54 protein-coding genes, 1 tRNA gene and 2 other annotated features (1 of these 57 running past the window's edge) are annotated in these 57,671 nt (G+C 52.5%); of the genes, 5 read left to right on the top strand and 50 right to left on the bottom strand.

Annotation, left to right across the window (positions count from 1 at the left end; translation table 11 throughout):
• The 5 genes from lgt to parE form a co-directional block, all read right to left on the bottom strand.
• Positions 1 to 225, bottom strand: partial view of a prolipoprotein diacylglyceryl transferase gene (lgt, locus tag E5336_RS06875; protein ID WP_135980369.1) — the beginning only. Its footprint begins 549 nt before the window's first position; the window shows 225 of its 774 coding nt (coding positions 1–225); it begins with the start codon at positions 223 to 225; its stop codon lies beyond the left edge, outside the window.
• Positions 226 to 280: 55 nt separating this feature from the next.
• A complete protein-coding gene (locus E5336_RS06870; RefSeq protein ID WP_135980368.1) occupies positions 281 to 496 on the bottom strand; it encodes a YneF family protein in 216 nt (71 codons plus the stop codon).
• A 70-nt stretch (positions 497 to 566) separates the two neighbouring features.
• Entirely contained in the window at positions 567 to 1,481 is a 915-nt protein-coding gene (locus E5336_RS06865; protein ID WP_135980367.1) for a DMT family transporter, read from the bottom strand.
• Positions 1,474 to 3,963: a DNA topoisomerase IV subunit A gene (gene parC, locus E5336_RS06860; protein WP_135980366.1), complete on the bottom strand. Its 2,490-nt coding sequence runs from the start codon at positions 3,961 to 3,963 to the stop codon at positions 1,474 to 1,476. Before parC ends, E5336_RS06865 begins: the two co-directional genes overlap by 8 nt.
• The gene (gene parE, locus E5336_RS06855) at positions 3,963 to 5,894 is read right to left on the bottom strand and encodes a DNA topoisomerase IV subunit B (RefSeq protein WP_135980365.1); all 1,932 of its coding nucleotides are present in this window, start codon (positions 5,892 to 5,894) and stop codon (positions 3,963 to 3,965) included. Before parE ends, parC begins: the two co-directional genes overlap by 1 nt.
• A 314-nt stretch (positions 5,895 to 6,208) precedes the next feature.
• On the opposite strand from parE, the gene plsY reads away from it, so the two are divergent.
• Together plsY and E5336_RS06845 are read left to right on the top strand one after the other, a co-directional pair.
• Positions 6,209 to 6,832 carry a glycerol-3-phosphate 1-O-acyltransferase PlsY gene (gene plsY / locus E5336_RS06850; protein ID WP_135980364.1) on the top strand — a complete coding sequence of 208 codons (624 nt, stop codon included), beginning with the start codon at positions 6,209 to 6,211 and terminating at the stop codon, positions 6,830 to 6,832.
• Between the two features lie 44 nt (positions 6,833 to 6,876).
• The gene (locus E5336_RS06845) at positions 6,877 to 7,353 is read left to right on the top strand and encodes a competence protein ComK (RefSeq protein ID WP_277820815.1); all 477 of its coding nucleotides are present in this window, start codon (positions 6,877 to 6,879) and stop codon (positions 7,351 to 7,353) included.
• On the opposite strand, the gene E5336_RS06840 is transcribed toward E5336_RS06845, so the two are convergent.
• The 8 genes from E5336_RS06840 to E5336_RS06805 form a co-directional block, all read right to left on the bottom strand.
• On the bottom strand, positions 7,280 to 7,699 hold the full coding sequence (locus E5336_RS06840; RefSeq protein ID WP_135980362.1) for a RidA family protein: 420 nt from the start codon (positions 7,697 to 7,699) through the stop codon (positions 7,280 to 7,282). The genes E5336_RS06845 and E5336_RS06840 overlap by 74 nt on opposite strands.
• Positions 7,700 to 7,730: 31 nt before the next feature.
• Entirely contained in the window at positions 7,731 to 10,184 is a 2,454-nt protein-coding gene (locus E5336_RS06835; RefSeq protein ID WP_135980361.1) for an FtsK/SpoIIIE family DNA translocase, read from the bottom strand.
• A gap of 21 nt (positions 10,185 to 10,205) precedes the next feature.
• On the bottom strand, positions 10,206 to 11,888 hold the full coding sequence (locus E5336_RS06830) for a ribonuclease J (protein WP_135980360.1): 1,683 nt from the start codon (positions 11,886 to 11,888) through the stop codon (positions 10,206 to 10,208).
• A gap of 39 nt (positions 11,889 to 11,927) precedes the next feature.
• Complete coding sequence (gene miaB / locus E5336_RS06825; RefSeq protein WP_135980359.1) at positions 11,928 to 13,367, bottom strand: tRNA (N6-isopentenyl adenosine(37)-C2)-methylthiotransferase MiaB; 1,440 nt, start codon at positions 13,365 to 13,367, stop codon at positions 11,928 to 11,930.
• A 66-nt stretch (positions 13,368 to 13,433) separates the two neighbouring features.
• Positions 13,434 to 13,610, bottom strand: coding sequence for a 4Fe-4S binding protein (locus E5336_RS06820; protein ID WP_135980358.1), 177 nt, complete (start codon positions 13,608 to 13,610; stop codon positions 13,434 to 13,436).
• A gap of 162 nt (positions 13,611 to 13,772) precedes the next feature.
• Complete coding sequence (rny, locus tag E5336_RS06815; protein ID WP_135980402.1) at positions 13,773 to 15,329, bottom strand: ribonuclease Y; 1,557 nt, start codon at positions 15,327 to 15,329, stop codon at positions 13,773 to 13,775.
• 140 nt (positions 15,330 to 15,469) lie between these two features.
• Complete coding sequence (gene rpmF / locus E5336_RS06810) at positions 15,470 to 15,640, bottom strand: 50S ribosomal protein L32 (protein WP_135980357.1); 171 nt, start codon at positions 15,638 to 15,640, stop codon at positions 15,470 to 15,472.
• An 11-nt stretch (positions 15,641 to 15,651) separates the two neighbouring features.
• A complete protein-coding gene (locus E5336_RS06805; RefSeq protein ID WP_277820814.1) occupies positions 15,652 to 16,170 on the bottom strand; it encodes a YceD family protein in 519 nt (172 codons plus the stop codon).
• Between the two features lie 136 nt (positions 16,171 to 16,306).
• Between E5336_RS06805 and E5336_RS06800 the strand changes: the two genes are divergently transcribed.
• Positions 16,307 to 17,326, top strand: coding sequence for a nucleotidyltransferase family protein (locus E5336_RS06800; protein WP_135980355.1), 1,020 nt, complete (start codon positions 16,307 to 16,309; stop codon positions 17,324 to 17,326).
• The gene (locus E5336_RS06795; RefSeq protein WP_135980354.1) at positions 17,316 to 17,894 is read left to right on the top strand and encodes a YdcF family protein; all 579 of its coding nucleotides are present in this window, start codon (positions 17,316 to 17,318) and stop codon (positions 17,892 to 17,894) included. The genes E5336_RS06800 and E5336_RS06795 overlap by 11 nt, the downstream gene beginning before the upstream one ends.
• A gap of 10 nt (positions 17,895 to 17,904) precedes the next feature.
• On the opposite strand, the gene E5336_RS06790 is transcribed toward E5336_RS06795, so the two are convergent.
• From E5336_RS06790 to E5336_RS06760, 7 genes are all read right to left on the bottom strand, one after another.
• Positions 17,905 to 20,073: a RelA/SpoT family protein gene (locus E5336_RS06790; RefSeq protein ID WP_135980401.1), complete on the bottom strand. Its 2,169-nt coding sequence runs from the start codon at positions 20,071 to 20,073 to the stop codon at positions 17,905 to 17,907.
• 76 nt (positions 20,074 to 20,149) lie between these two features.
• Positions 20,150 to 20,671, bottom strand: a complete 522-nt coding sequence (locus E5336_RS06785; protein ID WP_135980353.1) for an adenine phosphoribosyltransferase — start codon at positions 20,669 to 20,671, stop codon at positions 20,150 to 20,152.
• Positions 20,672 to 20,775: 104 nt separating this feature from the next.
• Positions 20,776 to 22,332 carry a single-stranded-DNA-specific exonuclease RecJ gene (locus E5336_RS06780; RefSeq protein ID WP_135980352.1) on the bottom strand — a complete coding sequence of 519 codons (1,557 nt, stop codon included), beginning with the start codon at positions 22,330 to 22,332 and terminating at the stop codon, positions 20,776 to 20,778.
• Positions 22,333 to 22,559: 227 nt separating this feature from the next.
• Positions 22,560 to 23,576, bottom strand: coding sequence for a Holliday junction branch migration DNA helicase RuvB (gene ruvB / locus E5336_RS06775; RefSeq protein WP_277820812.1), 1,017 nt, complete (start codon positions 23,574 to 23,576; stop codon positions 22,560 to 22,562).
• 3 nt (positions 23,577 to 23,579) lie between these two features.
• Positions 23,580 to 24,161: a Holliday junction branch migration protein RuvA gene (gene ruvA, locus E5336_RS06770; RefSeq protein WP_135980351.1), complete on the bottom strand. Its 582-nt coding sequence runs from the start codon at positions 24,159 to 24,161 to the stop codon at positions 23,580 to 23,582.
• A gap of 125 nt (positions 24,162 to 24,286) precedes the next feature.
• A complete protein-coding gene (locus tag E5336_RS06765; protein ID WP_135980350.1) occupies positions 24,287 to 25,039 on the bottom strand; it encodes an exodeoxyribonuclease III in 753 nt (250 codons plus the stop codon).
• 57 nt (positions 25,040 to 25,096) lie between these two features.
• Positions 25,097 to 25,954, bottom strand: a complete 858-nt coding sequence (locus tag E5336_RS06760) for a YitT family protein (protein WP_135980349.1) — start codon at positions 25,952 to 25,954, stop codon at positions 25,097 to 25,099.
• A gap of 96 nt (positions 25,955 to 26,050) precedes the next feature.
• Between E5336_RS06760 and E5336_RS06755 the strand changes: the two genes are divergently transcribed.
• A complete protein-coding gene (locus tag E5336_RS06755) occupies positions 26,051 to 26,707 on the top strand; it encodes a Crp/Fnr family transcriptional regulator (RefSeq protein ID WP_135980348.1) in 657 nt (218 codons plus the stop codon).
• Here E5336_RS06755 and E5336_RS06750 read toward each other — a convergent pair whose 3' ends face one another.
• From E5336_RS06750 to trmFO, 30 genes are all read right to left on the bottom strand, one after another.
• Positions 26,708 to 27,502 (bottom strand): DUF3658 domain-containing protein, encoded by a 795-nt coding sequence (locus tag E5336_RS06750; protein ID WP_135980347.1) that lies wholly within the window; start codon positions 27,500 to 27,502, stop codon positions 26,708 to 26,710.
• A gap of 13 nt (positions 27,503 to 27,515) precedes the next feature.
• Complete coding sequence (obgE, locus tag E5336_RS06745) at positions 27,516 to 28,799, bottom strand: GTPase ObgE (RefSeq protein WP_135980346.1); 1,284 nt, start codon at positions 28,797 to 28,799, stop codon at positions 27,516 to 27,518.
• 122 nt (positions 28,800 to 28,921) lie between these two features.
• Positions 28,922 to 29,206, bottom strand: coding sequence for a 50S ribosomal protein L27 (gene rpmA, locus E5336_RS06740; protein ID WP_135980345.1), 285 nt, complete (start codon positions 29,204 to 29,206; stop codon positions 28,922 to 28,924).
• Between the two features lie 2 nt (positions 29,207 to 29,208).
• The gene (locus E5336_RS06735; protein ID WP_135980344.1) at positions 29,209 to 29,523 is read right to left on the bottom strand and encodes a ribosomal-processing cysteine protease Prp; all 315 of its coding nucleotides are present in this window, start codon (positions 29,521 to 29,523) and stop codon (positions 29,209 to 29,211) included.
• 3 nt (positions 29,524 to 29,526) lie between these two features.
• Positions 29,527 to 29,829 (bottom strand): 50S ribosomal protein L21, encoded by a 303-nt coding sequence (gene rplU, locus E5336_RS06730; protein ID WP_135980343.1) that lies wholly within the window; start codon positions 29,827 to 29,829, stop codon positions 29,527 to 29,529.
• 20 nt (positions 29,830 to 29,849) lie between these two features.
• Positions 29,850 to 29,920, bottom strand: a sequence feature (ribosomal protein L21 leader region).
• Between the two features lie 69 nt (positions 29,921 to 29,989).
• A complete protein-coding gene (locus tag E5336_RS06725) occupies positions 29,990 to 33,064 on the bottom strand; it encodes a DNA polymerase III subunit alpha (RefSeq protein ID WP_135980342.1) in 3,075 nt (1,024 codons plus the stop codon).
• Between the two features lie 38 nt (positions 33,065 to 33,102).
• Positions 33,103 to 34,056, bottom strand: a complete 954-nt coding sequence (locus E5336_RS06720; RefSeq protein WP_135980341.1) for a DHH family phosphoesterase — start codon at positions 34,054 to 34,056, stop codon at positions 33,103 to 33,105.
• On the bottom strand, positions 34,040 to 35,242 hold the full coding sequence (locus tag E5336_RS06715; protein WP_135980340.1) for an acetate/propionate family kinase: 1,203 nt from the start codon (positions 35,240 to 35,242) through the stop codon (positions 34,040 to 34,042). Before E5336_RS06715 ends, E5336_RS06720 begins: the two co-directional genes overlap by 17 nt.
• A 5-nt stretch (positions 35,243 to 35,247) precedes the next feature.
• Positions 35,248 to 35,559 (bottom strand): YlxM family DNA-binding protein, encoded by a 312-nt coding sequence (ylxM, locus tag E5336_RS06710; RefSeq protein WP_135980339.1) that lies wholly within the window; start codon positions 35,557 to 35,559, stop codon positions 35,248 to 35,250.
• The gene (gene ftsY / locus E5336_RS06705; protein ID WP_135980338.1) at positions 35,552 to 36,514 is read right to left on the bottom strand and encodes a signal recognition particle-docking protein FtsY; all 963 of its coding nucleotides are present in this window, start codon (positions 36,512 to 36,514) and stop codon (positions 35,552 to 35,554) included. The genes ylxM and ftsY overlap by 8 nt, the downstream gene beginning before the upstream one ends.
• A gap of 1 nt (position 36,515) precedes the next feature.
• Positions 36,516 to 39,449, bottom strand: coding sequence for an AAA family ATPase (locus E5336_RS06700; RefSeq protein ID WP_135980337.1), 2,934 nt, complete (start codon positions 39,447 to 39,449; stop codon positions 36,516 to 36,518).
• A gap of 94 nt (positions 39,450 to 39,543) precedes the next feature.
• A tRNA-Pro gene (locus E5336_RS06695) sits at positions 39,544 to 39,620 on the bottom strand.
• A 47-nt stretch (positions 39,621 to 39,667) separates the two neighbouring features.
• Entirely contained in the window at positions 39,668 to 40,330 is a 663-nt protein-coding gene (gene trhA / locus E5336_RS06690; RefSeq protein WP_277820811.1) for a PAQR family membrane homeostasis protein TrhA, read from the bottom strand.
• Between the two features lie 48 nt (positions 40,331 to 40,378).
• Complete coding sequence (locus E5336_RS06685) at positions 40,379 to 40,954, bottom strand: helix-turn-helix domain-containing protein (protein ID WP_135980336.1); 576 nt, start codon at positions 40,952 to 40,954, stop codon at positions 40,379 to 40,381.
• Between the two features lie 97 nt (positions 40,955 to 41,051).
• Positions 41,052 to 42,125, bottom strand: coding sequence for an RIP metalloprotease RseP (rseP, locus tag E5336_RS06680; protein WP_135980335.1), 1,074 nt, complete (start codon positions 42,123 to 42,125; stop codon positions 41,052 to 41,054).
• A 23-nt stretch (positions 42,126 to 42,148) separates the two neighbouring features.
• Positions 42,149 to 42,916 (bottom strand): phosphatidate cytidylyltransferase, encoded by a 768-nt coding sequence (locus E5336_RS06675; RefSeq protein ID WP_135980398.1) that lies wholly within the window; start codon positions 42,914 to 42,916, stop codon positions 42,149 to 42,151.
• Complete coding sequence (locus tag E5336_RS06670; RefSeq protein WP_135980334.1) at positions 42,916 to 43,605, bottom strand: isoprenyl transferase; 690 nt, start codon at positions 43,603 to 43,605, stop codon at positions 42,916 to 42,918. The genes E5336_RS06675 and E5336_RS06670 overlap by 1 nt, the downstream gene beginning before the upstream one ends.
• 115 nt (positions 43,606 to 43,720) lie before the next feature.
• Positions 43,721 to 44,266, bottom strand: a complete 546-nt coding sequence (gene frr / locus E5336_RS06665) for a ribosome recycling factor (protein ID WP_135980333.1) — start codon at positions 44,264 to 44,266, stop codon at positions 43,721 to 43,723.
• A 12-nt stretch (positions 44,267 to 44,278) separates the two neighbouring features.
• Positions 44,279 to 44,983: a UMP kinase gene (gene pyrH, locus E5336_RS06660; protein ID WP_135980332.1), complete on the bottom strand. Its 705-nt coding sequence runs from the start codon at positions 44,981 to 44,983 to the stop codon at positions 44,279 to 44,281.
• 129 nt (positions 44,984 to 45,112) lie between these two features.
• Complete coding sequence (gene argF, locus E5336_RS06655; RefSeq protein WP_135980331.1) at positions 45,113 to 46,018, bottom strand: ornithine carbamoyltransferase; 906 nt, start codon at positions 46,016 to 46,018, stop codon at positions 45,113 to 45,115.
• On the bottom strand, positions 46,015 to 47,196 hold the full coding sequence (locus E5336_RS06650; RefSeq protein ID WP_135980330.1) for an aspartate aminotransferase family protein: 1,182 nt from the start codon (positions 47,194 to 47,196) through the stop codon (positions 46,015 to 46,017). The genes argF and E5336_RS06650 overlap by 4 nt, the downstream gene beginning before the upstream one ends.
• Before the next feature lie 20 nt (positions 47,197 to 47,216).
• Complete coding sequence (argB, locus tag E5336_RS06645) at positions 47,217 to 48,068, bottom strand: acetylglutamate kinase (protein WP_135980329.1); 852 nt, start codon at positions 48,066 to 48,068, stop codon at positions 47,217 to 47,219.
• Entirely contained in the window at positions 48,065 to 49,249 is a 1,185-nt protein-coding gene (gene argJ / locus E5336_RS06640; protein ID WP_135980328.1) for a bifunctional glutamate N-acetyltransferase/amino-acid acetyltransferase ArgJ, read from the bottom strand. The genes argB and argJ overlap by 4 nt, the downstream gene beginning before the upstream one ends.
• A gap of 6 nt (positions 49,250 to 49,255) precedes the next feature.
• On the bottom strand, positions 49,256 to 50,170 hold the full coding sequence (gene argC, locus E5336_RS06635; protein ID WP_135980327.1) for an N-acetyl-gamma-glutamyl-phosphate reductase: 915 nt from the start codon (positions 50,168 to 50,170) through the stop codon (positions 49,256 to 49,258).
• A complete protein-coding gene (gene argH / locus E5336_RS06630) occupies positions 50,163 to 51,551 on the bottom strand; it encodes an argininosuccinate lyase (RefSeq protein WP_135980326.1) in 1,389 nt (462 codons plus the stop codon). Before argH ends, argC begins: the two co-directional genes overlap by 8 nt.
• A 14-nt stretch (positions 51,552 to 51,565) precedes the next feature.
• The gene (locus E5336_RS06625) at positions 51,566 to 52,828 is read right to left on the bottom strand and encodes an argininosuccinate synthase (protein ID WP_135980325.1); all 1,263 of its coding nucleotides are present in this window, start codon (positions 52,826 to 52,828) and stop codon (positions 51,566 to 51,568) included.
• A 127-nt stretch (positions 52,829 to 52,955) separates the two neighbouring features.
• Positions 52,956 to 53,159 (bottom strand) — a binding site (T-box leader).
• Positions 53,160 to 53,327: 168 nt separating this feature from the next.
• On the bottom strand, positions 53,328 to 54,215 hold the full coding sequence (tsf, locus tag E5336_RS06620) for a translation elongation factor Ts (RefSeq protein WP_135980324.1): 888 nt from the start codon (positions 54,213 to 54,215) through the stop codon (positions 53,328 to 53,330).
• Between the two features lie 40 nt (positions 54,216 to 54,255).
• Entirely contained in the window at positions 54,256 to 55,188 is a 933-nt protein-coding gene (gene rpsB, locus E5336_RS06615; RefSeq protein WP_135980323.1) for a 30S ribosomal protein S2, read from the bottom strand.
• Positions 55,189 to 55,343: 155 nt separating this feature from the next.
• Entirely contained in the window at positions 55,344 to 56,240 is an 897-nt protein-coding gene (xerA, locus tag E5336_RS06610; protein WP_135980322.1) for a site-specific tyrosine recombinase/integron integrase, read from the bottom strand.
• The gene (trmFO, locus tag E5336_RS06605) at positions 56,233 to 57,540 is read right to left on the bottom strand and encodes a methylenetetrahydrofolate--tRNA-(uracil(54)-C(5))-methyltransferase (FADH(2)-oxidizing) TrmFO (protein WP_135980321.1); all 1,308 of its coding nucleotides are present in this window, start codon (positions 57,538 to 57,540) and stop codon (positions 56,233 to 56,235) included. The genes xerA and trmFO overlap by 8 nt, the downstream gene beginning before the upstream one ends.
• Positions 57,541 to 57,671 lie beyond the last annotated feature (131 nt).

Below are 57,671 nucleotides of genomic sequence, written 5' to 3'. Positions count from 1 at the left end.
ATCTTTCAAAATATCCTGGATCCTTGTTAGAAAATACAGGCATTTGGAGCCGACGAAGCCTGAAATCACAAAGCAGAAAGCGAGCGAATCCAGATGCGACACGTCGACACCTAGTTTTTTTCCCCGCCTTTCCGTGACGATGTACGCGGCGATGATGCCAATCGCGACAAACAGACCATACGTGTGGATCGTCACCGGACCAATGGAAAATAAATCGTTGTACATGTTCCCTCCTTTAAAAAGAAAAAGTGCTCACGCACTTTTGATTATGAATAGACGTTTATCGGTTGGAATTGACCGATTTCATGATCTGACGAATTTGTGCCTCGCTTGGCTTGCGCCCCATCTGCAAAAACATCGCACGAATCATCTTCTCGTTGATCGGTGGGTTTTCCTTGAGTTCCTTTTCGAACTTTTTACGCGTGAAATAGAACGTCAGGATACCGCCAATCAGTGCTCCAACTAAAGTAAACCCTACGGAAGCCCAGAAATTCATTTTGTTACCCCATTTCTCTAATAGGGATTTTACTCTATTTAATACAGTTTTACAAGCTTTAAGATCGAAATCACAAACTATCACAAAGACGCTCTTCCTTTGCTTCCGCTTCAGGATCGGATGCACTTTTGCGATGGAACACGCCTTCGACAAGAAGAACGGATAAAAAGATCAGAATTCCGCCCAGCACCATGACCGGCGTCTTCGTTTCACCCAAAAGCAGCCAGCCAAACACGTTCGCAAACAGCGACTCCGTGCACAGCAGCACGCTCGCGCTCGCCGCGTCTGTGTACTTTTGCGCCCATGTCTGCAGCATGTACGCCAACGTGGTGGCAATAAAAATGCTGTAGGCGATACTGCCCCACGCCATCGCCGGCACCGACGCCGGCCACGTTTCCATACCCAGGGCGTACGGAAACGACAACAGCGCCGCCACGCTCATCTGGATGGCGTTGACCGCCATGGGATTTCCGGTTTTTGCCGCCCGTTCCGTGGCGATGATCTGCGCCGCGAACAACACGGCGCAGCCCAAAGACAACCCGTCGCCCACGTTGAAGGAAAACGAGCCGGAGGAAAGCGAAAGACAGCCAATGCCGCCAAGGCAAAGCAAACTGGCCGCGAACTGCCTTCTTTGCGGTCGCTTTCGAAAAACGAGCCAAACCAAATAAGGCACCAGCACGACATTGACCGCCGTCAAAAACGCGTTCATTCCCGTACTCGTATACCGCAGGCCAATCGTCTGAAGCAAAAACGCGCTATACAAAAACACGCCGCTCCAGACGCTCGCCTTCACACACGCCCGGTTAAACCGGATTTTTGCCACAAGGCAAATGAGCCAGAACACGATCGCCGCCCCGCTGAAACGAAGCATCAACGTCGTTCCCGGGTCGAATGTCCTGAGGGCGGCCGCCGTCGCGATAAACCCGCCACCCCACACCATGGCGGTGAGCAGGCACGCCAGATTCGCCTGATTTTTCTTACGCATCCTCAAACAACCCCACCTGCTTGTACTCGTCTTTTTTTGGTTCCCACGATCCGTCTGGAACCATCGGCAGCGACGGAAGCCACTCCATCGTTTCCAGTTTGCCAAACGGCGTCGAGTACGTGGCGGCTGGCGCCATCAACGCGATATCAGACGGCTTGAACTCGATTTTCTCATCCGCCACAAAGGCGTAGTTCCGATCGGCGGTAAGCAGCCGCTCCAAACGGCCCGGACGCGACTTGACGAGCTTGAACATCCGGTTTCCCTTGGCTGGACGGGACACGTTCGCGAAGTCGCTGGCGTGCATCCGCTTCATTTGTCCCTCCTGCAAAACGAGAATGAACTGCTGGGCGCCATCGGAAACGACAAGATCGGCCACCTGGTCCTCGGCGCTTAAATTCATGCCTTTCACGCCTTTCGTTTTCAGCCCGTTTTCCGGAATTTGCTCCACGTTGTATTGAAGCCCCAAGCCATCACGGCTAGCGAGCACGACTTGATCCGCACTCGAGGTGGACATTTCGACTTTGATCAGCGCGTCCAGATCGCCCACCTTCATGCACACCATCGTCTTGTTGGGCCTGGCGACTTCAAATGCGGACAACGGCGTGCGCTTGATGCTCCCCGCTTTTGTAACCATCACGACGTGGTTTTTTGGCGTAAACGCGTCCACCCCGAACGCGGCGATGATTTTTTCGTTGTCGTCCAGACGCAAATAGCCGGAAAGGTGCGTGCCAAGATCCTTCCATTTCGCCTCTTCGATTTGATGCACCGGAATGTAGCCGTATTTGCCGCGGTCGGTAAAAAACAAAAGCTTGTGCCGGGTGTTGATCTCCCCGCTGGCGACCATCACGTCGTTGTCCTTTTTTCCGGCGAACAACTCGGAGCTGGCGTTGTACGAACGCAGCGAGACCCGCTTGACGTAGCCGTCCTGGGTCAGGCAAACCATGACCTGCTCGCTTGGAATCATCGCCATCTCGTCGATGACGATTTCGTCGATTTCGCTTTGAATGCTCGAACGTCTTGGCACGACAAACTCGTCGTTGACTTCCTGCAGCTCTTCGATGAGCTTGCGGATGCGCACAGCCGGCTTTTGAATGATTTCCTGCAAAGCCTTGATTTCCTTTTTCAGGCGCTTGTCCTCCTGCCGCAGTTCCAGGATGTCGGTATTCGACAACCGGTACAGCCGCATCGTGACAATGGCTTCGGCTTGCAGCTCGCTAAACTCGAACCGCTTCATTAAATTGCGTTTCGAGTCTTTCTTGTCCTTGCTTTGGCGGATGATCGCGATGATTTCGTCCATCACGGAAACAGCCTTCATCAACCCGTCCAAAATATGGGCGCGTTCCTGCTTGAGCTGCAAATCGAAGGCGCTCCGTCGCAGCACGACGTCCTCGCGATGTGCTAAAAACGCGTCGATGGCTTGCAGCAGTCCGAGCTGGACCGGCGCCTTGTTGACAATCGCGATCACATTGTAGTTGAACGAAATCTGCAACTCCGTATTCTTATATAAATAGTTTAAAATCGTATCCGAAGGCGCCCCTTTTTTCAAATCAATGACGATTTTGAGTCCGTTCCGGTCGCTTTCGTCCCGCACGTCGAGCATACCTTCGACTTTTTTATTGAGCCGGATGTCGTCGATTTTTTTCACCAGATTCGATTTGACGACTTCGTATGGAATTTCCGTCACGACGATTTGATCGACGGTCCGCGTGGATTCGATGGCCGCTTTCGAGCGGACGATAACCTTTCCGCGCCCCGTTTCAAACGCCTGGCGGATGCCTTCTTTCCCCATGACGATTCCGCCGGTTGGAAAATCCGGCCCTTTGACAAGCGTCATCAGCTCGTCCAAAGTGCAATTTGGATGCTCGAGCCGGTACATGCAGGCGGATACGATTTCGTTGAGATTGTGCGGAGGAATATTGGTCGCGTACCCGGCGGCGATGCCCGAAATGCCGTTGATGAGCAAATTGGGAAACCGGGCCGGCAGCACGGTTGGCTCCAGCTTCTCGTCCGAGAAATTTGGCGTCCACTCCACGGTTTTCCGGTCGATGTCCATGAGCAGGTAGTTCGCGATTCTGGCCAGCCGCGACTCGGTATACCGCATCGCGGCCGCCGGGTCGTCGTCGATCGACCCGTTGTTTCCTTGCATGTCGACAAGCGGTGTCGTGATCTTCCAGTCCTGGGACATTCGAACCATCGCGTCGTACACCGAGGAGTCGCCATGCGGGTGGTAGTTGCCGATGACGTTGCCGACGGTTTTCGCCGATTTGTGGTACGGACGGTCGTACGTGTTTTTCGCCTCGTACATCGCGTACAAAATCCGCCGCTGCACCGGCTTGAGTCCGTCACGGGCGTCCGGAAGCGCCCGCTCCTGAATGATGTATTTCGAATAGCGGGCGAACCGGTCCGCCATGATATCTTCCAGCGTCAGCTTGCGTACCGACTCCTCGACGGTTTCCTGCGTTTCCTTTTTCTTTTTCGCCATTATGCTTCCACTTCCTTCCCGTATTCATCTTCCAGCGTGAAGACGACATTTTCCTCGATCCAGTTTCTTCGCAAATCCGCCCGGTCCCCCATCAGCTCGCTGACGCGTTTTTCCGCCATGCGGGCGTTGTCGATCGTCACGCACACCAGCGTGCGCGTTTTCGGATCCATGGTCGTTTCCCAAAGCTGGGTGGCGTTCATCTCACCCAATCCTTTGTAGCGGGTGATCGTGTAGCCGGCTTTGAATTTCTTTTTGCTTTCCTCCAGCTCCTCGTCCGTATACACGTATTCCTCCTGGGCGCCTTTGGAAATCCGGTAGAGCGGCGGCAAGGCGATATACAGCATTTCGTGCTCGATGAGCGGACGCATGAACCGGTAGAAAAACGTCAGCAGCAGATTTTGGATATGCGCTCCGTCGTCGTCGGCATCGGTCATGATAATAACTTTGTAGTAGCTCGAGTCCTCGGCGACGAATCCCGCGCCCACGCCGGCGCCCAGCGCGTGAATGATCGTGTTGAGCTCCTCGTTTTTTTCAATCGCGTCCAGTTTCGCCTTTTCCGTGTTGAGCACTTTTCCCCGCAGCGGCAAAATCGCCTGGTATTTGGAATCGCGGCCTTGTTTCGCGGAGCCACCCGCCGAATCGCCCTCCACCAAATACAGCTCCTTGCGGCGGGCGTCCTTGGATTGGGCGCTGGCCAGCTTGCCGGACAACACGCGCTCGCTGCGGTTTTTCCCTTTTCCCTTCCGGGCATCCTCCCGCGCTTTGCGAGCGGCCTTGCGGGCGCTGGACGCGCGGGCGATTTTGCGGACAAGCGTGTTGGCCAGCTCGCGGTTTTCCTCCAGAAAATAGCGCAAATGTTCCGATACGATCGCCTCGGTGGCCGGTTTGGCTTCAGGCGTGCCTAGTTTTTCCTTCGTCTGCCCTTCAAACTGAAGCAGCTCTTCGGGTACGGACAAATTGAGCACAAGCGTCAATCCCTCCCGGACATCGCTTCCCTCGTACCCCTTTTCTTTTTCCTTTAAAAACCCGTTTTTCCGGGCGTACTCGTTGAACACCTTCGTAAAGCCGAGCTTGGCTCCCGTTTCATGGCTGCCGCCATCGCGCGTGCGCACCATGTTCGTAAACGAGAAAATGTTTTCCTGGTAGTCGTCGGTGTACTGAAACGCGCCTTCGACGCGGATCCCGTTGACCTCGCCGGCAAACGAAACCGGCTCGTGCATCGGTGTATGGTCTTTGTTCACTTCGTCGATAAACGCCTTCAAGCCATCCTCGTAGGCGTATACATGCTCCCGTCCTTCCTTGGAGCGCTGATCCCGGACGATCATCGTCAGCCCTTTTAATAAAAACGCGTCCTCCTGGGCCCGTTCGCAAATTTTGGAAAAGGAAAATTTCGTTTGCTTAAAAATGGCGGGATCCGGCAAAAACGTGACTTTGCTGCCGGTTTTTCTCGTCTTCCCTTCGTGAACGAGCTCGCCAACCACGCGGCCGCCTTGCTCGAACCGCATCGACCACATGTCCTTGCCGTCGCAAACCTCTACCTGACACCAGGCGGAAAGCGCGTTGACGACGCTGGCGCCAACACCATGCAAGCCGCCGGCGTTGCGGTAGCCGCCCGAGCTTGTGAACTTGCCGCCCGCGTGCAGCACGGTGAAAATCACGGCGAGTGTCGAAATACCCGACTTGTGCGTTCCCACCGGCATCCCGCGTCCTTCATCCTCGACGCTGACGCTGCCATCTTTGTTGAGCGTGATCGTGATTTGGCTGCCAAACCCGTTGAGCGCCTCGTCGATGGCGTTGTCCACGATTTCCCAGACGAGATGGTGCAGCCCTTTCAAATCGGTTGAGCCAATATACATACCCGGTCTTTTTCGAACCGCATCCAGCCCCTCCAAAATGACGATGCTTTCTTCATTGTATTGTTTTTGTGTCATAGATCCTCCTTCCGCGTGAAGCCTTTTCGACCGATTGGACTCAGCCGGTCCCCAGGACGGACAGCTTCGGATCCGGTTGGGGTGTCTTCGTCTATAATACCACTTTTTATGATTTTACACGATAAAAACACAGAATATTTTATTCTTTTCTATAAAATTCGCAGAAAAGTGGACGCTCTCTTCCCGAGCGCAGACAGTCTGCCTTCTATTATAGGAGTTTTTTTTGATTTGGCAAAACAAACATTGCCGAATCTGCGAATTCGATTCCGGCAGTTTTTAAAAAATGTGTTAAAATGAACTACGAGGTGAATGAAATGAATATATTGTACTCGCTCTTGTGTTTGGTCCTGGGCTACCTGCTTGGCTCCATCCCGTTTGCGCTCATTATTGGTAAACTCTTTTACCATACCGATATTCGAAAACACGGTTCCGGAAACTTAGGCGGAACCAACGCCGGGCGGGTGCTCGGCAAAAAAGCCGGCATCGCGGTCATCGTGTGCGATGTGCTCAAAGTCGTCGCGGCGCTTGGCGTAGCCAGCCTGATTTCGCCTGTCGTCGCCACGTGGACCGGACTGGCGTGCTGCATCGGCCACTGCTATCCGGTTTTCGCCCACTTTCATGGCGGGAAGGCGGTCAGCACCGTATTTGGTTTTTTATTGGGAATGAGCCTTTTCGTTTTCAAAGACGCGTCGTTCTTTCTTGTGCCGTTTGCGATGTTTTTTATCACTTTGTATTTGTTCAAGTTCGTATCGCTGGCCAGCATTTGCGGAATCCTTTGCGGTACGCTATACATTACAGCGGTTTTATGGTATTTTAATGCGGACAACATCCTGATCATTCTCGCCTGCTGGCTCATGTCGGCGCTTGTTGTTTACCGGCACACGAAAAATATTGTCGCGATTCGCAACGGCGAAGAACGAAAAATTTCATGGATGTAGCTTTTGGCACGTTTTGGACACCTTACTTTTGTAAGGTGTTTTTTATGATAAATTATATGATGTACAATTTCGCTCAATCCGTCGTGAACGTGCTCCACGTCCACGGGCCGATGAGCTTTTCTTTCCCGACCATTTCCTCTTTTCTTAACGAGATGTGCCTTTCTTTCGGTTCTTCCCTAGCCGGACGGATCGAAGCGTTCAAATACCATGTGGATATCCGCAAGCACGTTCCGGTGTATGTCAACGACGAGCATATTTTTTTCGAAGCAGAGGACAATTTATGGATCAACGCGCAAGCGATCGCCCGCATCGACCACACCAACAAAAAAAGATGCGAGGTCGTTTTCCACGATCACACATCCATTGTTTGTATTCATCCGCGGCGAATCGAGCGTCTAATCGGTTTGATTTTCTGCTTCCGCCACAAACTGGCGAACGAGATCCTTCCTAATGCGTCGTCTCCTCATCGCAATCTGAGCAGTTCGAGGACTGCATTGTCTTTTCATGCCGAAGCGTGTTGACTCCCGTTCCTTCGATCGCGACCATCGCGTTGTTTTCCAACCCACTCACCTCTACGATCGTCATCGCCGGATACGGCGCTTCCACAAAGTTTTTAAATACGGATAAAAATTCCTCTCTTAACGTAATGTCTGTTAAGTAAACAGTGTATTTGACGAGATGATCCATCCTCAAATCAAGATCTTTCAATACGTCAATGACTCGATAGCAAGCGGTCACGCATTGCTCCTGAAAGGTCTGTCCCCGGCCCGTTTGCGCCGACATGTACACAAAATCGCCCAGCTGCACGATTTCGGAAATGCATTCATCCCGCGGAACGGAGTCACCAATCTTTAAAAAAATATTCATCTTCGTTTACGGCCTTCCTTTCATAGTTGTATTATATGGAATCTTCCAAAGGTTCCATAGCGTTTTGCACAAGCACCTCCCGCGGCTTACTTCCATTCGCCGGACCGATAATGGAGTTTTCCTCCAAAACGTCGATCAGACGAGCCGCCCGGGAATACCCGATGGAGAACTTTCGCTGGATCAAGGACGTCGACGCCTTCCGCGTCGTAATCACGAAATGCTTCACCTCGTTATACAGCGGATCCGCGCTTTCGCTGGCGACCTCCTGCCCCTGGCTTTGCAAGTCTTTCAGCGTGATGAACGCGTCGTCGTACTTTGGCTTCGCCTGCGCCTTCACATGGGCGGCGATGCGGTTGACTTCGTCGTCTTTAATAAAGACGCCCTGCACCCGCCGCGGCGAGTTTTCGCCGTTTGGCAAATACAGCATGTCCCCGTATCCAAGCAGCCGCTCGGCGCCCGCCTGGTCGAGAATCGTCCGCGAGTCCACCAGCGAGGCGACCGCAAACGCGATCCGGCTTGGAATATTCGACTTGATGACGCCTGTAATGACATCCACGCTTGGCCGCTGCGTAGCGACAATAAGCACGATGCCGGCCGCCCGGGCCAGCTGCGTGATGCGCTGGATGGATTGCTCGACTTCCTTAGCGGCTACGAGCATCAAGTCTGCCAGCTCGTCGATAATGACGACGATTTTCGGAAGTTCCTTCAGGTTTTCTTCCGGATGGGAGCGCACATACTCGTTGTAAGCCGTGATGTTGCGCACCCCGGTCGTGCCAAACAAGTCGTAACGCGAATCCATCATTTGCACGACGACTTTTAGCGCCTTGTTCGCCAAATCGCCGTCCGTGATGACGGGCGCGAGCAAATGCGGAATGTCGTTGTACGGCGTGAATTCGACTTTTTTCGGATCGATCAAAATGAGTTTCACCTCATCCGGACGGGTACGCATGAGCAACGAGCAAATGATCGTGTTGACGCACACCGATTTTCCCGAACCGGTCGCGCCCGCGATCAGCAAGTGCGGCATCCGGTCCAGCACGCCAAAGACGTTGTCGCCCATCAAATCCTTTCCGAGCACGAACAACAGCTTCTGCCCGGCTTTGGAAGCGGGAACGCTGCGCATCAAATCCTTCATTTGCACCGGAGTCTTGTCGATATTCGGAATCTCGATGCCGACCGCGCTTTTGCCCGGAATCGGCGCCTCGATGCGGATGTCCGTCGCCGCCAGCGCCATTTTGATGTCGTCCTGAAGTCCCGAGATCCGCGACACCCGCACGCCAAGCTCCGGCTTGATTTCAAACTTTGTGACCGAAGGACCGATATGGATCTCCTTGAGCTCCGCCTTGACATTGAATTCCTCTAAAATTTCAATAAGCTTTTGTCCTTGCGTTTTGGCGGCCTGCATATTGGACGAGCCGCGTGCCGGCGACTGGATGTCGTCGAGCAAGTCAAGCGGTGGCAGCGCGTATTCGGCATCGGTCGCGTCGTACGATGCCAGCGGTTCCACAATGTCCGGCGCCGGACCGGATTCTTTTTTCGAAGCCCGGGCCGGCTTTCGAGTCCGCTCCTCTTTAAAAGGATTGGCCGCGCTGTCGTGAATGACGACATCCTCGTTTTTTTGCGTCGAATGCGACGTGGAAGCAGCGGGTTCCGGCGGCGTTTTCACCGGTTTGGCGGCCTTCGTTTTTTTCTCGGCCACGATATCCGGCGTCATGCCAAGCATCGTCGCCTTTCTCGCTTTTTTTGTTTTCTTCTTCGCTGGCTTTTCCTCGTCGTACATGGAAGCGGCGTCGATGATCCGAAACGGGCTTTGTTTTGGGGCCGGCTCGAATTCCTCGTACACTTCATCGAAGAGCTCGTCGTATGGATCGGGTTCTGTTCGCTCCTTGCGCTTGGGCAGCGTGATGGATTGCGGATGATCCAAAAACCACGTGTAGCTGAGCATGATGACACCGATCAAAGCGAAGATGCCCGCAATCAAATACGTTCCGGTTTTGTCGAACATGCTGCGCGTGACGCCACTGAGCAGCGCCCCGACCAGTCCCGAGGAAAAGCGAATCTGGCTGCTAAGAACAGGCCACAAATTCACAAAGATCTTCTGGGCCCCGTACCACGCCTCATGCGCCTCGAATTCGCGGCATCCTTGAAAAAGCAGGATCGCGATCCCGATGAACGCCGTCCCGGCATAGTAGCGCTTGGGAATCTTTTTTTTGTCGTTGTTGTAGATGATCCAGACCGAATAGGCCACGCCGCCAATCAGGACCGGATACGTCAGCACTCCGAAAAAGTACGCCACCAAGTTAAAGAAAAACGAGCCCACGATCCCCAGCTTGAAGCTGGCGAGCAAAAAGGCGCAGATGACGCAAAGCAGAAAGCACAAACGGAACAACCGGGACTTTTGCCAGTACGTTTGTGCTTTTTTAGAGGCTGATTTTGAGGCAGTTGTTTTCTTTCGTGTTTGTTTTCGTTTTTTGGCAGCTGCCATATTACCCTCTCTTTCTACGTGTTATTGGTTGATCTCCAGGATCACCGGCAGAACCATCGGCCGTTTGGCGGTTTGTTTGAACAAGTATTTCGCCACCTTGTCGCGGATGTCCTGTCTTGTTTCGAGGTTGTCGTACGTCTTGTTTTTGACGTTTTCCTCGATCGTTTCCTCCATGATTTTCGCCACATCGCTCGTGATGTATTCCGAATCCTTGAGGTAGATCAGCCCCCGCGACTGGATATCCGGTCCGTTGACGATCTTTTTCGTTTTCGCGTCGACGCCGATGGCCAGGATCATGACCCCATCCGTCGACAGGATCTCGCGGTCCTTGAGAACGACGCCGGCCATATCCCAGTTTTCCTTACCGTCGATCATCGTGTCGTGAAGCTGGAGCTCCATTTTGGTGGAAACAAGCTCGCCGTCTTCAAACTGCGCCACTTGTCCGTTGTCCAGCAATAAGATGTGTTCCGGCGGAATGCCCATCTCCTCGGCGATCATCGCGTTGGCGCACAGCATGCGGTACTCCCCTTTGACTGGAATGTAGTATTTTGGCCGCGTCAGGAAGATCATCATCTTCAAGTCCTCCTTGGACGGATGCATGCTCAGCACGTTTTTATCGAGAATCTGCAACCGGCCGCCCCGTTTGTAAATATCGTTTTCCATGTTTTTGAACACTTTCTCAACACCTGGAACGATTGGCGAGGCGATGACGATCAAGTCCTCCGGACGAATGTCGATGTTTTCCACCTCGTCGTTGGCGATATTCGACATCAAGGTAAACAGAGGCCGTCCTTGTCCGCTAATGAGAACCACGACGTCCTTGATCTTGCCGATTTGCGACGTGTCGACAAGCAAATGATCCGGAATTTGGAATCCGATTTGCTGGAGGCCCTTGATGCGCTCCTGAAGCTCCCGCGTGTAAAGGACGAACTTTCGATTGTGCTTGATACAGCACTCGATGATTTCCTGGATCCGGTAAACGGATTGCGTATACACGCTGACAAAGATCCGGGTATCGTGGTTCAAGTCGAGAATCTGGTCGAAGTTTTTCGTCACCTGATGACTTGGCGACGTGTGCCCGGCCCGCTCGGCGCCTTTGCTTTCCTGCAAAAGAACGAGCACGCCCTCTTTGCCGAGTTTGGCTCCAATCGTGATATTGCCCCGGTAGTTGTCGTCCAAGTCATTATAGTCTTCGATGAACTCGCCCGAATAGACGACGTATCCTTGCGTGGTCGCGATCGCCACCCCGAACGTGCCCGGGTAGGCGTGCGTGATCGGGAAGAACAGCACCTTGCGGCGCGCGATTCGTTTTTGATCGTGGCGCTTGACCGTGTGGACGCGAACGCCCGTGATCTTCTCTTTTTTCAGCATCTTCATGATTTCTTTGGCGGCCAGAGGCGACGTGTAAATATCCGCCTTGACCTGCTTGAGCAGATGCGGCAGCGCGCCCATGACATCGTCGTGTCCATGCGTAATGATAATTCCCGCAATATTATCTTTGTGTTCAATCAAATAGGAAAAATCCTGAATAATGTATTCGATTCCCAGCGATTCTTTCGCGTCCGGGAATTTCAAACCTGCTTCGATAATGTAGATTTTTCGCTCGACTTCGACGCAGATCATGTTTTTTCCATCTTCGTCCAGTCCGCCAAGCATAAAGATCCGGATTTTTTCTTTTTTTAGTTCCGGTTTATTTTCGCTCATAATACCTCCTGTTGTTTCGTTGACATTTTATACATTATATCACAATTCAACAGCTTTCCCGTCGAGAGAGAATGTTTTTGCGTCGGTAATCAAAACCTCGACGAAATCGCCGGCGCGCACATTCGTCCCTGTAAAGTTGACAAGCTTGTTCGTATCGGTGTGGCCGGCAAAGACATTTTGGTTGTTTTTGCTCGCGCCATCGACTAAAACCGTCACTGTTTTTCCGACATACGCCTTGTTTTTCTTTAAAGCGTGCCGGTTCCACTCCTCGTTGAGCCGATACAGGCGCTCCCGCTTCGTATCCATGTCGATATCGTCTTCCATCCGGGCCGCCGGCGTACCCAGACGCGGAGAGTAAATGAACGTGAACGCGTTGTCAAACTGGCACTGGCGCACCAGCTCAAGCGTGTGCTCGAACGCCTCGTCGCTTTCGTTTGGAAAACCGACGATGATGTCCGTCGACACGGCGGCGTTCGGAATCGTGTCCATGATTTTTTTGTACAGCTTCAAATACGATTCGGCGCTGTAGCGACGTCCCATCCGGCGCAGGATCTCATCGTCACCGGATTGAACAGGTAAATGGATAAACGGCATGATGTTGTCGTATTGGGCAATGACGTCAACCATCTCGTTTGTGAAATCCCAAGGATGGCTCGTCATAAACCGGATCCGCGGAATGCCAATCTTGGCGGTTTCTTCCAGCAAAGTCGCGAAGTCGATGCCTTCGTCCAGATCCTTGCCGTACGCGTTGACGTTTTGTCCAAGCAGCGTCACTTCCTTGTAGCCGGCATCTTTGAGTTCCTGCACTTCTTTTAAGATCTCGTCCATCGTCCGCGAACGCTGCTTGCCACGGGTGTACGGAACGATGCAGTACGTGCAAAACTTGTCGCAGCCGTACATGATATTGACCCAGGCTTTGTGCTGTCCAAAGCGTTTCACAGGCAGATTTTCATACACTTCCCCTTCTTTGGAATACACTTGCACGACTTTTTCGTGATTCACCATCACGTCATACAGCATCACGGGAAGATCTTGAATGTTGTGCGTGCCAAACAGCAGACGCACTTGCGGATATTTCTCAAGCACGAGATGGACGAACGCGTCTTCCTGGGCCATGCAGCCGCAAACGCCGATCACGAGGTTTTTATTGTTGCGGTACAGGCGTTTGAAGTTGCCGATTTCGCCAAGCACCTTTTCCTCCGCGTTTTGGCGAATCGCGCACGTGTTGATGATAATGAGGTCGACGTGTTCAAGATCGTCGGCCGGCCGGAAACCGATCGTTTCCAAAATACCGGCAATCGTTTCCGAGTCCCTTTCGTTGGCCTGACAGCCATACGTGGAAATCGCGTATGTTTTGCCCTCTCCCAAATCAAGGGCGTTGGCTGGAATATAAAACTGGTCCACCCGTTCCACAGCGGAGCGGGTCCGCCGCGCTGCTTCCTTCAAATTCGGGAGCGACCATTTCTCTTTGATTTTCATAGAAAACTCCTCCAAAAAAAAACCAAGCGTTTTCGCTTGGTTTCATTATAGCATGATTAATGCCAATTATTCTAATGTGATTGCGCCAACTGGGCAAACGCCTACGCAAGCACCACAGTCGATGCACATATCAGCGTCTACATGCGCTTTTCCTTCGTCGTTCAACGTGATTGCGCCAACTGGGCAAACGCCTACGCAAGCACCACATCCGATGCAAATTTCCTGATCTACTTTTGCTGCCATTTCCTGGTTCCTCCTGTTTTCATTTTTATTTCACTTATAAATTTATTATACTCATAGAAATCGTTGAATCAAGGCGGTTTGGTAAGCGATGACTTACTTGTAAGAGGTTTCTTTCGCATAAAAAAAGAGGAAACCGGTTGGTTTCTTCTTTTCTCGGATTGTTTATTTCGCCAGTTCCTGCGCCCGAACTTCGCGGATGACATTGACTTTGATCTGACCGGGGTATGTCAGCTCGCTTTCGATCTTCTCGCGGATCTCGCGGGCGATCTTCACGCAAGTCACGTCGTCGACGCGCTCCGGATTGACGAGGATGCGAATTTCGCGTCCCGCCTGGATCGCGTAGGCCTGTTGTACGCCATCGAAGCTTGTGGCAATCTTTTCCAGATTTTCAAGCCGGTTGATGTACGCCTGCGCGCTTTCCTTGCGCGCGCCTGGTCTGGCGGCCGAAATCGTATCCGCCGCGATCACAAGATGCGAAGTCAAATACTTCGGTTCCACATCGTAGTGGTGGGATTGAATAGCGTTGAGCACGATGTCCTTTTCCCCGTGCTTTTTACAGAACTTGTATCCCAGCTCCACATGGCTGCCTTCCTGCTGCTCGATATTGAGCGCCTTGCCGATATCGTGAAGCAGTCCGGCCCGTTTGGCGATTTGCTGGTTCAAGCCCAGTTCCACCGCCATGGCGCCGGCCAGAAACGCGACCTCGATACTATGCTGCAACGCGTTCTGCCCGTAGGAGTAGCGGTATTTCAACGTGCCGACCAGACGGATGATCTCGCGGTCGATGCGGCCGATTCCCAGTTTGAAAATGGCTTCCTCTCCCGCCTTCATGATCTCCTGATCGACTTCGTTTTGATACTTTTTCACGACTTCCTCAATGCGGCCCGGCTGAATGCGGCCATCCCGAATGAGATGCTCCAGCGCCAGACGCGCCACTTCGCGCCGAATCGGGTTGAAGCATGTGATCGTGATCAAATCCGGCGTGTCGTCGATGTTCAGCTCGACGCCGGTCGCCTGTTCGAAACAGCGAATGTTTCGCCCTTCGCGGCCAATGATCCGGCCTTTCATCTCCTCGCCCGGAATGGCGACAACCGATACGGTGCGTTCCTGCGTTTCCTGCTGCGCCATCCGCTCGATCGCCAGCGCGATAATGTTTTGTGCTTTCTCGGTTGCGGTCGCTTTCGCTTCTTCTTCTTTGTCTTTGATATAAGCGACCGTTTCATGTTCCATCTTTTTTTCTACTTTCGCAAACAGTTCCTTTTGCGCGTCCTGGCTCGACATCTTGGCGACGCCCTCCAGCACGACGATCTGCTGGTCGATCTGCTTTTGTAGCTTTTTCTCTTTTTCATCTAGGGATGAGAGCTTTTCGGTTACTTTTTGCAGCTTATCCGAAATCTGGCGCTCTTTTTGCGAGAGAGCCTCATCACGAAAATTCAAGTTGTCCTCTCGACGAAGCAGCTTGTTTTCAAACTGCATGGATTCTTGTTTTCTCTCTTTGATTTCCTTCTCCGCTTCAATACGCAGTTCATGGACCTGCGTCTTTCCATCGAGAACGGCCTGCTTTACCTTCGCGTCCGCTTCGATTTCCGCCTCTTTCAAGATTTGCTCTGCTTTTTGCTGATTTTTATTCAAACCTGCGCGGGAGTACCCGACCATAATCAGAACTCCCAAAACTATACCTGCGATCCCAGACAAAGAGACGATAACACCTGTGTTCATCATGACCCTCCTTTGTCTTTAAAATGAGTCCGTAAAGCACGTTTATTATACTCCAGAACCCGATGATTGTCTATATTGCGTAAACGTCGCCATTTTCTTTCAAAAAATACAAAAAAAAAAGGAATGTATCTTCTACATCCTTATTTTTCAACGACTTTTCTGCCGTTATATTCTCCACAAGAACACATTTTATGCGCCAGTTTGTATTCACCGCAGCTTGGACATTTCGTCAGTTCCGGTTTTACCAATTTGTAATGAGTTCTGCGCTTTGCTTTCCGTGTTTTTGAATTTCTTCTTTGTTGAACAGCCATGCCTGCACCTCCTAGTCATCATCCAATTTGAATTCACTCAGTTTTTCCCATCGCGGATCAATCTTTTCCTCGTGATCGTTCTGGTCCTGATCCGAAATCACCTGCCATCCGTTTCCTTTCGGATATTGATCTCTTGGAAGACGGGTGATGCTCATCGGCGCCTCGTACAGCACCGCCTGAAACACCTCGGGGTTGATGTCGATCGTGTCGTGCTTGACGACGATGACCTCTTCATCCCGCCTCTCCTCTTTGATCGGAACAAATGAGTACGTTTCATGCGACTCCGTGTCAAACTCCACTTCCAGATCCTCCAACGTAATGGAATCCAGAACGATCATCACGCCCTCCAATTCCAGATTGGAATAGACTAAAGTGGATCCGTCATATTGCAGATCGCCTGTAATATGCACCTTTGGAATGGACTTGACTTGAGTATGATGAAGCAAATCGTTTTCCTCGACCGCGATCCATTCATCGACGGCGATTTTCCCCAGCGGGGCGGATAAAAATTCTTTTTTCGTAAACTTCACGATTTTCACCTCATGCCGCATCTGATATTATAAAGAATCCCAAAATAAATGTCAACGTTTCTTCTCCGGTTTCTTCGGATGCGGTTTTCTTTTTCTATCATATCACAATCCTTGCCATCCATGATAAGATAACCCTATGAAAACTTGTGGAATTATTGTCGAATACAATCCCTTGCATGCAGGCCACCTGCACCACTTGCAGCAGGCCCGGCAAGTCAGCGGCTGCTCTGTGCTTGTCGTCGTGCTCTCCTCATATTTTACCCAGCGCGCACTGCCCTCGCTTATCGAGCCTTACCAAAAAGCCCGTCTGGCCATCGAGCATGGCGCCGACATCGTCGTCGAGCTGCCGGCCGTCTACGCGGCTCAAAGCGCCGACCGCTTCGCCCGCAACGCCATCGACACGCTGCGCAACCTGCACGTCGATGGGGTGTGCTTTGGCTCGGAAACCAACGACATCGACGAGCTGGAACGACAGCTGGCCGCCTTGAACGCGCTGGAAGCCAATCCCGGGACGAGCTGGCAAAAAAACATCGGCGCCCGCGTCGGGCCCAACGATATTCTTGGCATGCAGTATATTCGTTACGCGCGGCAAGCCGGCATCACGCCTTTGTGCATTCAGCGCGACGATCGGTTCAAAAGCGCCACCAAAACGCGCGACGACTTTTTTTCCGGTTCCCAAAACGAATGGATGAGCGAATGGTTTCTTCCCGAGCAGCGGTGGGAATCGTACTATCCTTATTTACGCACCTTTTTACAAATGAGCGCGCCCGCCGCGCTTTCGAAGCTATTTCTCGTCAACGAGGGAATCGAACACCGCCTCATTGAAAACGCGAAAAAGCACGCGGACTGGAACGGATTTTTAAACGCCTCCATTTCCAAGACGTACACCAAGGCGCGTATTCAGCGCACCTGCTTGTTTTTGATGCTGCAAATCACCAAAGAACAAATGCGCGAGCACGAACGTCTGGAAGGCTCGATCCTGCTAGCCTGCAACGAAACCGGCCGCAAGTATTTGAACACGATTAAAAAAGACTGCGTGCTGTACTCGAAATTCGCCCAGATGCCGCCCTTCCTGAAAGAAGTGCGCCTGAAAACCAAAGCGCTGTACGAAAGCGTCATGACCCATCCGGTCCGGGAGGAGTTGTATGTCCGCTAACGCTTTTTTGTGGCTCCTGCTCCTCTTTCTTTTGCTTGGCCTTCTCGTTGCCTTTCGCGTGTACCGCGCATATATCCCGCCCGTTCAGCCGGCGCGTTTGCATTATCCGTACGCGCTGCTGCTTGGCTGCCCGAGCCACGACGACGGCACGATGTCCACTTCCCAGCGTCTGCGGTGCGAAACCGCGCTCGAAGCCTGGCGACAGGGCCGGTTCGACACGCTGGTCATTAGCGGTTCGAACGTGAAAAACGAATTCGTCGAAGCGCGGGAAATGGCAAAATGGATCGAGGCGGCGGCCCCGGTTCCACTCATTCTCGAAACCAAAGCCCGTAACACGTATGAAAATTTAAAATACGCAAAGGAGCGTATAGGAGATGTCCCGCTTTTAATTATCACGTCCTCTCTCCACGCCCCGCGCGCCGACGCCATGGCTCGCGATTTTTTCACAGACCACAGCGTTTATACGTATCCGGATCACAAGCCGCGCCATATCCTTCGCGAAATCGCCTCCCGCTGGATCTTCATTTCCATCGAACGGCAAAAAAAAGCGACAAAAAAAGAAGTTTGAAACTTCTTTTTTATTGGATCGTCCGCACGATCTCATTGACGGAGCGGACTTTTTTTAAATTGGCGATAATGACTTGCAAGTGGTCTGCGTTGCGTACGCCCACCGTCAGCTTCGTAGTCGCCGTCAGCCGGTTGTCGTCCACCGACGAATCGACCTGCTTTAAATACGCGTTGGATTGCTGAAGCATGGTGACGATATCGCTCAGCAAATAGTTCCGGTCATCCGAATACACGACAAGCTTGACTTCGTAAATTTTCTCTTCCAGATTTTCATCCCACGCCACGGGAATGAGCCGTTTCGTCTCGTTGACGATGTTCGGACAGTCTTTGCGATGCACCTTGACTCCCTGCCCTTTGGATATATAGCCTAAAATCGTGTCTCCCGGAATCGGGGAGCAGCAGTTGGCCAAAGACACCGCGATCGTGTCGATTCCCGGCACCACGACGCCGCAGCCGCTTGACTTCGGCGTTTTTTGTGGCGATTTGTTGATGATCTTGACAATTTCCTCGGCGCTGAGCGCGGAGTTCCGGTTTTTCGCCAAACGATCCACCATCGCTTGCAGCGAAACGCGCCGGTTGGCGATGCCGACAAACAAATCGTCCACCGTCTTGAAAGACAGCGTCTGCAAAATCGACTCGATCCGTTTATGGGTGCGCAGCGAGTCGTCCAAATCGAGCCGTTTGAACTCCTCCGCCAAATCGTGCTCGCCCTTTTTGATTAGCTCCTTGCGGTTTTGATGCTCCTGTTTTTGCAAAAAGGCGCGGATCTTGTTGCGGGCGTGGCCCGACTTCACGATTTTGATCCAGTCCTTGCTCGGGCCGTTGGAATTGTTGCTCGTCAAAATGTCGACGACGTCCCCCGTCTTCAACTCGGTATTCAACGGAACGATCGCTCCGTTCACCGTGGCGCCCACCGTTTTATGTCCAACCTCGGTATGGATGCGGTACGCGAAGTCGATTGGTGTCGAGCCCGGCGGCAGCGCGATGATTTTGCCGCGCGGCGACATGCAGTACACGTTGGCCTCGAAAATATCTTTTTGCAGTACGTTCATGTACTCGAGCGGATCCTCGCTCTCCTCGTCGGTCATCATCGAGAAATCGCGGAACCACGACAGTTTGTCCTCGATCTCTTTTTGCTGGATTTCCATGGACGCGCCCGGTCTTTCCTTGTATTTCCAGTGAGCCGCCACGCCGCGCTCCGCCACCGCGTCCATTTGCTCGGTACGGATCTGGATCTCGAAAATATGGCCGTTTTCCGGATCTACGATTGTCGTGTGCAGCGACTGGTACATATTGGCTTTCGGCATCGCGATGTAATCTTTGAAACGGCCCGGAATCGGCCGGTACTTGGCATGGATATACCCGAGAATCTCATAGCAGTGCACTTCGGAGTCGGTGACGATTCGAATCGCGAGCAAGTCGAGAATTTCCTCGAACCGCTTGTTTTTCGTTTTCATCTTTTTATAGATGCTGTAAAAATGTTTGGAACGACCAAAGATCCGGTACGGGATCTTGTATGTCTTCATGATTTGCTCGATTTCGCCAATCATATTTTGCACCTGCTCGTTGCGGTCGCTTTCCCGCTGCCGCACAAGCTGCTTGATTTGCTCGTATTTTTCCGGGAACAAATACTTGAAGGACAAATCCTCCAGTTCGTTTTTGACCTGGGAAATACCGAGCCTGTGCGCGATCGGCGCGTACACCGCCAGTGTTTCCGAGGCGATTTTCTTTTGTTTTTCGGGCTTCATGTATTCCAGCGTGCGCATGTTGTGCAGCCGGTCCGCCAGCTTGATCAAGATGACACGCACGTCTTTGGCCAGCGCAATAAACAGCTTGCGGTGGTTGCTCGCCAAGTATTCCTTCTCGTCTTTGAACTTGATCGCCTTGATTTTCGTGACCGCGTCCACAAGCATGGCGATTTCCTCGCCAAACGATTCGACGATCGTGTCGTGATCCACGCCTTCACAGTCCTCGACTGTGTCGTGCAGCAACCCGGCCGCGATGGTTTTCGGTCCCGAGTGAAGAAGCGCCAGCGTGTTGGCGACTTGGATGACATGGACCTCGTAGGGCGCGCCGCTTTTCCGGAACTGCCCGGCATGATGCTCGTGCGCGAACGCGTACGCCCTTCGAATCAAATCGAGATTTTCCGGTCTTTTGATATATGTCTGCACGTTTTGCATGCATTCTTCAAATGTCACTTCGTTTTTTACACCCAACGCCAATCACCTTTCCTTTCATCGCCTCGTTTTGTTTTTTTTATTCTCCCTCGTAATGGGTTAGAGCGAGGACGGGAATGTCCTTGAATTTCTCTCTTCCTTTTAAATCATCCAGCTCGATCACAAACGCGATGCCCACCACTTTGGCTTTGCGCGATTCCACGAGCCGCACGATCGCGTCCACGGTTCCGCCGGTCGCCAGCAAATCGTCCACGATCAGCACCCGATCCCCTTCGTGGATCGCGTCCACATGCATTTGCAGCTCGTCCTCGCCGTATTCCAGCTCGTAGGTTACCGACATCGTCTCGCGCGGCAGCTTGCCTGGCTTGCGCACCGGCGCGAAACCGATATTGGCCTCGATTGCCGCCGGCGTTCCAAAAAAGAACCCGCGCGCTTCCGGCGCCACAATCAAGTTGGCGTCCACTTTTTTGGCGAACTCCACGATTTGCCCGGTCACATAACGCATCGCTTCCGGATGTGCCAAAATCGGCGTGATATCGCGGAACATGATTCCTTTTTTTGGAAAATCGGGAATGCTCTCGATGTAGTTTTTGATATTCATAGATTGTCCTCTTTCTAAACCCATGAAATTGGATTCAATGGTCTTCGTGTTTACATTTACTTATTTTATCGGGTAACGAAAACGAATACAAGAAATTCCGCCCTTTAGTCGTACACGATTTTGTCGATCATAAAGCTGGCTTGCTTGCGTCCCCGATACTCGCTGATTTGCAGCTCGCCCTCAAAGCACTGGATCCGGTTGACGCTTTTGGAAATCTCGCTTCTTGGCTGGTTGAAACGCATGCAGCACACCCCGCTTTGCAGCGTGTACCGCCGATGGCGCGCGTTTTGGAAATCGTACAGGTTTTTAATGGCCGGCTTGCTGATTTTAAACACCGGCATCTCAAAGCCCGGTCCAAACGGACGCAAGGCGTCCAGACTCTCGATGGCCTCGATTTGGATCTGGCTTTCGTCGATTTCGATTTCGTTTTTTTCCAGCGGCACGCTCCACTCGTACTGGGCGCCCCGCTGCCGGATAAAGCGCTCGAACGCCTCGTAGTCGTCTAAATCGACCGAAAATCCCGCCGCCTGCTTATGGCCGCCACACGCCGAAAACGAGGGAAACGGATTGAGAAACGCCATGCAGTCGAACCCTTCCGGCGCCCGCATGCTCATTTTAAACCCGTCGACGTTTTTCGCCGCCACGATCGTCGGCTTGCCGGTCTGGTTCATCAAGTTGCCGGCAACCAGCCCGATGATCCCTTCGTGAAATCCCGGGGACATGATCAGGTTGACCGGCTGTCCCGGATCGACCTGTCGCATCGCCTGTTCACTCATTTGCGCGGAAATCGTCTTGCGGCGCTCGTTGATTTGCTCGATTTGGGCGTTCAGCTTCATAATTTCCGCCGGATCCTCCGAAAGCAAATACCGGACGACGTTGTTGGCGTTCGCCATGTTCGACAGCCGGCCGATCGCGTTGATTTTCGGCACGACCTGGAACGCGAGCGTCGTTTCCGTCACGTGGCTGTCTTTAATAAAGCTGGAAATATGGATTTCCTTTTTCTCGTTGAGCCGGTCAAGGCCATGCTGAATGAGGCGACGCGTCTGTTTTGTCACCGGCATCACGTCGGCAATCGAAGCCACCGCCGCCATGATCAAATGATAGTCGGTAGCCTGTCCGAGCGCGCGGACGCACTCGTACGCCACCCCGGCTCCACACAGCGTGGAAAACTCGTCTTCCAGCCTGGCGGGATGAATGAGCACATCGCAGTCCGTTTCCTCCTCGATCGTATGGTGGTCGGTAACAATGGTCGTCATGCCCAGCGTTTTGGCCAGCTCCAGCGCCTCGGCGGCCTTGATGCCGTTGTCGACCGTCACAATGATCTGGTATCCTTTTTCATGCGCGAGCCCAACGGTACGCGGATGCAGTCCATAGCCTTCCTTGATGCGGTCCGGAATGTAAAATCCGACTTCCAGCCCGAACGCGCGCAACCCCGAAACCATGATCGAGGTCGCCATGATTCCGTCGCAGTCGTAGTCGCCCGCTACGAAAACCTTTTGACCTGCTTGCTTGGCCTCTTCCATCCACTCTTTAAAGCTTTCCATTTCCGGATCCTGGCTGACTGGATACAGCGGCGCGTGTTCGAGCCATTGCGCCTGCCGGGTTGGATCGGGTTCGAGCGTCTGCAAAATTTCCTGCGCCAAAGGTGTCAAATGTTTCATCGCGATTCAGGAGCGGATACTCGCGGCAGCGCCGCGCGAGGAACCTCCTGCTTCTCCTTTCGATCTTTTATCCTTTTCATCCTCTGTTTTCTCAAATTCAAATGTTGTTTTTCGGAAGTCCGTGTCCAGGCTCCCTGTTTGCATGCCCTTCATTATACGGCAATGCGGCTGAAAACGAAACAAAAAAAGCGCTCCGCAGCCGGCCATCCGCCACCGAACGCTTTTTCTCATTTGTTTCCTGTTGCTTTTTCCTCTCGCGGAATATGAAAGTGGTCGTACGCTTTTTGCGTCGCGATCCGTCCTTTCGGGGTCCGGTTGATGAATCCGATTTGAAGCAAATACGGCTCGTACATATCCTCGATCGTCATCGGCTCCTCCCCGATGCTCGAAGACAACGCCTCCAGTCCGACCGGACCGCCCCGGAACCGCTCGATAATGCCAAGCAGATATTTGTGATCGACCGCGTCCAAACCGAGATGGTCGACATGCAGCCGGTCCAGCGCGTCTCGCGCCACATCCAGCGAAATCACGCCCTCGTTGTATACCTGGGCGAAATCGCGCACGCGCCGAAACAACCGGTTCGCGATCCGCGGGGTCCCCCGCGAGCGAAGCGCCACCTCGTCCAGCGCCGCCTCCTCGATGGGCGTGGCCATGACCCGTGAGGTGCGGGCGACAATTTTTCGCAAGTCCGCCAGTTCGTAATATTGAAGCTGATCCACGATACCAAAGCGGTCGCGCAGCGGCGCGCTCAAATCTCCGGCCCGCGTCGTCGCTCCCACAAGGGTGAACGGCGGCAGCGAGAGCCGGATGTTGTGCACCGATCCCGTATCCTTGCCAACCACGATATCCAGACAATAGTCCTCCATCGCCGGATAGAGCACTTCCTCGACTTGTTTGGGCAGACGGTGGATCTCGTCGATAAACAGCACGTCCCCTGGCTCGAGCGTGGACAGGATCGCCGCCAGATCGCCGCTTTTTTCAATGGAAGGCCCGCTGGCCGTTTTCAGGTTTCCGCCCATCTCATGCGCCAAAATATACGCCAGCGTCGTCTTTCCAAGCCCGGGAGGCCCGTACAGCAACACGTGGTCGAGCGCCTCGTTGCGCGCTCTGGCCGCGTGGATAAACACCCTCAAGTTCGCCTTCAGCTCGCTTTGCCCAATGTATTCCTCCAGGCTCGCCGGCCGCAGCGACACCTCGATCTGGTCGCCCGCCTGCTCTCTGGCGTCCATCGTTCTTTCTTCCATTGATTACACCCCGTTTCGTTTGGCCAGCAGCATCAGCGCGTGGCGAAGCATTTCGTCCACGCTCTCATAGCCGGCGTCCTGCAGTTCCTTCTTGATGGACTGCAGCGTGTTCGCTTTGTATCCAAGCGCCTCGAGCGCCTCCTGCGTCTGCATCCAAACCGGATCGCCGATCTCGATTTCCTCGCGCTGGATCGAAACGAGCTTTCCTTGCAGATCCAGCACGATTTGGCTGGCGCTCTTGACGCCGATGCCCGGCAGGCTTTTAAGCAGTTTGACATCGCCTTCCTCGATGGCGCGCGCCATGTCGGCGCCCGGGCATTTTGTCAGCATCGCCAGCGCGGTTTTGGCGCCGATCCCTTTCACGTTGAGCAGCCGCGTAAAAATCTCGTAGTCCATTTCCGTATCGAATCCAAACAACGTCTGCGCGTCTTCCCGGATTTGATGATACGTGTAAAGAAACGTGACTTTTCCGATTCTATATTTATAAGGATCGCACACGAACACCTCGTATCCGACGCCGTTGACGTCCAAAACAACGGACGCCGGCCGGACGATGCGAACGATCCCTTCCACAAAAGCTATCATACATTCTCCTCTTTTTCCTAGTATACCAGACAATCTGCATCTTATAAATCCCATTCCCGTTTTTATTGGTCTTCGGATAAAAAAGAAGGACACAGACAATCGTCTGAATCCCGTCGATTTTCGATTCAATCGTTTAAGTCGATGTCCAGCAGCACCGGACAGTGGTCGCTGCCGCCAACGCCGTCCAAAATCTCGACTTCCTCCACCTTGCTTTCCAGCGAAGGCGAAACAAGCCAGTAGTCGATGCGCCAGCCCCAGCCCTTTTCCCTGGCCCGGTCAAAGTAGGACCACCACGAGTACTTGCGCTCTTTCGGGTGGACGAGCCGGTAGGCATCCGTCAGCTGGCTGAGCAAATGGCGCCGGAAGCCAAGCCGCTCCTCATTCGTGAATCCGGTCGAGCCCGCCAGCGTCAGCGGATCGTACACATCCAAATTCGTGTTCGCCACATTCAAGTCCCCGCAAAGCAGCACCGGCTTGTCCAGGGCGGCGACAAAAGCCCCAAACGCCTTATCCCACGCGATGCGGTAATCCAGACGCCGAAGCTCTTCGCCGGCGTTTGGCGTGTACACCGTCACGACGTAGTAGCTGTCGTATTCCAGTGTAATGACGCGGCCTTCCTGATCGTGTTCCTGGCAGCCGATCCCGTAACGAACCGACAACGGCTCGCGGTTGGTCATGATCAGCGTGCCGCTGTATCCTTTGCGGACCGCCGAATTCATATATACATACGGATACAAGCCGTCGACGTCGATTTGCTCCGGCTGCGCTTTCGTTTCCTGCAAGCAAACAAAATCGGCGCCGATCTCCTCGATGGCTTCGTTGAATCCCTTTTTCTGGATCGCGCGGATCCCGTTGACATTCCATGTTAATAATTTCATGCTTTCACCTGTTTCCCTTTAAGAGTAGAGGAAAACGGCCGGAAATTCAACATTTTCTCATCCAATCTTGCCCGGCCGGTGCGAAAGAGGCTTGAATCCGCGTCCCCGCACTTCCGAAACTTTGGAAACGACCACAAACGCTTCGGGATCCACTTCGTAAATCGCCTTTTGGACTTCGTACAGCTCTTTGCGAGCCACGATGGCGCAAATCGCTTTCGCCTCCTTTTTCGTGTAGCCGCCTTCGATCCAAAACAGCGTGGCACCCTTGTCGAGCGTATCGACAAACAGCTGGCGCATCATTTCATGCCGGGCGCTCATAATCATCAGCTGGAGCGCCGCCTTGCCAAACGTCATGATTTGATTCATCACAAAATACGTCACGAACACCAGCGTCAAGCCGCAAATGATTTGTTCCGGCGTCGAGTACGTGATTTGGTATACCAAAATAAACAAGTCCATGATGTTCATCGTGACCGAAACGCTCCAGCCAAACTTGCGCTCCAAAATGATTGGCGGGATGTCGAGTCCGCCCGTACTGGCGCCGGACTGGATAACGAGCCCCAGACCGCATCCCATCAAACCGCCCGCCATGATAGCGGCAATCAGCGGATCGGAAACGAGTTCAATATCGGCTAGAAAAGCGGTCATGGATAAGAAAAGCGGGTAGACGATGGTGGAAACCAGCGTCGTGAGCGCGAACTTCTTTCCAAGAAAGAAAAAGCCGATCGCAAACATGCACAAGTTGATGCCCGTCACGATGGTCGAATACGGCAGACGCGCCCAATGCATAATGATCAAGGCAAGACCCGTCGAGCCGCCCGCGATAAAGCCCGATGGAACGACAAGCATGTTGACGGCCACAGCCAGCAAAAAATTTCCAAGTAAAATACGCGCGAAGAATTGAATGGTTTTCATAAGCTTCCCTCCTTGCACGTCTATTATAAAAAAAGCGGTTTGCAAAAAATGTAGCTTAAGCTACAATTCAAACGTTTTTTTCGATAATATAAAGATATGAAAACGATTCCGCTCAACGCCCGGTCCAAAGCGATTTTAACCCGGATCGGCACAAAAAAAACTTTTTCTCCCGCCCAGACGATTTATTGGCAGCAGGACTTTGGCAATACGTTTTTTTACATTCAAAAAGGCCGGGTCCGGGCTTTTCTTCTTCACGCAAGCGGCAAGGAGCTCACGTATGAAATCGTTGGCGAAGGCCGGCTTGTCGGCATGACCGATCCGCTGCTGGAATCCATTCGAACGACGTCCATCGAGGCCGTTACCCAGGTTGAGCTCATCGAGCTGAAAATCGACGACTTGCTTCGCTGTCCCCAGGAAAGCGGCGAGCTTGCCATCGAGATCATCCGCCTTTTGTCCTACTCCGTCGAGGCTCTGGCCCGCCACGTCCGCCGGCTTACCTTTTTAAACGCGCCTGAGCGAATCGCCGACTTTTTGCTGGAAATCAGCGAGGATCCGCATCCGTCCCTCGAAGTGGCAAACGACACCATTCCATATTCCCACCAGGAGATCGCGGAGTGCTGCGCGCTTCAGCGCGTGACGGTGACAAGGGCGCTCAAAGCGCTGGAAGCCCGGGGGCTGATCGAGCTGGGATACCGGCGCATCACGATCAAAGACCGGACAACCCTTGAAAAGTTCGCCCGGTCTTCGCTTTGATCAATTCGTTTTAATTAAAACGCGATGATACGGCAGCTCGCAGTCTTCCAGAATCGTCAGCGCGTCTTCGTCGATGAGCGTCTGGATCCGGTCCGCGAGCAAATAATCGCTCAGCTTTTGCTGGTAAATCCCTAAAATTTCCCCGATGCCCTGGCTTTCGTATTTCGGTGTCTCGAACCGGTTCAAAATCACGATGTCGTAAATGTCCTCCCGAACCGACATGAGCTGCCCGTTCACGACCGCCCGCAGCGAACTGTTTTCGTTTTTCAGCGATTCCCAAATCATCGAGTAGTAATTCACGTCGAAATAAGGAATCTCGATTTTGAGCGAAAGCACATAGTCGAGATATTCGTACAAAATGTTTTCAAGCGACGGAAACAACGTCGTGTAGTCCGGATTGTGGACGATTTGCGGCAGCTCCACGTACTGCAAGCTGATATCGTATGGATCCAGCAGGGAGCAGACGAAGATGAAGCCGGATACGTCGCCTGGCGAGTTTTCCGAATAAACGCAAATCTCCTCGCCGTTTTTCGCCGCCTCGATCAACCGATCGACATTTTTCACATACGAGTAAATCGACTCCCACAAATGGTCCAGATTTTTGATCTGCCCGTTTTGCGTGTACATTTTGTAAATGAGGTCCAGGCGGTACTGCGAATCGTATGGAAGCCGGATATCGCCTTGGTCGAGCATGAACGCCAGCGCGACGATTTCGTCCTCCGCCGCGATCTTGCCGGCCTCCTGATGCAGTTTCATGATACCGGCGCCGGCTTCCGAGAAAAATACATGGATCATACAGTTTCCCTTCTTAATTTTCTACAAATTCAAATTCAAATCCATCCAGACGGACCGTGTCGCCGTCCTGCACACCCGCGTCGCGCAGCATTTTATCCACGCCCATATAACGCATGCGGTTGGCAAACAAATAATAATCTTCCTCCGTGTTGAGCTTTTTGATATCGAACGCCTTCTCGATTTTCGGACCCCGGATTTCCCAGACATGCGGCGCAAGCTCGGTGATTTCCACGTCTTTTTTCTTTTCCTCGAACTTGTACACCACACCGGTTTCCTTGCCGTCCTCGGCTTCCAGCGGGAACGCCGGCGTCGTCGCGAGCAAGTCGGCCGCTTTGCGCAAAACCGGATCCAGTCCTTCGTGGATGATCGTCGTCGTTTCGTAAACCGGAACATCCGGATACGCCGCCTTGAAACGAGCCAGATTTTCCTGGGCGTTTTCCAAATCCATTTTGTTGGCGACAACGATTTGCGGCCGCTCCATAAGCCGGAGATGATAGTTTTTCAGCTCCTCGTTGATGACACGGTAGTCCTCCACCGGATCGCGGCCTTCCTCGCCGCCCATGTCAAGCACGTGAATGATGACCCGGCACCGTTCGATGTGCTTCAAAAACTGGTGGCCAAGTCCCTTGCCCTGGCTCGCTCCTTCGATAAGCCCCGGCAAATCGGCCAAAATAAAGCTGCGTCCGTCTTGGGTCTGGACCACGCCGACGTTTGGCGTGATTGTCGTGAACGGATAGTCGCCGATTTCCGGCTTGGCGCGGGTGACCGCTTCCAGAAACGTCGACTTCCCAACGCTTGGAAACCCAACGAGTCCGACGTCCGCCAGCACTTTCAGTTCCACGATGGCTTCGTACTCCTCGCCTTCACGGCCGCTTTCCGCGTACTTTGGCGCCGTGTTGCGCGCCGATTTGAAATGGCAGTTGCCACGGCCGCCGCGGCCGCCTTTCGCCACGACCTGCTGCTGAAACGGCTCCGTCAAGTCCGCGACGATCGCGCCGTTGTCCAGCCGTTTCACAAGCGTTCCCAGCGGCACTTTGACGACGCGGCTTTCGCCGTTGGCTCCGTGCATGCGCTTGTTTTTTCCCTTTTCGCCGTTTTGGGCAATCAGTTTGCGGTGATAACGCAAATCGAGCAGCGTCGTCATGCCCGGGTCCGCTTCGAAGATGACGTCGCCGCCGCGGCCGCCGTCCCCGCCAAACGGTCCTCCGTACGCTACATACTTTTCATGACGGAAGCTGACGATTCCGTCGCCTCCGTTTCCTGCTTTGATAAATACTTTTACTTGATCTACAAACATTGGAATGCCTCCATTGGTTTTATTATACGTTTTTCAAAAAAGAAAAACGACCCCCTTGACTTTTTTGGCCGCGGAAGTGATTTTTAAAAGAAAAAAAGAGAGACCTCGCGGCCTCTGCATGTTTACGCTTCTGGGTAAACAGAAACTTGTTTTTTCTTCTTTCCCAACCGTTCGTATTTTACGACACCGTTTACCGTTGCGAACAATGTGTCGTCGCCCCCACGGCCTACGTTTTTACCCGGATGGATCTTCGTTCCGCGCTGACGATAAATGATGCTTCCGGCATGGCATTTTTGACCATCGGCCAGTTTGGCACCAAGACGTTTCGAATGGGAATCACGACCGTTCTTTGTCGAACCTACTCCCTTTTTAGAAGCGAAAAACTGAATATCTAATGTAAAACGCATGATCACACCTCTTTCCTAGTGAATTTGAGTTTATCGGAATACGATTCCTCTATCGTTTTGAGCTGAAGGACCACGGCCCGAAGCACAAGCTGAAGCGAATCGCTGGATCGCTTGACATAAATCCCGATGCGGTCATCGTCGACGGTGAAATCACAGAATTCAGGAAACAACGTGTCCAGCGCGTTCATCGCGCCAAACACAATGCTTGAGATTCCGGCGCATACGACGTCCTGTCCGTATTCGCCCGCCATCGCGTGACCTTTTATATCAATGTTTTGTATATCTTTATGATGGGTAGATATACGAATCTTTACCATGACCTACGCCTCGATGGACTCGATCTTGATTTGCGTATAAGGCTGACGATGTCCTTGTTTGCGGCGTGTCGAGGATTTTTTCGGCTTGTATTTCACGATCGTGATCTTCTTGCCTTTTCCTTGTTTTTCAACGACACCAGTCACTTTTGCTCCTTCGATGAAAGGATGACCGATTTTTCCATCCGCGAACAGAACTTTATCGAATTCAACAGTATCTCCTTCGCTGGCATTGATTTTTTCAACAAAGATCACACTGTCTTTTTCCACTTTGATCTGCTTTCCGCCTGTTTCAATAATTGCGTACATTCCATGCACCTCCTGTCATTTCTAATTGTGAGACTCGCCATCAAGGTGCGATTTCTCGGCTTGAACCTTTTCTGGGCGGTTGCAATACCTTCAACAGTCTGCAACGAAAGTATTATACAAAACCAAGGCGGCGGATGCAACTGGAAATTTGGAAAATTTCCTAGCTTTCCGGCGATAAAACGACCAGGGTGATCCGGTTGGCGAGAATCGAATCCTCTTTTTCCTTCTTTCCCTCCAGCACCAGCAACGCCCCCGGCTTGAGTTCGTCTTTGACGCGCTCAAACAGCTTGGGCATGACGACGGCCTCGCTGGTCCGCGACTCGTCCTCGATGTTGACAAACGCCATCATGTCCCCGCGCTTGGTTTTGTGCGGCTTCACCCGCACGACACGGACAAGCGCTTTGACATAGCCGAGCTGATGCTCCATTTGCGCCAGCGTAGGCACGTTTTGATAGCGGCGGTTGCGCAGCGTTCGAATCGGATGCTCGCTTAAATAAAAGCCATACACGTCCCGCTCCCGTTGCGCTTTTTCAAACGGCCGTTCCTCGTAGCGCGTCAAATTCGGCTTGGAGGCGATCGAGAAGTCGAAGCGAATCTCGTCGGCGTCCTCCACCTTGACGATCCGGGCGTAGTTCCAAATCTGGGCGAGGTTTTCCCGCAACGTGACGCGGTTGATTCCAAACTCGTCAAACGCGCCCCCGTCAATGAGGATCCGGATCGCGCCTTCCCCGACCTTGACGGCGTTTAGCCGGGTCATGCATTCGAACACGTCCGCGAACTCCCTTTTTTTGCGTTCCTCGATGATTTTCGGATACACGCTTTTGCCAATGCCCTTGAGCACTTGCAGCGGCATGCGAAGCGCGTTACCCTCGATCACATACCCTTCTTCGGAGCGCAGCACGCTGGCGGGCAGGATCGGCACGTTCCGCTTCGTGCACTCGTAAATGTACTCGGCGCTTTTTTCCGACGCCCCGATCACGCTGTTGAGCAGGCTTTGATAAAAATACAATGGATAATTCGCCTTTAAATACGCCATGATGTACGCCACGATAGAATACGCGTACGAGTGCGACTTGTTGAAGCCGTACTTGGCGAACTGTTCCATCGTCTCGAAAATGCCTTCCGCCACCGGCTTCTCAATGCCCTGGGCCATCGCCCCGTTCAAAAACGTCGTCCGGTACGACTCCATGACGTCCTTTTTCTTTTTCGACATCGCCTTGCGCAAACTGTCGGCCTGAGCGAGCGTCATTTTCCCAACGACCTGGGCGATTTGCATGATTTGCTCCTGATAAATCATGACGCCATACGTTTCCTTTAAAATCGGCTCCAGCAGCGGATGGGCGTAGCGGATCGTTTCCGGATGTTCCCGCTGCTTCAAATACAACGGAATGTTTTCCATTGGGCCCGGTCTGTACAACGCCAGTGTGACCGAGATGTCCGCGAACGTGCGCGGCTTCACCTTTTTTAGCAGCGCCTTGATTCCGTCCCCCTCGAACTGGAACACACCCACCGTATCGGCCTGGGCCAGCAGCTCGTACGTTTTCGCGTCGTCTTGCGGAAGCTTGAAAATTTCGAGCCAGCCTTTCCCGGCTTTCTCGATCGCGCGCAAGATCCGGTCAATCGTCGTCAGGTTGCGCAATGCGAGCACATCCATCTTGATCAGCCCGAGCGGTTCCAGGTTTTCCATCGTGTACTGGACCGCGTGTAATCCGCCCTCGATTTCAAAAAGCGGACACACATCCAAAATCTTTTTGCGGCTCAGCACGATGCCGGCCGCGTGCACCGAGGTGTGGCGCGGCAGCCCTTCCAGCCTGCGTGCCTGCGCGAACAAGCGTTTCCATTTCGAATGCGATTCCACCATCTTCCGAAACGCCGGCACGCCTTCATAGGCGCCTTGCAGCGTCATCGGAACGCCCTGGATGGAAGGAATGAGCGACGTGATTTGGTCCAGTTCCCGGCTTGGATAGCCAAACGTCTTTCCCACATCGCGCAGCACCTGTTTCGCTTTTAAATTCGAAAACGTGATGATTTGCGAAACGTGGTCGATCCCGTATTTTTCAACCAGGTAGGCGATGACCTCCTCGCGGCGGTCGTCTGGAAAATCCGTGTCGATATCCGGCATTGAAATTCGTTCGGGATTGAGGAAGCGTTCAAACAGCAAGTGGTTTTGTATCGGGTCGATGTGCGTAATGCCTAAACAATACGCCACCAGCGAGCCGGCGGCGCTGCCACGCCCCGGACCAACTAAAATTTTCCGGCTGCGGGCAAACCGGATCATGTCGTACACAATTAAAAAATAATCCGTGAACTCCATGGAGGTGATGACGGACAGCTCGTATTCCAGACGTTGCACATAAACCGGATCCATGCGCCCGTTCAGGCGCTTGGCCAGTCCGGCTTTGCACAGCTTGATCAAATACGAACGCGAGTCGATTCCCAGCTTGTTTTCGAATACCGGCAGCTGGCTTTGCGCGAATGGCTCCGTCAAATGACAGCGCGCCGCGATTTGCTCCGTCATTTCCAAATCGGCCTGCTCATACAGCCGCTCCATTTCCGCGTCCGTTCGAAAATAGCGCCCGTACGACACGAGCAGCGCCGGGTCCTCAATCGTCGTCTGCTTTTCAATAGCGCGCAGCACCTTGAGATCCTCCACTTCGTTTTCTTCCAAATAGAGCACCCTGGACAACGCCACGGTCGGTAAGCCGCAGCGCCTGGCCGTGTCGCGCAGCGTTCCATTCAAGTTGGCACGGTAGCGGGAATCGTTCATCGCGATTGCGATGGTCAAATCCTCGAACGCGTCTTGAATCCGTCGCAGCCAGGCGACAAGTTGTTTTTCGTCGTTTTGCTCCAGCGCGGCTTCCAGCGCGTCGTTGTCGCCATACGTGATCAACGCGCACCCCGCCTGCAGCGCGGCCAGCTCGTCCAAGGTCGGCTCTTTCCTTGAAGCCAGCGCGGAGATTTGATACAGGCTGGCGAGTCCTTCGTTGTTTTTGGCAAGAATGACAAATCCAATCTTTTCCGTTTCGCCAACCGACGCTTCCACTTCCAGGCCAACGATCGGAGCGATGTCATACTGCTTGCAGGCGCGCAAAAACGCCGGCACGCCAAACAACACGTTCCGGTCGGTGAGCGCCACGTATTTTTTTTGTTCCATTTTAGCCTTTTTTACGAGCTGCTCGATTCGAATCGGCGATTGCAGCAGCGAGAAGGCGCTTTGTGTGTGTAAATGAATCATACTTTCATTTTAGCATAATTTCTGCACAAAAAAGAGGTCTATACAGACCTCTCGCAGTTCTCTTCTTCGTTTTCCTGCGCCAGCGCCACAAGCTGATGAATGATTTCCTCCACTTGCTCGAGCCGCAGATCTTTGATTCCGGAAGCGCAGGCGTGGCCCCCGCCGCCAAAACGGGTCGCGATTTGACGGATATCGAGCGTTTTGGCTCGAAGCGACGCGTTGTAGATTCCCGGCGTTTTTTCCGTAAACAACGCCCAAACCTTCACTTCTTCGATATTGGACAAAGCGTAGACTTTATCCTTGGCTTGTGCGAATGTCAAATGGCAGCGCTCATAGTCCTCGATGGACAGGATGGATGTCAGCGCGCCCTTTTCGAACCGGGCGCGTTCGCGAACCCGGTTTTCGTAATAAAACTCCGGCAGCGTAATCGCGAAGTTGTGCTCGTTGGCCCGCTGCACATCGGCGCCCTGCTCTACCAGGTACCGTCCCGCCTCAAACGATTCCGGACGGGTGTTGCTCGTTGTGAACCGGATGTTGTCGGCGATTAGCCCCTCGTATAAATACTGGGCCGCGTTCGCCGGGATGGTCTGATGGCGGGCTTGAAAATACAACGCGACGAGTTCGCACGTCGCTGAGGCGTCCTGGTCGATCCACTCGGTTTGCCCCATCGTTTCGACCGGAACATGGTGGTCGATTCGAATCACCTGCGCGGCGCGCAAGGCCCGGTCGTCGTCGATGCGGGCTTGGTTGGCCGTGTCCAGCACGATGGCCAGCGCGTTTTGAATCGTGGCGTCGTCGGCTGTGTCCATCACGATCCCGTCGACGCTCATCGTTCCAAGCGCCAGCACTTTCTTTTTTGGATACAAGCTTTGCAGCGCGGTTTTCAACCCCATTTGCGAGCCGATCGCGTCCTGATCCGGGAACTGGTGGCGGAAAATACAAATCGTGTCCGCCTGTTCGATGGCTTCGGCGATCTTATTGATCGTTTCCATGGGTGAGATCCTTGTATGCGTCGCGCGCGAGCATGACCTCTTCGTTTGTCGGGATGACCCAAACCGCGATTTTCGAATCCGGCGCCGAAATCAAGGCTTCCTTGCCGCGCACGTTGTTTTTCGCCGCGTCAAATTTCACGCCCAGACACTCGATTCCTTCGCAAACGTGTTCCCGGATGTCGATAGCGTTTTCACCGATTCCGCCGGCGAACACGATGGCGTCGCAGCCGCCCATCAGCGCGAAGTAGCCGCCAATCGTCTCGATGATGCGGTTGACGTACACTTTTTCCGTCAGGATGGCGCGCTCGTTGCCGGCCTTGATGCCGTCTTCGATATCGCGCGAATCCGACGAAATGCCCGACAAGCCGAGCATACCGGACTGTTTGTTCAAAATATCATCAAGTTCGGCTGCCGTATACCCGTATTTGTTTTGAAGGAAGATCAGGATCGCCGGGTCGATGTCGCCCGAACGCGTTCCCATCATCACGCCGGCCAGCGGTGTGAATCCCATCGACGTCTTCAGCGATTTTCCGTCTTTGATCGCGGTAATGGACGCGCCGTTTCCAAGATGGCACGTGATGATGTTCATTTTGTCCACTGGCTTTCCTTCGATTTCGGCCAGACGTTCCACGAGGTATTTGTGGCTCGTTCCATGCATTCCGTACCGGCGGATATGGTCTTCTTCATAAAACTTGTAAGGGATCGGATAGATGAAGTTTTCCTCCGGCATCGACTGGTGGAACGCGGTGTCGAACACGAACGTGTGGCTCGCGTTTGGAAGCGCCTCCTTAAACGAGCGGTAGCCTACAAGACCAGCCGGATTGTGGAGCGGAGCCAGCGGGATGCACGCTTCGAATTTCTCTTCGGCCTCGTCGCTTGCTTTCACGGAATCCGAGTAGAACTCGCCGCCATGCACCATCCGGTGTCCTACGGCTTCAATATCTTCAAGACGGTTGACGACGCCATGCTCGATCAAGGCGTCGATCAGTTTTTGAACCGCTACGGAATGATCGGGGATGTTGGAGATTTCCTCGAATTTTTCATCGCCGACTTTGATGGAGAATACGGAATCGTTCAATCCGATTCGCTCCACAAGACCTTTGGCAAGAACCTTTTCGCTTGGCATTTCGAATACCTGGAATTTCAAAGATGAGCTTCCGGCATTCACACTCATTACTATTGACATAATATTTATTCCTCCTGTTGCAAAGTGAGCAGCTCATTCAGTGAGCGCTTGCATTCCTCTAATGTCACAGACAATTCTATTATAGAATAGATTTCTGTTTTGAATTGTAAAAATTTGATGTTTTTTTCGTATTTTTCTAATAGCTGCACGCTCTTGTGCACCGCGTCCATGACCGCCGTGCGCGAGATGCCCAGCTCCTGCGCGATCTCGCTGTACGAAAGATCCTCCTTCGTATACAAATCCATGATCTCCTGCTGGCGGCTTGTGAGCAGCGAGCCATAGACATCCATCAAATCGTTGACTTGGATATTATTCATCTTCCAGCCCTTTGGTGATGCCGATCAAATACGCGTTCAAGTCAAACGGACGCAAGTCGGCCGGTTTTTCGCCCAGTCCCAAAAAGCGGACCGGCAAATGAAGCAAGTCGCGAATGGCCATGACGACGCCGCCTTTGGCGGTGCCATCCATTTTCGTCAAAATGATGCCCGTCACGTTGGTGGCTTCCAAAAACTCCTTCGCCTGCGAGATGCCGTTTTGGCCTGTCGTCGCGTCGAGCACGAGCCACACTTCCTGCGGCGCGCCCGGAATCTCCTTTTCGCATACGCGGTTCATCTTGGACAACTCCTTCATCAGATTCGTCTTGTTTTGAAGGCGCCCTGCCGTGTCGGCGATCAGGATGTCGATGTCGTTTTCTTTGGCGTAGCGGCACGCGTCCACGAGCACACTGCTTGGATCCTGTCCCTGCTTGCCTTTGATGCATGGCACATCCAGGCGCTGGGCCCAAGTCGCGATCTGGTCGATCGCCCCGGCGCGGAACGTGTCCGCCGCGGCCACTGCCACGCTTTTGCCTTGCTCTTTGTAGTACTCGATCAGCTTGGCGCTCGTCGTCGTTTTTCCCGCGCCGTTGACGCCAACCATTAAAATCACCGTAGGTCCGTCCTCGTTGTACCGGATTTGCGGATCGCTTTCCGGATCGTAAAAATCATATAAAATCGAAATCAGGTAGTCTTCCATCGAATCGTAGTTTTTGATGTTCTTACCTTCTTTCTCGAACTGGTCCACAAGCTTTTGCGCCGTGTGGATGCCGACATCGCTTTCCAGCATGAGAATCATGATTTCTTCCAGCAGCTCGTCGTCGATGCCGTGAAAGTTGTTGGAAAGCGCGCGCAGCCGGTCCCCGAACGTCTTTTTCGAACGGGACAGCCCGCTTAAATACTTATCCTTGTCTTTGTTGCGCGCGAACGCGTCTTTGATTTTTTGAAAAAAAGCCATATTATTCCTCCTCGCCGTGCGCGTAGGACACAGCGTCTTTCAAAAGCACTTTCAAGATTTGCGACACGCCATCCTGCTGCATCGTGACTCCATACAACGTGTCGCACTGCTCCATCGTCCCGGGCCGGTGCGTCACCACGATAAACTGGGACTGGTCCCGGAAATGGGACAAGTAGCGGGCGAACCGCTCGACGTTTCCCTGGTCGAGCGCCGCTTCCACCTCGTCAAAAATACACAAAGGAATGAGCCGCGCCTTCAGGATCGCGAACAAGACGCTGATCGCGATCAACGCTTTCTCGCCCCCGGAAAACGACTGGATGTTTTTGATGAGCTTGCCGGGCGGCTGGACGTCGATGTCGATTCCGGTATTTAGCACGTCTTGCGGATCCACCATGGACAGCCGCGCTTTTCCGCCGCCGAACATCGACTTGAACACGACGTCGAGCTCCGCGTTGATCTTGTCGAACATTTCGGTGAATTTTTCCACCATCGTTTTGTCCATCTCGTCAATCGCGTGTAAAATTTGCTCGCCTGCTTCCTGCAAGTCTTGTTTCTGGTGCTCGAGATAGTCGAACCGCTCCTTGATCTCGTCGAATTGAGCCGGCGCGTCCAGATTGACGTTGCCAAGCCGGGCAATCAAATTGCGCAGTTCGCGCACACGTTCGCGCGCGGCGTCGATGTCGATGTCCTTGCGCTTCGTGCAGGCGAAATCGTACGTCATTTGATAGTCCGCGTTGAGCCGGTCAAGCGCGTTTTCCTGTTTGGTCTTGTGTTGGGCGAGCTGCATTTCGCTTTGATGGATCGCCTGCAAAATGGCGTTGATTTCCCGGCGCTGGCCACGGACGCTCGTTTCGAGCTGCTCAAGATCCTTGCCTTTGTTCATGCGCGTCGTCCGCAAGGCGCTCATTTGCGCCGCCAGCGTGTCGATCCGGCTGTGGATGTCGGCGATGGCTGCCACGAGCGAGTCGTCCATTTCCTTTTCGTCCTCCTCGCCGGCCGAGATGGCGATTTGATCGTATTCGTCTTGCAGGGAGTCGAATTTTTGTTTTTTGACAAGAACGATGTTTTCCAGCTTGGCCGACTCGATTTGCAAGGCGATCAGCTGTTCCTGCTCGTCCTCGTTGCGCCGCTCCGTTTGGCGGATTTTGGCGTTTTGCTGCTCGATGGCTTGCGTCTGCCGCTCGATTTTTCGCGCGAGCTCGTCGCGCTCCTGACCAAGGGTCACCGGCGTCGACTGGGACTTGTTGCGCCCGCCCGTCATGGCGCCGCCGCTATGGACGATTTCGCCGTCGAGCGTGACGATCTTGGTTGAATAGCGCAACCGCTTGGCGCACTCGTTGGCGTTTTCGAGCGTGTCGGTAATAAAGATGCCGGCAAGCAGGCGATCCCGCACGTCGTTGTATTTGGGGGCGCAGTCGACCCATTCGTTCGCCCATCCGATAGCGCCGGGCACGCTGGCGGCAATCGCCTTGTTCTGGCTGGAAGGATAGCGCGGATGGCACACGGTCATCGGCAAAAACGTGGCGCGGCCCGACTGGTTTTTTTTCAGGAAGTGGATCGCCGCCCGGGCGCTTTCCTCGTTTTTGGTGACGATTTGGTACATCGTTCCGCCCAGCGCGTTGGAAATGGCGACCGCTTTGTCGTCTTTTGGCACGATTAGCTCGGACACCGTTCCTTCGATGCCTTCCAGCGAGCGTCTGGCGTGGATGATGGCACGTACCCCCGCCTGGTGCTGGTATGGCTGGCGGATCATGTTCTCGACGATGTGCATCCGGTTTTCCAGCTGCTGCCCGATGGAGCGGGCCTGGGCGAGGGCGCGCTGGTCGAGCGCGAGCTGTTCCTTTTTTTGCGCGAGCGTCTTGGCTCGCAAGGCGTATTCCGTTCGCAGGGCATCCAGGCGCTTCTTCCGGTCCTCGTATTCGTAGCGGGCTTCCTGCCGCATTTCGTTGAGGGCCGCTTTTTTCTGGCGCAAATCCGCTACCTGAAGCGTGTACTTGCGCTTTTCGTCCAGCTCGACTTTCCGCTTTTCGAGCTGCACGCTTTCCTCCATCGCTTGCGTGTAGTCTTGCTGGAGGCTTTGGACTTTGGCGTCAAGCTGGTAAATTTCCTGGCGCAGCGCGTCGATGTCGGCTTCGTTGCGCTCCAGCATGCGCGTTTGCTCGACTTGGTTTCCTTGCGCTTCCAAAATCGTCCGTTCGATTTCCCGGATCGAGGCGTCTAGCGATTCCACTTCCTCGACGAGAACGCTGATCTCGATTTCGAATAGCTCGTTTTTGTACGCGAGAAACTGCTTCGCCTTTTTCGCCTGCCGTTCCAGCGGTCCGATTTGCCGTTCCAGCTCGTCCAAAATATCTTGCAGGCGCTCCAGATTTTCTTTGGTCTGTTCCAGTTTTTGAAGCGAGATCTTTTTTCTTTTTTTATATTTCGCCACGCCCGCGGCTTCTTCGAACAAGCCGCGCCGCTCTTCCGGCTTGGCGTCGGCGAACGACGAAATGTTGCCTTGGGAAATGATGCTGAGCGAATCCCTTCCCAGACCGGTATCCATGATGAGCTCCTGAATGTCTTTGAGCCGGCACGGCGTCTTGTTGATGAAATACCCCGCCTCGTTGTTGGCCCGATGGATTTGACGCGTGATCTCGATTTCGTCAAACGGCGAGTCGAACACCTTGCGGGTATTGTCGAACACGAGCGTCACTTTCGCCATATTGACGCGTTTTCGCTGTTCGCTTCCGGAAAAGATAATATCGGCCATGTTCGTTCCGGAGCGTAGCGACTTCACGCTCTGTTCCCCGAGCACCCACCGGATGGCGTCGTTGATGTTGCTTTTGCCGCAGCCGTTCGGTCCGACAATTCCGGTGATGTCGTGATCAAACTGCACGATCGTTTTGTCCGCGAAACTTTTAAACCCTTGCAGTTCGATTCGTTTTAAAAACATATATTCACCTACCAATCTTTTTTATTATACACCGGAATGAATCCGGTACGATAGAAAAAAACCGATCGACTTTCATCAATCGGCTTCATAGGCATGGTCAGGACGACGGGATTTGAACCTGCGGTCTCTTGGACCCGAACCAAGCGCTCTACCAAGCTGAGCTACGTCCTGATAGACAATAGATTATCACTCAACTTCATAAATAGCAATCCCTATTTTCACATAAAATATAAAATTCCGGCTAAATGGCACAAACTCGCCAAAATAATAAAGATATGCCACGTAAAATGGAAAAAGTTTTTTTCGGGATGCGAGTAAAAATACGTCCCTATCGTGTACAGCACGCCGCCGGCCACAAGCAACGTCAAAAAGATCCAGTTCGTATGGGCGATCAGCGCCGGTAAAATGAAGAGCGCCATCCATCCCATAACCATGTAGATCGTCATCGACAAAACTTTGTAGCGTTTTTTGGCGATGCTTTTAAGCAACACCCCGGCCAGCACCATCGCCCACTCAATGGCCAGCACAGTGTACCCGACCCAGTTGTGTAGCACGACAAGGCAAATCGGGGTGTATGTGCCCGCGATCGCGAGCAGGATCATGATGTGATCCAGTTTGCGAAACACGTATTTGTACGTCGTGTGATACGGCATCATGTGGTAAAGGCAGCTGCCGCCAAACATGAACATCATGCAAAAGAAGTACACCGAGATCCCGGCCGCCTCCATGGCGCCGCCCATCGTGTAGGCGCGTATGGCATAGTACGGAAGCGTGAACAGGAGAATAAAAAACATGACGCCGTGGGAAATCGAGTTGCCGATTTCCTCGCCAAATGTCAACGGATAAGGTTCTTTCATTAAAGTGTCTTCATTTTTTTTCATACGAGCATCTTAACTTTAATGAGGTTAAAATTCAAGCCGGATGAAAAATTACAAGACCAGGCACCACAAAAGCGCGATCAAACCGCCAATCAAGGCGGCGATCAGCGCGGCGAACACCTTTTGATACGGACGCACCGCTTTTTCCCGCTCCTTTTGAATTTGCGAGAGCGAAACGCCTTGCATGAACGCGTCGATTTCCTTGTAGCTTTGAATATCGAGCGCTTTCTTTTGCTTTTCCACCTTCAAGGCATACGCCATCGTAACCGCGAAAAAAGCGATATCCAAGACGATGCCAATCCATTTTCCAATCAAGCCAATGGGCACGCACAAAATCGTGAACGCGATCAATAAAACCGCAAAGATCGTGGCGTCCCGGTTGAACACCGCCTTGCTTTCCTGGTTGTGAATGACTTCTTTCATTTCCTGCTGATCTCCTTTCACGAGGTCGTCGATCGTCGTCGAAAACAAAATACTCATGCGCAGCAGGCTTTCCAGATCGGGATACGTCTTGTCGTTTTCCCAGTTGGACACCGACTGCCGGCTGACATAAATCTTTTCCGCCAGCTCCTCTTGCGTCCAGTGGTTCGCCTGCCGCTGCTTTTTGATTTGCTTTCCGATTTCCATAAACGAATCCCCCTTGTCCGCATTGTTTCATTTCTCGTGTTTTTTGTCGATCCAACGTATTTGACATCGCAAAAAAAGACTGTTTTTTTCACAGTCTTTAAAACATTTTCGCGATATCGTTGTACGTCGCGAATAGGAAAATTCCTATGAGCAGCACAAAGCTGGCCAAAATGATGTTTTCCACGAGCTTCTCGTTGATTTTACGGCGCGTGATGCGCTCAATAAGCAAGATCAGGACGCGGCCGCCATCGAGCGCCGGAATCGGCAGCAAGTTGAAAATGCCGATATTTAGCGAGATCAAGGCGAAAAGCGACAAGTACGACATCCAGCCCATCTCGGTCGTCTTCTTCGTCAAATTCAAAATGCCCACCGGTCCAGACAAGTTTTCATAGCCTTTTCCTTTGACAAGCTGGCCTAGCGAGCGGAAAATCGAGGAGCCCGAATCGACCATGTCGTCCCATCCGACTTTGAACGCTTCGTACCACGCGATCGGACGGGCGTACGACGTGGCAATCGAGCCAATCTCGTACGTCTGGGTGTCTTTGTTGTAGCGCGGCGTGATCTTCACATCCAGCGTCTCGTTTCCGCGCGCGATTGTATACGTGCTTTCGGTTGGATTGTACTGGATGAATTCGATCACATCGAACTGCCGTTGCGGCTCGATGCTTTCCGAACCATTCGTGACGCGGATGATTTCATCGTCCTTTTGCAGTCCTGCCTTGGCGGCCGGCGAATTTTCCACGACTTCGTACACGACGGGCTTGGCGTCTTCGACGACATAGCCGCGCGCCATCGCCAAGCCGGTAAACAAGGCGTAGGCAAGCACGATGTTCATCGTGACGCCCGCCAGCATGATGACGATTTGCTTCCATGGCGCGATGTTGTTGAGGCGCCGGGCAGCCGGCACGTCCTTGAGCCAGTCGTCTTCGCTCTCGTCCTGGCTGCCGTCCTGCTCGCCGGCCATCATGACGTAGCCGCCAAACGGAATCGCCCGAATCGAAAACGTCGTTTCCTTCCCCTCTTTTTGCCACAGCGCCGGCCCCATGCCGATGGAAAATTCCTTGCAGAACACGCCAAATTTTTTCGCCATCGCGAAGTGGCCAAGCTCATGAATAATCACGATGACGCTCAGCATGAACAAGAACGCGATCAATCCAATGATTAGATTCATATTTTTTATCCCCCTTCAAATGTTTAAATCAAAAAAATATGGAACAGGACACCAAAAACCAAAATATTGATCAGCAGCGAGTCGACCCGGTCCAGCACGCCCCCGTGCCCCGGCAGCAAATTGGAAAAGTCCTTAATGCCGAAGTGGCGTTTGATGGCGCTAAAGCAAAGATCGCCGAGTTCCGCGAAAACCGGACAAAGCAAACAGAGCAGCACGTTGACCGTCACATTCAGATTGCTCCAGTACAGCGAGCTGAGCGCGATGCTGATGATGGCTCCCGAAACGACACCGCCAAAAAAGCCCTCCCAGCTTTTTTTCGGCGAGATGCGCGGATTCATCTTGTGCCGGCCAAACGCCCGGCCGATAAAGTAGGCGCCGGTATCCGATCCGTATGTCGCGAAAACAATCGTCCATAAATACATATGGTTGGCGATAATTTCCCCCATTGAAATATAAAAGAGGGAAAACAAAACGAAAAACACAACGAGGGAATTGGCGTCGACGATCGAAAAGCGTTCCATAAAAACAGGCAGTCCCCACAAAAAGAGAACGACGCAAGCTACCAGCACGAACAGCCAGCTTCCGGGCACGAACCTCGCCCCCAGAACCCCGCCAATCGCGACGACCAGCAGCCATGACCAGTTGGAAAAACCGGGCAGGATGCGCATCCATTCCCAGGCGCCGGCGCATACGATAAAGAGGGCCAGCAGCTCAAGGGGCCAGCTTCCGTAAAAAACCGGAAACGCGACGACCAAAATAATGAGGATCGCCGTCAGGATTCTCGTTTTCATCATACGCCCCCAAAGCGGCGGTCGCGTTCGCTGTATAGACGCAGGCACTCGTCGAGTTTCGCCTCGTCAAAGTCCGGCCACGCGACAGGCGTGAAAATGAGTTCCGCGTACGCGATTTGCCACAGCAAAAAGTTCGAGATGCGTTCCTCGCCGCTTGTGCGAATGAGCAAATCCACGTTTTCGGGCACGAACAAATAGCTGGAAAAGTCCTCTTCGCTTAAATCGTTGGCGCGTTCCTGCTCGAGCACTTGCCTTGTGTATTCCCGGATCGCCAAAACGATTTCCCGTCTGGATCCGTAATTGATGGCGATGCAAAGCTCCAGACCGGTGTTGCGCTCCGTCTGGTTGACCGCTTTGCGAATTACCTTTTGCGTTTCTTTCGGGAAGCGCTCCAGCTCGCCGGCGAACGTGACGCGGATGTTGTTTTCCATCAGCTCTTTAATGAATTTTGAAAAAAAGATGCCTGGCAGCTTGCACAAATAGGAAATCTCGTCCTCGGGGCGTTTCCAGTTTTCGGTGGAGAACGCGTACAGGATCAGTTTTTTAATGTGGAGTCGATTGGCTTCCAAAGCGATCGTGCGGATTTGGTCCGCGCCTTTTTTATGGCCGGCGGTCCGGGGCAGTCCTTGTTTTTTGGCCCAGCGCCCATTTCCATCCATGATGATCGCGACGGTTTCAGGTACTTGCATAGGTTTGACGATATACGGCGTGTATACTTTTCCTTTCTATTTTAGAATAACGAATTTTGGGGATTCATGACAATCGTTTGCTACGGGAATAGAAAAAACCCAATGGGGATTGGGTCTAAACGTTTAAGATCTCGTTTTTCTTTTCCGTTGTGATCTTGTCGACTTCCTTCGTGAATTTGTCCGTCAGTTTTTGTGCGTCGTTCAGTAATTCTTTTGTGATGTCCTCGCTGATTTCCTTGTCTTTTTTCAAGGCGTCGTTGCAGTCGCGGCGGATGTTGCGAATCGCCACTTTGCATTCTTCCGCGAATTTTTGCGCATCTTTGGCGAGCTGCTTGCGCCGGTCCTGTGTCAGCTGCGGAACGAGAATTCGGATTTGATCGGCTTCCGCCTGCGGGTTCAGCCCCAGATTGGCCGCCTGGATCGCGTGGGCGATGGCTTTGACCGTCGAACGGTCGTAAGGCTTGATGACCAGTTGCGTTCCTTCCACAACCGAGATCCGCGCGATTTGGTTGATTGGTGTCGGTTCCCCGTAGTAGTCCACGTGTACCCGGTCCAGGATTTGGGAATTAGCCCGTCCTGTCCGGATCGTCGCGAGATTTTCCTCCAGGTTCTCGATCGCGTCCATCATTCTCAATTCGGCTTTTTCTAAATGTTCACTCATATGTTTTCTCCTTTATTTTGATATGACTGTTCCGTCCACGTCCTGCTGAACGGCTTTTAAAATGTTTCCCTCTTCATTCATGTTAAACACAACCAGGTCGATGTCGTTGTCCATACACATGCTGATCGCGGTGGAATCCATGACTTGCAAGCCTTTGTTCAAAACATCCATATAGGAAAGATGATCGAATTTCTTGGCGTTTGGATCTTTCTTCGGATCGGCGTCATACACTCCGTCCACGCCGTTTTTAGCCATCAGGATCACATCGGCGTCGATTTCGGAAGCCCGCAGCGCCGCGGTCGTATCCGTGCTAAAATACGGCGATCCGGTGCCGGCTCCGAAAATAACGATGCGGCCTTTGTCCAGATGACGCAGGGCGCGCCGCAAAATGTACGGTTCGGCTACTTTTTGCATTTCCACCGCCGTCTGTACGCGGGTGTCGACATCTTCCTGCTCCAAAGCGTTTTGTACCGCCAGCGCGTTGATGACGGTGCCCAGCATGCCCATGTAGTCGGCCTGCGAGCGGTTCATTCCCATTTCCGCCATCATCTTGCCGCGGATAAAGTTGCCCCCGCCCACGACGATCGCCAGCTCCACGCCGGTTTCTTTTACTTTCTTCAATTCTTTTGCCAGCCGTTTCAAGACTTTCGGCTCCAGAGCGTTTTCATTGGAGGAGAGCGCTTCTCCGCTTAATTTTAATAAAACTCGTTTATACATGAATTTCAAGCTCCTTTGATTATCATTCCAATTATACTAAATCCGCCTTTAAATGAAAAGACTCGGTTGGCAGAAACCAAAAACAGCCATCGCAAAAAAAAAGCCCTGCGCGTCGGCAAGGCGTATTCATTAATCTTTCATCAGCAAAACCATGACGGCTTTTTGCGCGTGCAGGCGGTTTTCCGCCTCCTCGAAAATCTCGTCCGCGTGCTCCTCGAACACCTTCTCCGTGATTTCCTGCTCCCGGTACGCCGGCAGACAATGCAGCACCATCGCTTCGGGCTTGGCCACCTTCATAAGCTCATCGTTGACCTGATACGGCGCGAAGGCGATTTGCCGCACCTCTTTTTCAGCTTCCACACCCATGCTCGCCCATGTATCCGTAATGACGACATCGGCGTCTTTCACCGCTTCGTATGGATCGTTCGTCCATGTGAACGTGTCGTATTCCGACGCGAAATCCAAAACGATCGGATCCGGCTTGTATTCGTCCGGTGTCGCCACGGAAACGACCATGCCCGTTTTGAGCCCGCCAACAATCAGCGAGTTGGCCATGTTGTCGCCATCGCCAAGGTACGCCATTTTGACGCCTTTAAGCGAGCCAAACCGCTCACGAATCGTCATCAAGTCCGCCAGCACCTGGCAAGGATGCGAAAAATCCGTCAGTCCGTTGATGACCGGAATGGTGCCGTACTCCGCCAAGTCTTCGACTTCCTTCTGATCGAATGTCCGAATCATGATCGCGTCCAAATAGCGCGAAAGCACCCGGGCCGTGTCCTGGACCGGCTCGCCGCGGCCGATTTGAAGATCGCGTGCCGACAAAAACAGCGCCTGTCCGCCCAGCTGGTTCATGCCGGTTTCAAACGACACCCGCGTCCGCGTGCTCGCCTTTTGGAAAATCAAGCCAATCGACTTGCCAATAAGATACGGATGCGCGATGCCGTGCTTTTTTTCATATTTCAGCTGGTCCGCCAAATCAAGGATCTGGGTAATTTCCTCCGGGCTTAAATCCAGCATTTTTAAAACGTGTTTCATGCCAATACCTCCTCAAAGATGTTCAATGCGTCGTCGATTTGTTTTTTTGTAATGATAAGCGGCGGCAGCAGGCGAATCGTGTTCGTCCCCGCCTTTAAAACGAGCATGCCTCGATCCATGCACGCCTGGATGAGGCCGCCGATTTCCTCCGGGTCGACTTCGATGCCAATCATCAGTCCGATTCCACGCACATCCTTGATTCGCTCGGATGGGATCGCCTTCAACCGCTCCATAAAATACGTTCCTTTTTGCTCGACGTCTTTCAAAAAATCCGGATCGTTCACCAGCGACAAAACCGTGTCGGCGCTTGTCGTCGCCAGCGGATTGGCACCAAATGTCGAGCCATGATCGCCAGCCTGCAACGCGGTGGATGTTTTTTCATTCGTTAAAATACCGCCAATTGGCACGCCGCCGCCAAGTCCTTTCGCCATCGAGACGATGTCGGGCTCGATGCCGTAGTTTTCGTAACAAAACAACTTGCCAGTTCGTCCGATACCCGTTTGCACCTCGTCGATCAGCAGCAAAATATCCCGTTCCTTGCAAAATTGTTCGAGTTCGCGCACAAAGACCGGATCGAGTGGCCGGACCCCGCTCTCGCCCTGGATAAGCTCGAGCATGATGCCGCACGTCTTATCGTCCGCCTTCGCTTTGACGTCGTCGATGTTGTTGGCTTCCACGTAGTCGAACCCGTCGGTAAACGGGTAAAAGTACTGGTGGAACTTGTCTTGTCCGGTCGCTTCCAGCGTGGCGATCGTCCGGCCGTGAAACGAGTTGACAAGCGTCAAAATTTTCGTCCGGTCCATCGCGTAGTTTGTTTGCGAGTATTTGCGGGCCGCCTTGATCATCGCCTCGTTGGCTTCCGCCCCGGAATTGGAGAAAAAAGCCTTTTTCATGCCGGTCGCCTCGCAAAGCTGTTTGGCGGCGGACACCATCGGTTTTGTGTAATACAAATTGCTGACGTGCATCAGCTTTCCGACTTGCTCCTGCAAAGCCCGGGTCAAGATTGGATGGGCGTGGCCGAGGCAGTTGACGCCGATACCGCTTGTCAAATCCAAATACGCCTTTCCATCCAGATCGTATAAATAACATCCGTCTCCATGGTCGAGCGAAAGGTCAAAACGGCCATACGTCTGCATGACGTATTGTTTTTCGTCCGCTTTTAATTGGGCATGTTCCATATTCGTTTTCCTCCTTGTTGTCAACTAAACATCGTTCCGATTCCATCGTCGCTAAGCAATTCAATCAAAATGGAATGCGGTAGCCGTCCGTCCTGAATGTTCGCGCGCTCCACGCCTTGCCGCACCGCCTCCACGCAGCAGTCCACTTTCGGAATCATGCCGCCGGAAATAATGCCCGACATGACGAGCGCCGGCACTTGCGACACTTTCAAACGGCGAATGAGCGTGTCCGGATTGCCGGGATCTTTCATGAGGCCCGGCACATCCGTAAGCAGGATGAGCTTTTTGGCGTGCAGGGCGCTGGCGAGCTTGCTGGCCGCCGTGTCGGCGTTGATGTTGTAGGACGCCGGCTCGTGCATGCCGGCCGCCACGCTGGAAACGACAGGGATATATCCTTTCTCAATCACATCCAGCACGATTTTTGGATTCACGTCTATGACTTCGCCGACGTAGCCGTAATCCACTTCGCTTTCATCCCGGTACGGCACGGCGCGAAACAAGCCGCCATCCATGCCCGACAAGCCGACTCCCTGCCCTTCGAGCAGGCCGACAAGATCTTTGTTCACCTTTCCGCACAACACCATTTGCACGATCTCCATCGTTTCTTTCGTCGTGACGCGCAAGCCGTTTTCAAACCGCGAAGGTATATCGACTTTGCGCAGCATCTCGGAAATATCGGGCCCGCCGCCATGGACGAGGACGATATGGATGCCGACCAGCCGCAGCAAAAGCACGTCCTGAATGACGGCTCGTTTGAGCTCGTCGTCAATCATGGCGTTGCCGCCATATTTGATTACAATAATTTGATCGTGGTATTCACGAATGTACGGGAGCGCCTCGATCAGGATATTCGCTCTTTCCTTTGCCATCATGTCCGGTAGTCCCCGTTGATTTTGACATAGTCGTAAGTCAAGTCGCACCCCCAGCACGTGCATTCGGCGTTTCCTTCGTGAAGGTTGATTTCAATGTCGATTTCATCCTCGGAAAGAATCGCCGCGGCAAGTTCCTCGGAAAATGGCACGCCTTTGCCTTGCGCGCACACCTTGACACATCCGCAAGCCGACGCAAACGCGACATCGACAAGCGCCGGATCAAATTCGGCTCCCGAATAGCCCATCGCGCAAAGCACCCGGCCCCAGTTGGCGTCGTGTCCAAACATCGCCGCTTTGCATAACGACGAGGAAACGACCGCCTTGGCCAAAGTTTCAGCCTGGTCCTCCTCTTTGGCTTCCTTGACGCGGCAAGTAATCAGCCGGCTCGCTCCCTCGCCGTCTTTGGCGATTTGAACCGCCAGGCTTTCCATAACGGTTTTTAGCGCCTGCTGGAACAAAACGAACGATTCGTCTTCTTTCACGATCGTTGGATTGCCAGCCAGTCCGTTGGCCATGACAAGACACATGTCGTTGGTCGACGTGTCGCCATCCACGCTGACGCGGTTGAACGTTTGATTCGTATTGTCGAGCAGCGCTTTTTGAAGGAGGGTGTGGTCGATGGCACAATCCGTCAAAATAAACGCGAGCATCGTTCCCATGTTGGGATGGATCATTCCCGATCCTTTGCAGATACCAAGAATACGAACCGACTTTCCATCCAAAACGACCGTCGCTTCCGCGATTTTCTCGGTGGTATCCGTCGTCATGATCGCGTTGGCCGCTTCTTCGATGGTGGTGCCTAATTGTAAGGAAGACAAATTCTCCTCAATGCATTCCACCGGCAGCTCCACACCGATGACGCCCGTGGAGGCGACGAGCACCTGGTCGGGCGCGATATCTAAAAACTTGGCCGCCGCCTTTTGCTCGCGGATGGCGTTTTCCATACCATGGAGCGCGCAGGCGTTGGCGTTGCCTGAATTGACGATGACCGCTTGCGCCTCGTGGTTTTTGAGCGTTTCCTTATTCAGCAAAAGCGGATCCGCTTTGACGACGTTTTTCGTATACACGGCGCCAACCTGGCATGGCACGCTTGAATAGATGAGCGCCACGTCGTTTTTTGTTTGGTTTTTTCGAATGCCGCAATGACAAGCACCGGCATAAAATCCTTGTGGAGTTTCCATTCCTTCCTATCCTTCCTTTTTTCTCAATCCCTCGAACTCGTCGAGCCCAAGCATTAAATTCATATTTTGGATCGCCGCGCCGCAAGCGCCTTTTCCTAAATTGTCAAACGAGGCGGTCACGATCGTTTTTTTCTTGCTGCCACCGACATAGATCTTCAGCTCGTCGGTGTCGGCCTGCGCGTTGGCGGCCAGCATCGGCTCTTTGACCATTTCGACTTGGATAAGCGGCTTGCCGGCATACGCCGCGCTCAGAGTTTCATACACCGTTTGCGGCTCCTGTTCAAGCTGTACCGAAACGAGCATGCCGTTGTAGTAGTCGTCCACAATGGGTGTAAACAAAGGCTCGTTGTTCAACCCGCAAATCTTTTGCATTTCCGGCAAATGCTTGTGATCCATGTTCAAGCCATAAATGCGCGGTGAAAACAACGGATGGCTCTTACGGCTTTCGTATTCGGCAATCATCTTGTTTCCGCCTCCGGAATATCCCGTCAGAGAAAACGCGTGGACGACTTCGTCTGGCGATACGAGGCCGCTTTGAACGAGCGGATACACAATCGCGGTCAATCCCGTCGCGTGACAGCCCGGATTGGCGACGCGCTGCGCGGTTTGGATCTCGCGACGATGCGCGTCGGACAGCTCCGGAAATCCGTATGTCCATGTCGTCCGGTGCGCGGTGGAGGCGTCGATGATCTTCGTTCCCGTGCCTTCGGCCAGCTGCACCGCCTCGATGGCGGCCGCATCCGGCAGGCATAAAAACGCCAGATCCGCCTGCTCGAACATCTGCTTCCGGGCCGCTTCGTCTTTTCGAAGCGCCTCGTCGATTTGCAGCAGTTCGATGTCGTCGCGATGTTTCAATCGTTCCACGATTTGCAGACCGGTCGTTCCCGCCTGCCCGTCAATGTACACTTTTGGTTTACGCATCGGCTTCCCTGCTTTCTAAAAATTGCTCTATGGCTTGAATTTGTTTTTGAACGGACGCCTTGCCCGGTCCGCCGTGGACTTGTCTGGCCTGCACGCATTGCAGCAAGTCGATGGCCTCGTACACATCGGCTTCGAACAAAGGATGGAACGACTGGAACTGTTCCAGCGTCAACTCGTTGAGCGTCTTTTTGTTCTCGATGCACCAGGCCACCATCGACCCGCTGATTTTGTAGGCGTCGCGAAACGGCAGCCCTTTTTTCGTCAAATAATCGGCGCAGTCGGTCGCGTTCAAAAAGCCTTGTTGCGCGGCTTTCAGCATGTTGCCCTTGTACAGCCGCATCGTTTGGAACATCGGCACGAGCACATCAAGACACATGTTGACTGTGTCGATGGCGTCAAAGAGCGCTTCCTTGTCCTCCTGCATGTCTTTGTTGTAGGCAAGCGGGATTCCTTTGAGCATGACCAGAAGCGTATTCAAATCGCCATACACCCGTCCCGTTTTGCCCCGGACAAGCTCGCAGATGTCCGGATTTTTCTTTTGCGGCATAATGCTTGAGCCGGTCGCGAAGGCGTCGCTCAATTCGATGAATTTAAACTCCCACGAGCACCAGGCGATGACTTCCTCGCTTAGTCTTGACAAATGCATCATCAAGATCGAAAGATCGCTCGCCAGCTCGACACAGTAGTCCCGGTCGCTCACGCCGTCAAGCGAATTGTCGCATGGCTGTTTGAACGCGAGCATTTGCGCCGTGGCGTTTCGGTCGATCGGATACGTCGTAGTCGCCAGCGCGCCACAGCCAAGAGGCGACTCGTTCATGAGATCGTACGTGTTTTCCAGCCGGATGACATCGCGTTTAAGCATGTTGGCGTACGCCATCATCACATGGGCGAACGTGATGGGCTGCGCCCGCTGCAAATGCGTGTAGCCGGGCATGATCGTCTCCAAGTTGTTTTTGGACAGATCGACGAGCACCTTCAAAAAGCGGCGGACTTTTTCATGGATGATCCCGATTTGGTCGCGGGTGTACAGCCGCATATCGAGCGCGACCTGGTCGTTGCGGCTTCGTCCGGTGTGAAGCCGCTTGCCGGCGTCGCCGATTTTTTTTGTCAGCAGCTCCTCGACGCACATATGAATGTCCTCGTACTGGGGCGTAAACGCGATCTTTCCCGCGTTCATTTCCTCGAGCAACTCGTTGAGTCCGCCATGGATCGCGTCTTTGTCCTCTTTTGACAAAATCCCCTGATCGCACAGCATTTGCGAATGCGCGAGCGATCCTTGAATATCGTACGGATACAGCCGGCAGTCAAACGGAATGGAAGAGTTGAAATCGTTGACGAGCGCGTCCGTTTCGACCGCGAAGCGTCCTGCCCACATTTTCATAACGTTCCCTCCGCTTATTCCACATCCGGGAAGTGGTTTCCGGTTTGCTCACTCAGCATTTGATCCTGCAGCGCCCGAACTTTGATTGGCAAGCCGAACAAGTTGATGAAGCCGGCCGAATCCGCCTGGTCATAGCAATCGTCCTCGTCGAACGTCGCCATGCCGGCCGAGTACAGCGAATATGGCGAAGTGACGGAGCAAGGAATGATGTTGCCTTTATATAGTTTCAATTTGACGTCGCCGGTTACCGTTTTTTGGGTTTCGTCCACGAACGCGCTGAGCGCTTTGCGCAGCGGCGTGTACCACAGTCCGTTGTATACGAGTTCGCCAAACTTCAGAGCGACGAGCTCTTTGTAGTGTTTCGTTTCCTTGTCCAGCGTGATTTCCTCCAGTTTGTTGTGGGCGGCGTAAAGAATCGTTCCGCCCGGCGTCTCATACACGCCTCTGGACTTCATGCCGACGAGCCGGTTTTCCACGATGTCGAGAATGCCAATGCCGTTGGCGCCGCCGACTTTGTTCAGCGCTTCGATGAGTGCGACGCTATCCATCGTTTCTCCGTTGAGCGCGGTTGGCTTGCCGTTTTCGAAATGAATCGTGATTTCGGTTGGTTCGTCCGGCGCCTGCTGTGGAGAAACGCCAAGTTCCAAAAAGCCTTCCACATTGATTGGCGCCTCGTTGGCCGGATCTTCCAAATCGAGTCCTTCATGGGACAAATGCCACAGGTTTTTATCTTTGGAGTAGTTCGTTTCCTTGTTGATTTTCAATGGAATTTGATGCTCCTCGGCATAGGCGATTTCCTTTTCTCTGGAGTTCAGCTCCCAAAACCGCCATGGCGCGATAATGTCCATATCAGGCGCGAACGCCTTGATGGCCAGTTCGAACCGCACCTGGTCGTTTCCTTTTCCCGTACAGCCGTGGCAAATGGCGTCGGCGCCTTCGGCTTTGGCGATTTCAACGATTCGTTTCGCAATCAACGGTCTGGCAAACGATGTGCCCAGCAAGTACTGCTCATACGTCGCCCCGGCCTGGATCGTCGGGATGATGTAGTCGTCGACAAACTCTTTTGTCAAATCTTCGATGTACAATTTGGAGGCGCCGGTTTTCAGCGCTTTTTCTTCAAGACCTTCCAGTTCGGATGCCTGTCCGACGTTGCCGGAAACCGCGATGACTTCACAGCCGTAGTTTTCCTTGAGCCATGGAATCAATACGGAAGTGTCCAGTCCGCCCGAATAGGCCAATACGATTTTTTGATATTTTTTATTGGGTTTTGTATTCATGATTTTTCTCCTCTACTCTCTCCTTGATGTTTTTCTATTTTCTGTCGATGTGTTTTCTTGCTTGATTCGTTCGGTCCTCAATCATTCAAACCATCTCCTTTCAATAAAAAAAAGTCCTCTTCGAATCGAAAAGGACGACTGGATCGCGGTACCACCTTTATTCCTTCCCTCAGGAAGACTCTCTACCCTTTAACGCAGGAATACGGGACATACTCGACGACTTCGCATATCCACTCCAAGACACGTTCAGCAACGAGCGTCTGCCGCCTTCCACCAACGCGGCTCGCTAGGAAACCTCTTCTTGCCTACTCCTTCTCTTCAATGCTTTCATTATTTATAGTTCGTAATTATACGCCGGTGGTTTTGTGGTTTCAAGTATTTTTCTGAAAATTTTTCAAGAAATGAAAATTCCATAACATTTTATCCTTCGTTTTGTTTCATACAACCAATTCAAAGAACAAAAAAAGAGACACCGCGTGATGTCTCTTAAAAAGTTCAATTAACCTTTGATTTGCGCCATAACTTCTTCAGCGAAGTTTTCTTCTTTTTTCTCGATTCCTTCACCGGCCGCGAAACGTACGAACGTTACGACTTCGGCTTTGTTGTTTTTCAAGAAATTAGCTACTTTTTCTTTTGGATCTTTGAAATATTCCTGATCCATCAGGCACTGGTCTTTAAAGTGTTTCGACACTTTTCCATTCAGGATGCCCGCCAGTACTTTTTCCGGCTTGCTTGCCATGGCAGGGTCTGCCGCCATGATTTGCTGCTGCAAATTGCGTTCATGTTCCACAACTTCCGCAGGAACATCCTTTTGCGAAATGTATGTCGGATTCATGCTGGCTACTTGCATCGCCATGTCTTTTGCGACTTCGTCGTTTCCGCCTTTCAGCACAACAAGAGACGAAATGGATCCACCCATGTGCATATAAGTTCCAAAAATCTCGTCGTCTGTCTTTTCAACAATCGCAAAACGACGGAACGTAATTTTTTCTCCAATCGTCGCGGTTGCGTTTGTGATCAGCTCTTCGATCGTGCCATCCGGCGTTGCGATCGCGAGTACTTCCTCGTTGTTGGCTGGTTTGTTGGCGAGCACGGCGTTCGTGATCGTATTCAACAAATTCAGGAACTGGTCGTTTTTCGAAACGAAGTCCGTTTCCGAGTTGACCTCGACAACGACACCGACGTTTCCATCAACCGCTACGCGCGTCAATCCTTCGGCGGCAATGCGTCCTTCTTTTTTCGCGGCCTTGCTGATTCCCTTTTCACGGAGCCAGTCAACGGCTTTGTCCAAGTCGCCTTCGCACTCAGTCAGGGCTTTTTTACAGTCCATCATGCCTGCGCCGGTTTTTTCACGCAATTCTTTTACTTGCTTTGCACTAATTGCCATTCTCATTTCCTCCTGGTTTCTTTTTTGAATTTAAATTATATTAAGCCTCTTTTTTAGGGGCAGCTGGAGCTGGTTTCGCGTCCTGGGCACCCGCGTTTGGACGAGGTCCGTTTGGACGGTTTCCATTGTATGGACGACGGTTTCTGCGGTCGAAATTCCGTTTGCGGCGCTCTTCGTTTCTCAGACGACGACGTCTTTCGTTCTCAGCGATTTGCGCTTCCACGTTACGGATGACGTCTTCCATCGTGACATCTTCTGTCGTGTCATCGAGGTAAGCCATTTCAAGCAGTCCGCCCTTGGCGTCCACGATCGCGTCGGCCATGATCGTCGTGATCAGTTTTACCGAACGGTTCGCGTCGTCATTGGAGGCGATTGGATAGTCTGCGTCTTCCGGATCGCAGTTCGTGTCCAGCATGGCGAACACAGGAATGCCAAGTTTTTTCGCTTCGGCAACCGCGTTGTGCTCTTCTTTCGGATCAATGATGAAAATCGCGTCCGGCAGTTTTTTCATTTCTTTGATACCGCCCAGCGACGATTCCAATTTCGCTTTTTCTTTCAGAATCTGCGCTTGTTCTTTCTTTGTATATACTTCAAGTTTTCCACTTGCTTCCATTTCCTCGATCTCAACAAGGCGTTTTACGCGCTTCTGGATCGTGCGGAAGTTCGTGAGCAGACCACCCAGCCAACGTTTGTTGACAAAGAACGATCCGGAACGAAGAGCTTGTTCTTCGATTGTTTCGGCCGCTTGTTTTTTCGTGCCGACAAACAATACTTTTCCGCCGTTCTCACTGATCTGTTTCAACGCTTTGTACGCGTCCTCGATTTGTTTTTGAGTCTGGTTCAAATCAACGATGTATACCCCATTGCGGCTCGTGTAAATATATGGTTTCATTTTTGGGTTCCAACGACGAGTCTGATGTCCAAAGTGTACACCGTTTTCCAACATTTTCTTAATAGATACGATTTCTGACATGTTAAGTCCTACCTTTCCGTTTATCCTCCATCACTTCCAACGAAAGCAACACAACTGTGCACGGGCAATCGAATTCATGATGTGTGAATTTGCGCATACGCGCTTTTTAAGTATAGCAGTCCTCTTTCCGGGTTTCAAGGAAAGAATTCATAATTTCAAGCCAGCGGGTGGCTGTGTTCGTACGCCATGCGGACTTTCGCCAAAGAAACATGGGTATAAATTTGCGTCGTCGACAACGAAGCGTGTCCAAGCAGCTCCTGCACGATTCGAATATCGGCGCCGTTGTCCATCAAATGGGTCGCAAACGAATGCCGAAGCATATGGGGATGCACCTTCATCGCCATCCCGATTTGATCCGCGTGCTTTTGCATGACGAACTGCACCCCACGCGGCGTCATTTTCTGTCCTCGATTGGAAAGAAAAACCGCCGTTTCCCCATCTTTGGCATACAACATCCAGTATCGCAAGCGATATTCCTGAAGCAGCCTGGAAAGCGAGGCGTAAAAAGGAACGATTCTCTCTTTGTCCCCTTTCCCGACCACGTGGACGATGTGGGCATTGAGGTCGATTTGACTCCAGGTCAAGTTCACCAGCTCGCTTAATCGCAAGCCTGAAGCGTACATCAAAGAAAACATCGTCTTATCCCGCAAATCGTTCCGTTGGGAAATATCATATGTATTCAAAAAATTTTTCACTTCATGCAAAAAAAGAAACTCGGGAATTTTCCTTTTGTTTCCCGGCGATTTGATTCCTTCCAAAGGATTGTTCTGAATGCCGATGAATTGATGCAAATACTGATAAAAAGAGCGGTACGTGGAAAGCTTGCGGCAAATGGTCGCATCGCTGGCCACGCTTTGATCATCCAGCATCCGCAGCTGCGCGAGAAATTCCATAAACTGGTTTCGGCTTACCGCGTCGAAGCCGGAAATGCCTTCGGAAACCAAATAATTTTTCAGCTGCTCCAAATCCCGTCTATACGCTTCCACAGTTTTTTCCGATCCCGAATGCGTTCGATAAATATAACGCAGGAAATTTTCAATGAGCTCAGACATGATACGTCTCTTTAATTTCCTCGATTCGATCAAGCGCCTGCTGCGCGAGCTTTTCTTTCCGCTCTCTTTTCTTGTATTTTTCCTTGGCGTGCAAAATTCCGAAGTTGGCGTTCATCGGCTGAAAGTTTTTGGAATCGCAATGGGTAATGTAAAACGCCTGCGATCCCATAACACACGTATTGCCAAATTCGATGCAGTTTTCCCCTTGTAAATAACGCGCCATGTTAATACCGGCAATCAAGCCGCTCGCCGCGCTCTCCACATAGCCTTCCACGCCTGTCATCTGCCCGGCGAAGAAAAGATCTTCGCGCTTTTGGGTCTGGTACGTTTCCTTGAGCACTTTTGGCGAATCCAAATATGAATTTCGATGCATCACGCCATACCGGGTAAAGACCGCGTTTTCCAGACCCGGGATCAACGAAAAGACACGCTTTTGCTCCGGCCATGTCAAATGGGTTTGGAAGCCGACAATATTGTAAAGGGAGGCCGCCACATTGTCTTGACGAAGCTGGACCACCGCGACCGGATGTTCTCCGTCTTTTTCCAAACCAACGGGTTTCAGGGGACCAAACAACATCGTTTTCTTTCCGCGTCGCGCCATTTCCTCAATCGGCATGCATCCCTCAAAATAAACTTCCTGTTCGAAATCGTGCAAATGGGCGCATTGGGCGTTGACAAGCGCGTCGTAAAACCGGTCAAACTCCTCCTGATTCATCGCGCAGTTGATGTAGCTCGCCTCGCCTTTGTCATAGCGGGATTTAAAATACGCCTTGGAAAAATCAATGGAGTCTTTTTCCAAAATAGGCGCGGCCGCGTCAAAAAAATGAAATGGATCGTTTCCGGTAAATTCCTGAATCGAAGCGGCCAGGGCTTCGCTAGTGAGCGGGCCGGAGGCGACAATGACCGGGCCTTGCGGAATTGTGTCCACTTCTTCATGGACGACTGTGACCAATGGATGATTTTTCAATGTTTCCGTCACAAAATCGGAAAAGAGATGCCGATCCACAGCCAAAGCGGAACCGGCGGGGACTTGTGCCAAATCGGCTGCCCGCATAATCAGCGAATCCAGCTGACGCATTTCCTCTTTTAAAATACCCACCGCGTTGTTCAAGCTATTCGAACGAAGCGAATTGGAGCATACAAGTTCCGCGAATCCCTCCGTTGAAAAAGCGGGAGGATACTTTTTCGGTCTCATTTCATATAAAACGACTTCGATTCCTCGCTTGGCGCATTGCCAAGCGGCCTCGCTTCCTGCAAGACCCGCGCCGATAATCGTTACTTTCTTTTTTGCATTGTCCATAATTGGTTCCTCGTTCCTTTCTAGATCAGTTTATTTTATCACATTTCAATCAAGCGAAAACGTAAAAAAAACCTCGCCAGCGGCAAGGTGGTCGTTCGATCTCTCAAAACCAGAAACACGCCTTCTTTCTC

The sequence above is a fragment of the Dubosiella muris genome (assembly GCF_004793885.1).
Classification (GTDB): domain Bacteria; phylum Bacillota_I; class Bacilli_A; order Erysipelotrichales; family Erysipelotrichaceae; genus Dubosiella; species Dubosiella muris.
This window is presented reverse-complemented; position numbering and strand designations above follow the sequence as displayed.

Bases quoted from the DNA above. Each gene is read 5' to 3' on its own strand.
- rny (WP_135980402.1), bottom strand. From the start codon at position 15,329: ATGAACACAGGTGTTATCGTCTCTTTGTCTGGGATCGCAGGTATAGTT.
- rpmA (WP_135980345.1), bottom strand. From the start codon at position 29,206: ATGCGTTTTACATTAGATATTCAGTTTTTCGCTTCTAAAAAGGGAGTA.
- rpmF (WP_135980357.1), bottom strand. From the start codon at position 15,640: ATGGCTGTTCAACAAAGAAGAAATTCAAAAACACGGAAAGCAAAGCGC.
- rseP (WP_135980335.1), bottom strand. From the start codon at position 42,125: ATGAATCTAATCATTGGATTGATCGCGTTCTTGTTCATGCTGAGCGTC.
- xerA (WP_135980322.1), bottom strand. From the start codon at position 56,240: ATGTCTGAGCTCATTGAAAATTTCCTGCGTTATATTTATCGAACGCAT.
- argH (WP_135980326.1), bottom strand. From the start codon at position 51,551: ATGAAAATGTGGGCAGGACGCTTCGCGGTCGAAACGGACGCGCTCGTC.
- E5336_RS06725 (WP_135980342.1), bottom strand. From the start codon at position 33,064: ATGATTCATTTACACACACAAAGCGCCTTCTCGCTGCTGCAATCGCCG.
- E5336_RS06830 (WP_135980360.1), bottom strand. From the start codon at position 11,888: ATGAGCGAAAATAAACCGGAACTAAAAAAAGAAAAAATCCGGATCTTT.
- E5336_RS06670 (WP_135980334.1), bottom strand. From the start codon at position 43,605: ATGCAAGTACCTGAAACCGTCGCGATCATCATGGATGGAAATGGGCGC.
- frr (WP_135980333.1), bottom strand. From the start codon at position 44,266: ATGAGTGAACATTTAGAAAAAGCCGAATTGAGAATGATGGACGCGATC.
- parC (WP_135980366.1), bottom strand. From the start codon at position 3,963: ATGGCGAAAAAGAAAAAGGAAACGCAGGAAACCGTCGAGGAGTCGGTA.
- E5336_RS06865 (WP_135980367.1), bottom strand. From the start codon at position 1,481: ATGCGTAAGAAAAATCAGGCGAATCTGGCGTGCCTGCTCACCGCCATG.
- argF (WP_135980331.1), bottom strand. From the start codon at position 46,018: ATGAAACACGTTTTAAAAATGCTGGATTTAAGCCCGGAGGAAATTACC.
- E5336_RS06685 (WP_135980336.1), bottom strand. From the start codon at position 40,954: ATGGAAATCGGAAAGCAAATCAAAAAGCAGCGGCAGGCGAACCACTGG.
- trhA (WP_277820811.1), bottom strand. From the start codon at position 40,330: ATGAAAAAAAATGAAGACACTTTAATGAAAGAACCTTATCCGTTGACA.
- E5336_RS06765 (WP_135980350.1), bottom strand. From the start codon at position 25,039: ATGAAATTATTAACATGGAATGTCAACGGGATCCGCGCGATCCAGAAA.
- ftsY (WP_135980338.1), bottom strand. From the start codon at position 36,514: ATGGCTTTTTTTCAAAAAATCAAAGACGCGTTCGCGCGCAACAAAGAC.
- E5336_RS06835 (WP_135980361.1), bottom strand. From the start codon at position 10,184: ATGGCAGCTGCCAAAAAACGAAAACAAACACGAAAGAAAACAACTGCC.
- E5336_RS06800 (WP_135980355.1), top strand. From the start codon at position 16,307: ATGAAAACTTGTGGAATTATTGTCGAATACAATCCCTTGCATGCAGGC.
- argJ (WP_135980328.1), bottom strand. From the start codon at position 49,249: ATGGAAACTCCACAAGGATTTTATGCCGGTGCTTGTCATTGCGGCATT.
- parE (WP_135980365.1), bottom strand. From the start codon at position 5,894: ATGACACAAAAACAATACAATGAAGAAAGCATCGTCATTTTGGAGGGG.
- E5336_RS06675 (WP_135980398.1), bottom strand. From the start codon at position 42,916: ATGAAAACGAGAATCCTGACGGCGATCCTCATTATTTTGGTCGTCGCG.
- ylxM (WP_135980339.1), bottom strand. From the start codon at position 35,559: ATGAATAATATCCAAGTCAACGATTTGATGGATGTCTATGGCTCGCTG.
- E5336_RS06720 (WP_135980341.1), bottom strand. From the start codon at position 34,056: ATGGAAACGATCAATAAGATCGCCGAAGCCATCGAACAGGCGGACACG.
- E5336_RS06715 (WP_135980340.1), bottom strand. From the start codon at position 35,242: ATGTCAATAGTAATGAGTGTGAATGCCGGAAGCTCATCTTTGAAATTC.
- pyrH (WP_135980332.1), bottom strand. From the start codon at position 44,983: ATGTATAAACGAGTTTTATTAAAATTAAGCGGAGAAGCGCTCTCCTCC.
- E5336_RS06650 (WP_135980330.1), bottom strand. From the start codon at position 47,196: ATGGAACATGCCCAATTAAAAGCGGACGAAAAACAATACGTCATGCAG.
- miaB (WP_135980359.1), bottom strand. From the start codon at position 13,367: ATGAAAATCAAAGAGAAATGGTCGCTCCCGAATTTGAAGGAAGCAGCG.
- E5336_RS06840 (WP_135980362.1), bottom strand. From the start codon at position 7,699: ATGAATATTTTTTTAAAGATTGGTGACTCCGTTCCGCGGGATGAATGC.
- E5336_RS06625 (WP_135980325.1), bottom strand. From the start codon at position 52,828: ATGAATACAAAACCCAATAAAAAATATCAAAAAATCGTATTGGCCTAT.
- tsf (WP_135980324.1), bottom strand. From the start codon at position 54,215: ATGGCAATTAGTGCAAAGCAAGTAAAAGAATTGCGTGAAAAAACCGGC.
- E5336_RS06755 (WP_135980348.1), top strand. From the start codon at position 26,051: ATGAAAACGATTCCGCTCAACGCCCGGTCCAAAGCGATTTTAACCCGG.
- E5336_RS06735 (WP_135980344.1), bottom strand. From the start codon at position 29,523: ATGGTAAAGATTCGTATATCTACCCATCATAAAGATATACAAAACATT.
- E5336_RS06700 (WP_135980337.1), bottom strand. From the start codon at position 39,449: ATGTTTTTAAAACGAATCGAACTGCAAGGGTTTAAAAGTTTCGCGGAC.
- trmFO (WP_135980321.1), bottom strand. From the start codon at position 57,540: ATGGACAATGCAAAAAAGAAAGTAACGATTATCGGCGCGGGTCTTGCA.
- E5336_RS06780 (WP_135980352.1), bottom strand. From the start codon at position 22,332: ATGAAACATTTGACACCTTTGGCGCAGGAAATTTTGCAGACGCTCGAA.
- plsY (WP_135980364.1), top strand. From the start codon at position 6,209: ATGAATATATTGTACTCGCTCTTGTGTTTGGTCCTGGGCTACCTGCTT.
- E5336_RS06870 (WP_135980368.1), bottom strand. From the start codon at position 496: ATGAATTTCTGGGCTTCCGTAGGGTTTACTTTAGTTGGAGCACTGATT.
- E5336_RS06790 (WP_135980401.1), bottom strand. From the start codon at position 20,073: ATGCAAAACGTGCAGACATATATCAAAAGACCGGAAAATCTCGATTTG.
- E5336_RS06760 (WP_135980349.1), bottom strand. From the start codon at position 25,954: ATGAAAACCATTCAATTCTTCGCGCGTATTTTACTTGGAAATTTTTTG.
- ruvA (WP_135980351.1), bottom strand. From the start codon at position 24,161: ATGATAGCTTTTGTGGAAGGGATCGTTCGCATCGTCCGGCCGGCGTCC.
- rplU (WP_135980343.1), bottom strand. From the start codon at position 29,829: ATGTACGCAATTATTGAAACAGGCGGAAAGCAGATCAAAGTGGAAAAA.
- E5336_RS06785 (WP_135980353.1), bottom strand. From the start codon at position 20,671: ATGAATATCAAAAACTACATCGAGAGCATTCCCGATTTTCCAAAAAAA.
- E5336_RS06845 (WP_277820815.1), top strand. From the start codon at position 6,877: ATGATAAATTATATGATGTACAATTTCGCTCAATCCGTCGTGAACGTG.
- ruvB (WP_277820812.1), bottom strand. From the start codon at position 23,576: ATGGAAGAAAGAACGATGGACGCCAGAGAGCAGGCGGGCGACCAGATC.
- E5336_RS06750 (WP_135980347.1), bottom strand. From the start codon at position 27,502: ATGATCCATGTATTTTTCTCGGAAGCCGGCGCCGGTATCATGAAACTG.
- argB (WP_135980329.1), bottom strand. From the start codon at position 48,068: ATGATGGCAAAGGAAAGAGCGAATATCCTGATCGAGGCGCTCCCGTAC.
- rpsB (WP_135980323.1), bottom strand. From the start codon at position 55,188: ATGTCAGAAATCGTATCTATTAAGAAAATGTTGGAAAACGGTGTACAC.
- E5336_RS06795 (WP_135980354.1), top strand. From the start codon at position 17,316: ATGTCCGCTAACGCTTTTTTGTGGCTCCTGCTCCTCTTTCTTTTGCTT.
- obgE (WP_135980346.1), bottom strand. From the start codon at position 28,799: ATGTTTGTAGATCAAGTAAAAGTATTTATCAAAGCAGGAAACGGAGGC.
- argC (WP_135980327.1), bottom strand. From the start codon at position 50,170: ATGCGTAAACCAAAAGTGTACATTGACGGGCAGGCGGGAACGACCGGT.
- E5336_RS06820 (WP_135980358.1), bottom strand. From the start codon at position 13,610: ATGGCAGCAAAAGTAGATCAGGAAATTTGCATCGGATGTGGTGCTTGC.